The organism is Bacteroides sp. 1_1_30 (genome assembly GCF_020982715.1).
Classification (GTDB): Bacteria; Bacteroidota; Bacteroidia; order Bacteroidales; family Bacteroidaceae; genus Bacteroides; species Bacteroides xylanisolvens.
Genome location: NZ_JAJKHN010000049.1, coordinates 1 through 49770, shown reverse-complemented (window position 1 = coordinate 49770; position 49770 = coordinate 1). Strand labels below are relative to the sequence as shown.

The following is a 49770-nucleotide window of genomic DNA, read 5'->3' as shown; positions in this document are numbered from 1 at the left end:
CAATTTTCATGTTAGTTTATGTTTTATAATATCTTATAAAGATAAGGAAAATAATCGACATATACAATAGATAATACACTAATAGTCAATAATATAAAAATAAAATACAAGTTGTAAGATAGTAAAAAATATAATGCGTCGACCCTGTTCCACTCTAGTGAACGGTTCTTTCTACTCCAGTGCACAGACCTTTCCACTCGAGTGGAACGATATGACTGCTTATAGCTAAATATGCTAATGTCCGCTCTCAATACTCTGATGTCCATTTTATAACCTATCATTTTAAGTATTACGTGATTACATCTCCGGTATGCCTTGAATCCATAATAGCTGAATGTTTCACCTTGTCTTGAATACTCTGCAAAACAGTAAAAAAGCATATGGAATTGCTTGGAAAATCTATGAGAAATGCTTTTAAAGTTATGAAAAGCCATGAGAAATGCACCATTTTCAGCATAAAAAGCTGATAATACTATGAGAAATACAGTTTTCAATTTTATTTCTCATAGTGTTATCTCTATGATTTACAGACTGTTATTAGGTACATTATGAGAACATGAGAAATGAAAATACAAAATCGTCTTCAGAGGCTGGGATTTCTTCTTATTTATTTCCCGGATTAGAAGATTATCTTTGGACAAATTTATAGTTAAAGTATAAATCTGTCCATTACAATAATATAAAGCTGATTAATAGAAAGATAGAAACTAAATTTCGTCATCTGATTGAATTTTATCCAGTGATAACAATTACTTTTATATATCCATATCTTTCAGAAAAGAGTGCCACCATCAATATCCAACCACAAATATACTTTCTTTTTACTATATACAAAGAAATGGTTGCTTTTATTTGATTATAATAAACCACAGGTATAGAATAATCAAATAAAAACAACCATCCAACAAATCTAAGCCTAATCCTTATAACGATATGCTTTCTAAATGGGAGTGATGTATCTACTTCAAATTAAATAGAAATTCATAATGCCCTGCTTCTACATCAACAGTCTGCTTTTTAACACTCATTTTCTTTTCATTCATTTTATATGAGACAGCATTATTGGGGATGCAAACTGTAGCCGTTGTTCCGGCAGGAACTATCAATTGAAGATTCAATTGCTTACCTTGCAATTCCCAATTAACAGCAATTGTGCCATAAGGTGATTCTTTCGTTACTTTTGTCCAGGTCACACCGTTTGGTATTTGAGGATCGACATAGAAGTGACGATATCCAGGTTTAGCCTCGTCAAGACGTATTCCTCCTACAGCCTGATAAAACCAAGTACCAATTCCATTGTAACAATTGTGCACACGACTTCGTTCTCCGCTCCAATATTCCCAAGTCGCTGTCGCACCATGGTCAATCATATACAGATAACCGGGATAATCACGTTTCTTCATCATTTGATAGAAGAAATCCACTTGTTTATTCCGAACAGCCCATTCTGTCAAAATAGGCACTCCAACCAAACCAACAGCAATATGTCCTTTATATTTTTCTTCGGTCATGGCAACGACATTCTCTTTCACTTTATTGTACAAAGAATCAGGTACAACACCTACCAACATAGGATAGCACATATCCAACTGTGAACCGGTAGAATAGATCCCTTCATCCGCACGATAGAACGTCTGATGAATCAACTTGTTAAGTTTTTCTCTACGCATAGCAAACTCTTCCGCCTCTTCTCTTTTTCCTAATGTTAAGGCTGTCTTATACATAGTGCTCAAGCATTCGCTGATAAAACAGTTACTTACCAAATCCACTGAAGCCTGATTACCTGCATCTACTCCCATAGGTGCCAGCCAATCACCCAAATACCAGTCACGGTATTTAGTATCGGGCCAACGTTTCAGCAAACCATCTACTGTATATTTATCAACATACTTAAACCACTCTTTCATTTGAGAATAATATTTCTCAATCAAGCGGGGATCATTATAGTTGACATACGTTCTCCAGGGAGCCTGTACAAAGAATCCGCACCAATACGGACCGCCGCCACCGGCACCCGGATTAGGACCAACATGCGGTAAACTTCCTCCTTCACGCATGGAGTCTCCCCATGTTTGCACCCAGTTTTCAAATGTTGGAGCTACATCGTACATCGTTTGCAAAGACATCGTTGAGGAGTTTCCATCACCACCATATCCTGCACGTTCCAAATGCGGACAGTCTACCATATATCCACTAAAAGTCAGACATTTCATCGTATACTGAATCATTTGGTGAATAGCATTCAAGTCGGCATCCGAACATTCAAAAGTTGCAGTCTGTTTATAATCTCCATAAATCTGCAGAGATTTCATAGCACCTGTTTCCGGTTTTTGAGGAAGATTGGAAATGCGCACATATCGAAAAGCGTGATGATTGAATTTATTTCTGAAGTATTCTCCTTGCTTACCACCAGATATATAAATATCACTTTCACCTTGCTTGTCAAATTCACCGTCTTTCGTCAAATTATCACTATATTCCATAATAACTTCATGACCTGCCGGCAATATAGGCATTTGCATCTCAAACCATCCGGTCTGAACCTTCCCCATATCTACCAGCCAGAGACTTTCACCCAGCTTCTTTACAGAAACAGCCTGCAAAATCTGATGTATCTTGTTTATCTCACACATTTGAGGGGAAGCGATATGATCGGGAACATTCACTTTCACAACAGGAGTCCATTTCATTTTGTCTAAAGCCTGTGTTGAAAGGTCTCGCGGAAGAATCCTTCCATCCACCCTCTCACCTCCAAACTGCAAAGCACGCCAAGTACCTGTATCAGAATAGCCACTTTCACGTCCGTACCATGATCCGTCTGTCTTCGTTACGACTTCCCATTTACCATTTCTCAACACATCCAATTCTGCTTTTACCAGCGGACCTTCATAAGCTGCTCCGAAAGTCGTCGTTTTATACCAACCTTGTCCCAGCCAGATAAGCAAATCATTTTCTCCTTCTCTTAAATAAGGAGTAATATCATAAGTAACAATTAGTGAACGTTTAGATAAATGTGATACAGCAGGGGTCAGAACGTCCTCCCCAACCTTTCTCCCATTGATATAAATTTCGTGATAACCTAACGTATTTACATGCAGGAAAGAAGTCTCTCCCTGAGTCAATTTCACTTTCTTGCGAAGAATAGGAGCACAAATCTTACCACCTTCAACAGAAGCCCCTATATATTCTCCTTTCATCTGTGACTGATCCAAGATGCCAACTCCAAAACGGGCAACAGGACTCCATGATGAAGCTTGTTTTTTAGCATCCCAAACACGTACCCGCCAATAACACAAAGAACGAGAAGTTAAAGTCTTCCCTCGATAAGGTACCATAACCGAAGTTTTGGATTTCAATTTTCCGGTATTCCATAAATCTGCTTTATCCTGCACCAACAGAATACTATCCGAAGCTACCTGTATTTCATAATAAGTTTGCCCGCCTTTCCAGCCGTCCCCCTTTAACTTCCAACTGAAGTGAGGAGTTACATTATCAATCCCCAAAGGATCAATAAGATTCTCACATTTTAATTCCGCCAAATAGAAAGGCGAAGTTTTCTCATTTCCATATACTATCATCGACAGACAACAGAAATAACAAATCAAACCTAAACATAACAATCGTTTCATTCTATTCATCTTCTATTATTATTCAACTCTTGCCAGCCTCACTTTATGAGTGACAGGTTTATTGATTTTATAAATTGTTTCAACGAGACTCTTTATATAATTGCTCCAAACTTCCCGTATTTCGGGGTTCATCGCTTTTATATACCAGTCGTAGCTCATCCTGAGAAACCCATCTTTAGGTAAGTACTCTTTTAGCTTATCAATAGCCTTCTGATCGTCTGCAAACAACAATCCTTCTTTTTTCAGGAATGAATATTCGGTCCACAAGTATTCTCTAAAACGTTTCTCCACTTCAAACCGTTCTTCATTCAGATACATGATTTTCGCAGCTTGTTGATATTGGGGAGTATTTGGGTAATCTGCCAAATTCACACCATTCGCCAACTTTTCGGATGAGAGATTGTCAATAAACTGATTGTCTATAGTTAACCGATACATTCCTTTCTCTAAGTTCGTTACCTGAAAACGTTCCTGATTAAACTCTTCCATAAATGGAACCAACCGCATTGCATCGCGTTGTGACCTTTTATTTCCCCAGCCACTTCTAGAAATAGAATCCAGCGGATAAGGAAGAGCATACGCCAGATAATCAAAAGTCAGATCAGCTCCGCTCTTTTTTAGTTTTGAAATCTTACAGTTCTTATGGGTTATTACAGATGAATGATGTGCATCAATAGATACTGATGACACTTCATCCCCAGCCAGTCCCTGTGCTTTCAGAAACAAATAGGCCATGACCATCTGTCCGTCATTATCCGGATGAATTCTATCTATCCTGCAGAATGTAAATGTAGAATCTGCCTCCTGCTCTTTTCTGCTTATCTCACGCATCGGTTGGTTAAAATCAACAAAACCCCAGCCATTCTTTTTAGCCGATGTACGTTGGGCATCTATGATTTTTAAAATGGCGTTATTCTTATTATGCAATATAAAATTATTAAACCGGGAAGTCTCATCATAAGGAGAACCGCCAATCAATACTTTCTTTATTTTATTTTTAGCCAGTAAGCGTTCTTCTATTTCCCGATAGCTTTCCAATGACTTTGCAATCCGTTGTTCCAACAGTTCTTTTGCATCGTCTTTCATGTAAATATCATAACCAGTATCATTCATACCGAAAGTTAGAGTCACATAAGTTGGTTTCCTGTTGAAAACATCATAATCCAAGCGATCCTTCATATCCTACGCACTCTCTCCACCAATTCCGGCATTCATGATAGTAATCGGTTTATCCGGAAAACGAGTCATGTAATACAACCAGATAAATGAATGATAATGTCCGCCGTGAGTAATGCTGTTTCCTACAAATACCACACGTTCCCCTTCTTCAAACCGGGGTATTGTTGTTTGTGCCTGTAAGTAATCACAATTTATATAAACTAAAGATAACAACAAGAGTATCCTCATTTTTAGTCTATTAGCCATTTTCTTTATTCTTTTAATCAAACCATAAAGATAACCGTACAACAATCAATCTGCTATATCCAGCTTATTCTTCTCTGCTTTCCCATACTGTTTCACCAATACACTTACGCCTCCTTTCAACAGTTCGGGAGTCGCCTCCATAGTGATAACCTTTTCTTCGCCCGGCATCAACGTCACATAATTATCGGACATAATAATTGGAAGTATTCGTTTTTGCGTAGCCTTATTAACAAGCCTCACCCGATTAGCAAAAGCCACAGTCTCGGAATTGTTCTTTACAGCTATCTTCATCTTTCCGTCAGACATCGATTTATCCACCAATCGGCAAGACAAAGCAACTTCCGGAAGTGTGTTCAGCAATGTATAGTCAAGATCTCTCACGCCATTCCGCCAATAGAAGTTTTCAGAGATTAGATTACCTTTGGCATCTATCAGTTCCAACTTGATAAAATGAAGCGGAGTTAGTTCTTCTATCTCTTTTGGTTTCTCACCGTAGATTTCGAATTCGAACAATGAATATCCAAACTGTGTGGCACGGCTGATGCCTGCCAATTTCACATAACGTGCTGTAACAGGTTCCAATTCAATCTGTTCAGTACCACCTCTTCCATCTTTGTTGGTATAAACGGTTTTCCATTCTTGCGCATCATTCGATACTTGCAGTTCGTATTTCTTTGCACAAGCTGCCTCCCATTTCAAAATAACCTTTTCTATCTTTTCTTCTTTACCAAGATCAATGTATATCCATTGAGGATCACTGTATGCACTTTCCCAACGACTTCCGGCTCCTCCGTCAGTAACCATTGAAGCACTTTTAGAGGCACCTGTTGAAGAAGAAGCTACAGCCTTCTTTCCATAAGCCAGATTGAAAGGGTTAAAGTTCAAAGAAAAAGCTTCTGCAATGTTGCTGGCTGCCACATCGACCTGTTTTGTCTGTCCGTATGCAGGCACTTCTTTTCCATTCAGGTCATAAATTGTAGCTTTAGCTATTGCACCTTTCAAGTCCTCTGCTGTAGTATTTATTACTTTTATATTGTTATTGGAAGCATTCCATTGGATATGTAAAGGTTCACAAGCCTTTTTTGCTCCCCAATAAGCACCTGTAGGATCATAATAATAGTCATAAGTCTGCCATACAAACGAGGGATAAGCCGGATGGCTCATCCAGATCAGAAGTCCGGCTGCATCATTCCACATCTTATCGTTCCAAGCCTCATACATACCTTTCATCACTTCGATATTCAGCATTTGCGCTTTCTCGCAGAATTCTTCCAGTCCGGATGATTCTCCGTACTGTGTGTTCACTGAATTCTTATAATTAACCGGGTTGGCATTAGACGCTTCCTTACCGAAGAAATGTTTGTTCCATACATTGTCATCATCATTCTTCAACTGCTCATCAGTAGGCAGAGGCCACCAGTCTTTTTCCGGGATAAACTCTTTGATACTTTCAAATGTGGGGAAAGTGGCCGTTCCTATTTCTGTACGCATACCGTAACCGTGATCAATACCGTATGGATAAGCCGGTGTATTAAATGCCAGATTACTGCCTGAAGTTTCAAAATGGTGTCTTGGAGGTTGATTTCCCCACCAACCACTTCCGGACAATCCATCCTGATTGGAGCAAGACTTATACATACGGTCATTATTGTCCTCCTTCGCAATCATTTCACGCAGGTAATTATCCAAATCAGGTGCCGGATGCGTTTCATTTGCTCCACACCAAATAGCAATAGAAGGATGGTTTCTAAGACGTCTGACTTTATCAAGGGCATTCGCTTTAAATGCTTCCGGTTGCGCCACGTCATTGTATGCTACATATAACCAGAAATCATTCCATACCATAATCCCATATTTATCACAATAATCATAAAACTCATCATCAGTAACACACCCTGTCCATAGACGGATCATATTGTAATTCATTTCCTTATGAAGTCTGATTTTCGTTTCATACTCTTTACCCTGACAGCGAAGCAGATATTCGCTCATTCCCCAGTTTCCACCTTTCAGATAGATCTTCTGTCCGTTGATAAAGAATGTAAGAACAGGATATCCCACTACATTATCGACCATTTTATACTCATACTTCTTGATACCGAATGTCATTTCTTTTACATCCGACACTTTTCCATCTACAGAACAAGTCAGCTTGCAAGTATAGAGATTGGGATCACCATAACCATTCGGCCACCAAAGTTTCGGATGGTCAACGACCAATTGCGCTATGTCATCTTTGTTAATAGATAGTCTGGCTGTTGTTCCTCCTTCTACCCGAATGTCTTTAGAGAAAGAAATATTCCCCGGCTGAATCACTCCGGATACAACGACTTCTTTGGGGGAAGAAGAAACATTTCTAATATCTGTTGAGACAGAAAGCTCTGCTTTCTGCAAGGTCGGTAACTCTGAACGTACCCAAGGATCTTCCATCACTACATCTCCCGTTACCACAAGATAAGCATTGCCTGTGATACCAGCCAGACGTCCCGGTACGTATGGCATCCAGTCCCAACCGGCACCAGCCAGATAACTGGGGCTACACGCAACTCCATACGGGTCTTTAGCCTTACGCGTCTTTTTCTGATCGGCATCGGTAATCAGAACAGCTATCACATTCTTACCGGATTTCTTTATCAAATTAGTTACATCAAACTTCGAACGTAACATGTGACCGCTTACATCTTTAGTAGATGTTTTTGTTCCTGATATCTTCTCGCCATTAAAATAGAAATCGGCAAAGCGGTTCGTATTGTCGAAATGAAGCCATACCCGCTTCCCCTCCGAATAAAAAGACGGGAGTTCGAATTCCGTACGATACCAGAAAGGACGGTTATAAAACGTTTCATCTACTTTATAAATATTATCGGCATAATTAGGATCTGGAACGATTCCTGCTTCAACATAAGCAGTAAAAACAGTTCCAGGAACCACACCTTTAACGTAATCGGACATTTTAAATTCCGGAGTAGAAATCTGCTCTCCGGTTATGTTCTCTAAATCTGCCTGGGGTTTCACTTCCCAGATAATCCGAGGATTAGAGCTGTTCAAAGACATCCATGTACTCTGCTCTGCACACCCTGTCTGGATTAGAGCTAATATAACCGATACAATGATAAGCCCAAGTTTATTCATCATACTATCAAGATTTTAAAGTAACAATTTGTTTTAGAGTATGTTATTCAATCAAAGTCCCCACTCAACATTAGGTTTATCACCCATAAACAGCTCCAATGTACCTCCGGCTGCAATGTCCGCAAAATCAAGATAACATTTATTGTATTCCTGACCGTTCAACAAAGCTTTTTGTATATAGATGTTATTTATGCTGTTATTATGAGCTATCACCGTGAATTTCTTACCAGTATAATAACTGGGATCAAGATTGAACTCTACCTTATCAAAAACCGGACTTGTAATCTCCATACGTGTATTTCCCGGACAGGAAGGATGAATACCGGAAGCAGCCAACACATACCACGCTGACATCTGACCTACATCTTCATTGCCAACAATCCCTTCAACTTTGTTTGCATAAGCCTTTTCACATGTATAGCGTGTCCATTTTTGAGTATACCAGGGAACTTCAAGCTGATTGAACAAAAAAGGAACGAAGTGCACAGGTTCATTCGCATGGTTATAATATTCATTCCACAGCATATTAGAAGGAGTTTTATCAAAGAAATCTGTTAAATCCGCAATAACTTTCTCCTTACCACCCATCAAGTTCACCATTCCCGGAACATCGTGAGGTACAAACCAACCTTGCTGATAAGAGTTTGCTTCTATACACCCATACCATTCTTTAAGACGTGCATTCTCCGGCCATTCTACCCATGCACCATCTGCTTTACGGGGACGGAACCATCCCTTTTCTTTATCAAAAATAGAATGATATGCCTGTCCCTTTTCATAGAAACATTTGGCATCGTCTTCTTTCCCCATAGCTTTCGCTAATTGAGATATACACCAATCAGTATAAGCATACTCCAAAGTGGTTGAAATACTCAATGGTTCCGGAGCATACCCCAATGAATCATTACCAAAACGACGGGATGTGTTAACGGCATAACGATATGCTTTCTCTGCATCATACGTACGAATCCCTTTGATATACGCATCTGCCAAAACAGACAAAGCAGGATTTCCCAACATACAGCCGGAATAGGAATTCAGCAATTCCCAACGTTCATAGTATTCGCGCCCACTCTGATCTGCCATAGTAATCAATGAGTTCAGTTCATCACTTACTAAACGCGGATTAATTATAGTCTGCAAAGGAAACTGACTACGAAATACATCCCATCCACTGAATATAGTACGTTTTGTAAAAGTGCTGTCAGCCGTATGTATTTTATAATCACCGCCTACATAACGTCCGTCTACATCTGTATAGATACGAGGATCAATCATCGTATGATACATGGCAGTATAGAATATCGTTTTTTCATCATCCGTACCACCGGATATCCGGACACGATTAAGTTCTTTATTCCACAATTCAGTAGCTTCCTGCTTTACTTGTCCAAAATTTTTAGAGGCTATTTCTTGTTCAAAGTTATTTGCAGCACCCTCCATATCAACAAAAGAGATACCAACTTTCATCTCTACAGTCTCTCCCTCCTTCGTTGGAAATTCAGTAAAAAAGCCCAGATGTTTACCCGTCAATTCTTTCTTGTCTTTTATAACCGGAGCTTGTGATACACGAGTCAAATAAGGAATACTCACTACTTCATCACGTTTCCGAACCCAATGTTCGGGAATATCTGCACTCCAAAAGCCATAATTAGTCAAAGGTTTACTAAATTGTGCATAATAATAAACGGTATAATCGGCTTTTCCTTCACCATTACCCCATCCACCACCATCAGGTGTGCACTTCATCCATCCTTGAATAGTGTAATCATCTACAACTTTAATATACTGTGAAGTAGATGTTCCCCCTACTCTACGAGCTAAATCAATCTGAATACGCGATTGGTCACTAGAAGGATAAGTAAAATGCAAAATTCCACAGTGCGGTGTCGCGCTACTTTCTACTTTGATATGATAATCAGTCAATTCTACCGAATAATATCCGGCCTTAGCCGTTTCAGTGGCTTTGTTATAAGCCGAACGATATCCTTTTATACTATCATTATTCTCTTTACCTGCCACTTTATATAATTCACCAGTTGTAGGCATCACAAGAAAATTGCCCAAATCACCAAACCATCCCACACCACTCATCTGGGTAAAGGCAAATCCTTCGATTGTCTTATGTTCATCACTGTATCCGGAACCGTTATCACCTCCCGTTATTGTATTAGGACTAACCTGTACCATACCATACGGAGTCGTAGCTCCGGGAAAAGTTTTACCTAATCCGTGATAAACACCGGCAGCCCCTACACTAGTACTGGCACCAATAAACGGGTTTACATAATCAGTCGGAACCAAATCTTCCGATACGGTATTGGTTGATGAGCAACCCGTCATCCAACACAAAAAGCAAACAATTAAAAGATTAGCAGTCGCTTTATACATAACAATAATCTAATTATTTTAAGTCAAACTAAGAACGAAAGTCTTAATACCAAACCGAGGCATTGAAATCATCATTTCCGATTTACCTGCACGTGTTTTTATCTTCTTTCTTTCGATACATTGTCCATTCAAATCAACTTCCTCCACTCCGGATAATGGCATGTCAATGGTAACCTTTTGTAATTTTTCGTCCCCTTCAGAATTGAACAGGCGCAATAGTACCTTTCCATCTTTCATTTGAAGAGCACTCACTTGATAACCAGTATTCTGTAAATCAATAAATGATTTCGATTCCGGTTTTGCCACTGGATAGCAAGAATACAGCAATGGTTCATTCCAACAATCGCTATCATCTGCGATTGATGCTTTGTCCCATTTGCCGCGATGAGGTATAATTGCATACTTCATCCTCAAAGGGTGTGTTATTTTATAATCAGGTCCCCAAAGTCCTCCACCCGAATATTGAGCAGTCAGTCCTAATGGATAGTCCTCTCCATAAGAATAAGAAGTAGTATGGTCTGATAATAAAGCCAGAGCATAGTCGCCTTCCTGTTCAGCCAAGTCAACCCAATGAAGTATAATATTATGTTTGATTTGATCCCAAGAACCAAAGAAAGTATCAGTCAGTTTGCTTTCACATACATCAAACGGTGCATTTTTATAGACATGGGGAGAATGTAAATCAGTCGGGAATAATACACTTAGTTTAAACCGATCGTCACAATAAGCCCGACGATTATCACGCCAACGTTCCTCTTTATATTCACCAATACCTACATTCTTTTTCCAGTCAACCGTCAAATCAAAATCAATTCGTCTCGTTCCTTTAGTGAGAGTGATTACCTGTGTAAACGGATGGGAAGCAATCTCACCCTCTATCTTAATTTTTTGCTCATATACATTATCCCTTACTACTGTCAGCTTGGCCGGAGTCTCTATAGAAGAACGAAATTTGCCTTCTTCATAAAAAAAGCCTCGTAACTCCCCTAAAGCATATTTCTCCGTTTTACCTGCAAAATCCTTGTTCCCTTCTTTTTTAGCTATCAGGCTTTTTATGGTTCCTCCCTTTGATAAGTCAAAAACAATTTTATACATATCATTTTCAACCACGTATTCCTGTTTATTCACCTTATTACCTTCCAAAACGAATCTACTCTCCGAAGCCTCTTTCTTACCGGCTTCTTTCTTTTTTATACAATACGTGGAATAACCAAAGGGAGGAATCTCTGCCTCAAAAAATAATCTTATCTCTTTACCTTCATTTTCTACCAAATAACCTATATCTTTACCTTTCCAGTCATAGACACTTAAATCCGCATTTTCAGATTCCGTAGGCAGAAGAACACTTACGACTTCCTTTCTTCTCATTCCTAATGTATTAAAAACACGTATATATTGCTGTTGAGCATTATTTTGCGGAATAAACTTTTCATTAAAGCTCTGCATAGATGCCTCAATAATTCCATCTGCAATATGATTGGTACTATCTGTCCATCGCTTAATCTGATCAGCCCATGTTCCTTTCCTATTCAGTCCATTATAAGGCACAATCCATGAATCATGATGTTGTGCCAACATCAGTGTACGCCAAGCCTCATCCATATCTGCCTGTCGACAAATATATTTATTTTCCAGATAAGCCATTACAGACATTTTCTCTGCCATGACAATTCTATTTTCTGAAACGCGTACTTCTTGCGCTATTTTTTGCAAAACCTGACTTCCCCACATAAGATTCACATGTATATCTTCCTGTGAAAAGTACCAATTATCATCCGTTTTTCCGATGGAGACATTTTCAATGTAATCTCTCCATGTCATATATATAGAATTATTTTTTGTGTTCTTTCCACTTCCCAGCCATGGGCCGTTTTTCCATCCCGCATCCTGAAAACACATACCAACGGGGTGTTTGATACCTGCGTTACGGCAATCTTTTAAATAAGCATCCGAATTTCCCCAAGCAGTTGTCTGCCAAGTTGATCCCGGCTCTAGTTTTTCACAAGCATATCTGGGAACGGTCAAGATTGCAGTCCCGTCCGGTCCCATCCAATTAACCAATTCTCCGCCATAAGCAGCAGTATACCCTCCCCAACAGGTATTGGGACATTTTAATACAGCATATTTAAAGCCGAACTGTTTAAGGATTTGTGGCAAGCAACTTGTGAAGCAAGGTTCTTCTACCGAATAGGTTACAAAATCCACCCCCGGAAAATGTTTGTTTATTTTAGCAATACCATATTGAAACTGTCTTATTATACTCTCTCCCGAGATATTATAGCAATAAGGCTGTGCATAAGTAGAGTTCGTAAACTCTACCTGATTACTAGTAGCCATCTCTTTAAAACGCAAATAAGCCTCCGGAGTCTGTACTCTGACTGTATCCCATGTTTCAGGCTCTATCTCCATACAAATCCGCCAATCCGGATGCATAGCCAGCTGATCCACAATAAATTGAGTTTTCCACTTTACCGGATAATGGCCATATATCCCGCCATGATACCCATCAACAAAATAAGCTTGTTGAGAATAAACATTTGCATAAAAGAAAACAGTCAGTAATATGATATAAATTTTACTCATAGTATCCTAAAGCTATTTATCTTTGTGTTGCTCCATTCTACGCATAAATTCATATAATTTATGTTGGACAACTTCTTTATTATTTTCATATTCCGGAGATATCCAATCAACGAGTGCCAGCAAATTCTGATTTTCTATAAATTCTTCCTTCAGCCTTTCGTTGTTTTCCACTTCTATGAGAAACTCTGTTTTTTCATCAGAAGTAAATTCATCCGCAAAATATTTATTCAGACAATTCTCCATATACACAGTCCTTTTTTATCAAAGAACGATTATCTCAATAAATACCCCTAAAAAATACCGATAAATTCATTAAAAAGTTATGCAGCCAATGTCACATTGAGTTTTGCTCTCAACTTTTTTAGTGCTATTCCCATCTGACATTCCACTGTATTTACCGAAATGCCCAAACGTTCGGATATTTCCCTATACTTCAATCCTTCCATGCGACTTAACAAAAATATGTCACGACATCTTTTAGGCAAACTATTGATAGCATCCCGTATCAGGTTCTCCATCTGATTTCTTTCTGATATATCATATACATCAAAACGATCCAAAGATTGCAATTTCAGATTCAACTCAATCTCAAAAGAAGCCTTCACATTCTCGACATACTTTTGCTCGAATACTTTATGCTTTAAATAATCCAAACATTTGTTTCTTACAAGCCTGAAAAGATAAGCATTCATATTCTCAATATGATTCATTGACTCTCTCTTTTCCCATAAGTCTGTAAACACATCTTGTGTTATGTTCTCAGCCTCCTCTTCCGACATCACAAATTCTTTTGCAAACCGAACTAGTTTGGGATAATAAATAAGATACAATTCTGAAAAACTCATAGTTGTGTGTTTCTTTAGATTAGTATTCAGTTATCAAAAATCTTGTGATGCAAATATAGAGATGAAAAAAGCCTACTTCTTAATGGAAGTAGGCGGGAAAGTAAACGTTTTAGAGATTAATATATGTATATAAATCTAATAATCAACACTTTAAAAAGATTTCATTTTTTAGTTTTGGTAAACCGGATAGAATCATTTTTGAGACAAAGAACCAAGCATTTTTACCTCCTCCTCAAAGATATTACTATCAAGAGTGGACATTCTCTTCACTTTACTCTTATAATTATAGATTGTCTGCACAGAATAATGCAAAAATACAGCAATCTGTCCAACATCGGTAATTCCTAACCGTATCAATGCAAATATGCGTAATTCTGTATTCAGTTGGTCCTTTTCCAGTTTATAGCGTTCCTCCGGTTTCAACAAAGCATTGAACTTTTCCACAAAGTTAGGATACAATTTAAGGAACGCTTTATCAAAGTTATGATAAAGTTCTTCAAGTTCCTTTTCAAAAGGTCGGGAGGATGACTTATATAAATCATCAATCTGTCCGGTCTTGATTTTCCTGTTCACATTCTTCCTGTACTCATCGAGTTTATTAATATAAACAGCACATTGATTCATAAAATACCCCACATATTTTTCCTTAATCAGATTAGCTTCGTCGAGATTCTTATTCAGTCCGACCAGTTCCTCATTCATAGCTTTAAGATGCCGTTTAGCCCGGGATACAATTTTTGTTTGTTTATATGTAAAATACAGGGTGATAGCAAGAGCTACCACAAACAAGCTAGTCAGAAATATATAGAAACGGAGGTTCTGCTTTTGTTTTTCCAACCGGATCAAGTATGTATTTTCAATAATCGGATGGATACGAGCAATTACCGTATTCTTAAAACGGGAATTATAAAAGATGGCATCATCCAACGCTACTTTTATATAATTATAAGCCCTGTCTATATCTCCTTTATGATACAAATTAACTGCCAATGTCAATAATGCCTCATTCTCTTTGACAGCTAGTTTTGTATCTGTCATAGCAGCCAGCATTAGAAACTTTTCTTCCAGTGCATAATTCCCAATCAACCGATAAGCCCTGGCAAGTCCCATAGCCATCATAGCATAGCCATGGGATGCCGGCTCTTGTTTATCATATATCTCTGTCAAAATCAGAAGAGCCTCTTTGGTACTTCCCTTATCTTGAAGCTTCACAGCTTTTTCTTTTCTATATTCATCCGACTGATCAAATAAGATGCTCATCACGGTATCCCGATAAGCCTCTTTTTCCGATATATACTCGTTTGAAAAACGTACATCGTCCGTGTATTTAATGAGATTTTCATAATAACGTATACGATTCCAGCAATACAAAGCTTTCAAATGATCGGGTAAATCTGCACATTTTATCGACTTAAAAATATCATTTGCTTGAATAAACAAACCGGATAAAGAATAGACAAAAGCCAACCGAAGCTGCTCTTCCAAAAGATATTCTTTATTACCGATTGTTTTTGCTATATCAATATTCTCATGAATGTATTGTTCTGCCGAGTCACAGACAAAGGTTTCATATTGATGGATAATCTCTTTATTTAAATTGTATATATCCTCCAACGAATTAAGGCCAACCTTCTTTTTCTTTAATTCTTTTATGGTAGCTTCTTTTTTCTGGGTATATATCAAACGTTCAGAAATCACTTTGTCTAACACCTTCAACAAAGAATCATTCTCACTATCTGCATAGAGGTAAAACAAGGAGTTTAGAAGGAAAAATATAAACCAAAGTGTGCGTTTCATAATCATGTATTCTTTCTTAATCTGCAAAAAAATGTATTTTCTTTGTGTAATTCGCAAAAAAGAGCGTAAATCATTCTTTTTATTGCATCTTTTAACAAATGAAGATGGAGAAATTACCCCATTCTAAATGATATTTGTGAAACCATACTGATTAAAAAATGAATCTAAAAGATATGGAGTTAAAAAAAGCTTTTTTGCCATACGGACTTTGCAAAAAGTATAAATATTAGTTCTATATTTGCAGCCGTTAAAGGAGAAAGATGAAACAAAGCTTAAAATTCGGACTACTTTTAGTGTTGGCTTTGCTCATCCATTGCGCAACTAACGGAGCAATGGAAGATATGTGCAAAGTTTCCTCCCCGACTTATCGGCAGGAGAAATGCTATGTATCACAAGATCGTCCGATTCAGGATGCTTTGGAACGTCTTTATAATCTTTATACGACTCAAACCTGTGACATGAGTCATACAGACGTCGCACATGTTCCGACAGATAAAAGCATGTTTTTGTTAATCGCTTATTTCTGTGACCATTACAAACATCAAAGTCCACCTTACCCTGTCTCATCCCATTCTCCTACATACTATTACGATCCTATCTCCTATTATATATATGGGTTGAGAAAGATTGTCATTTAGCCTACAGTACAGTAGACTCTTTTGCTCGTCATTTATTACAGTTGGTTTTATTCTCCATAGGGCGAATAGACTAATTGCTTATTTCTATATAATATTCAATCTAAACAGCTATTGAATTATGAATTTTACATTTTTAGTTGTTGTTTTACTGACAGCGCTTGCTTTTGTCGGTGTAGTAATAGCCCTCTCGCGTGCTATCTCTCCCCGTTCATACAACCTGCAAAAGTTTGAGGCTTATGAATGTGGTATACCGACACGTGGTAAATCATGGATGCAGTTCCGTGTAGGCTACTACTTGTTTGCCATCCTATTCCTTATGTTCGATGTCGAAACAGCTTTTCTGTTTCCGTGGGCGGTAGTTATGCGTGACATGGGACCACAGGGACTTATTAGTGTTCTCTTCTTCTTTATCATTTTAGTTCTAGGTCTTGCTTATGCCTGGAGGAAAGGAGCTTTGGAATGGAAATAACCAAAAAGCCAAAAATAAAATCTATTCCGTATGATGAGTTTATCGACAATGAATCATTGGAAAAGTTGGTCAAGGAACTTAATGCAGGAGGAGCCAATGTTGCCCTCGGAGTACTTGACGACTTTATCAACTGGGGGCGCAGCAATTCACTGTGGCCGCTTACCTTTGCAACCAGTTGTTGTGGTATCGAATTTATGGCACTGGGTGCCGCGCGTTATGACATGGCCCGCTTTGGGTTTGAAGTAGCACGTGCCAGCCCGCGTCAGGCTGATATGATTATGGTATGCGGAACAATCACCAATAAAATGGCTCCGGTACTGAAACGACTTTATGACCAGATGCCCGATCCGAAGTATGTGGTTGCCGTAGGCGGATGCGCTGTCAGCGGAGGTCCTTTCAAGAAGTCCTATCACGTAGTAAACGGGGTGGACAAGATTCTTCCGGTAGATGTATATATTCCCGGATGCCCGCCACGTCCTGAAGCTTTCTATTATGGCATGATGCAATTGCAACGCAAAGTGAAAATAGAAAAGTTCTTTGGTGGAGTAAACAGAAAAGAGAAGAAACCGGATTATTTAAAAAATGAAGAATGATGAATGATGAATGAAGAATTCGCATGCAACATCCCGGCAGATTTTTCATTCTTAATTTTTCATTCTTAATTTAATTTGATTTATGCAAGAAATACAATTTATAGCTCCTGCAGCGTTACACGACGAGATGCTGCGCTTGCGAAATGAAAAACAGATGGACTTTCTCGAAAGCCTCACCGGTATGGACTGGGGAGTAGCCGATGAGAAAGACGCTCCGGAAAAACTCCGCGGCTTAGGCGTAGTCTACCATCTGGAATCTACCATTACAGGCGAACGGATAGCACTAAAAACAGCGACAACCAACCGCGAGCTACCGGAAATTCCGTCTGTCAGCGACATCTGGAAGATAGCCGACTTCTACGAACGTGAAGTTTTTGATTTTTATGGCATCACCTTTGTCGGTCATCCTGATATGCGCCGGCTCTACCTGCGCAACGATTGGATCGGTTATCCGATGCGTAAAGATAACGACCCGGAAAAGGATAACCCACTGTGCATGACTAATGAAGAGACGTTTGATACGACTCAAGAAATAGAACTGAACCCGGACGGAACCATCAAGAACAAAGAGACGAAACTGTTCGGCGAAGAAGAATATGTAGTCAACATCGGTCCGCAGCACCCTGCTACTCATGGTGTAATGCGCTTCCGTGTTTCTCTGGAAGGTGAAATTATTCGTAAGATTGATGCGAACTGCGGGTATATCCACCGAGGCATCGAGAAAATGAATGAAAGCCTCACTTACCCTCAAACATTGGCTTTGACAGACCGTCTGGACTATTTGGGCGCGCATCAGAACCGCCATGCATTGTGTATGTGCATTGAAAAAGCCATGGGCATTGAGGTCAGTGAACGCGTACAGTACATCCGTACCATAATGGACGAGTTGCAACGTATCGATTCTCACTTGCTGTTCTACTCTTGTCTTGCTATGGACTTAGGAGCGTTGACAGCATTCTTTTATGGATTCCGTGACCGCGAGAAAATTCTCGATATCTTTGAAGAAACTTGCGGCGGGCGTCTGATTATGAACTACAATACGATTGGCGGTGTACAGGCTGATCTTCATCCTAACTTCGTCAAACGAGTAAAAGAGTTCATTCCTTATATGAGAGGAATCATCCACGAATATCACGATATATTCACGGGTAACATCATCGCACAAAGCCGTATGAAAGGCGTCGGTGTGTTAAGCCGTGAAGATGCCATCTCTTTCGGTTGTACAGGAGGTACAGGCCGTGCATCAGGATGGGCGTGTGACGTACGTAAACGAATGCCATACGGTGTATATGACAAAGTCGATTTCAAAGAAATCGTTTATACGGAAGGTGACTGCTTTGCCCGTTACCTAGTGCGTATGGATGAGATTATGGAAAGTCTGAACATCATTGAGCAATTAATAGACAATATTCCCGAGGGACCTTATCAGGAAAAGATGAAACCTATCATCCGTGTTCCGGAAGGCAGTTACTATGCAGCAGTAGAAGGAAGTCGTGGTGAATTTGGTGTCTTCCTGGAAAGTCAGGGTGACAAAACGCCTTACCGCCTACACTACCGTGCTACAGGATTGCCGCTTGTTGCTGCAATTGACACCATTTGCCGGGGCACAAAGATTGCCGACTTAATTGCTATTGGCGGAACAATAGATTATGTCGTTCCGGATATTGACAGATAATACTTAATTATTAAAAATATATGTTCGACTTTAGTATAGTAACAAACTGGATACATGAGCTACTGCTCTCCATTATGCCGGAGGGATTAGCCATCTTTATAGAATGTGTAGCTGTCGGCGTGTGCCTCGTAGCACTGTATGCCATCCTGGCTATCATATTGATCTACATGGAGCGTAAGGTCTGCGGTTTCTTCCAGTGTCGTCTTGGACCGAACCGTGTTGGTAAATGGGGTTCTATCCAAGTGGTCTGCGACGTGCTCAAAATGCTGACCAAAGAAATCTTCATGCCGAAGGGTGCCGACCATTTCCTTTACAATCTTGCTCCATTCATGGTGATTATCGCTTCATTCCTGACTTTCGCTTGTATTCCTTTTAATAAAGGTGCGGCGATTCTGGACTTTAATGTGGGCGTGTTCTTCCTGTTGGCAGCTTCCAGCATTGGAGTTGTCGGTATCTTGCTGGCCGGTTGGGGTAGTAACAACAAATTCTCTTTGATCGGTGCCATGCGAAGCGGTGCACAGATTATCAGTTATGAACTTTCTGTTGGTATGAGTATCATGACAATGGTAGTGCTGACGGGAACCATGCAATTTTCTGAAATCGTAGAAGGACAAGCTAATGGTTGGTTCATCTTCAAGGGACATATTCCTGCGGTCATTGCTTTCATCATCTATCTGATTGCCGGAAATGCAGAATGTAACCGTGGCCCGTTCGACCTTCCCGAAGCAGAAAGTGAGTTGACTGCCGGATATCATACTGAATACTCTGGTATGGGCTTCGGTTTCTTCTATCTGGCAGAATATTTGAATCTGTTTATCGTAGCCAGTGTTGCCGCCACCATCTTCCTGGGAGGATGGATGCCGCTGCACATTGTTGGTTTGGATGGATTTAATGCTGTAATGGATTATATTCCGGGCTTTATCTGGTTCTTCGCCAAAGCATTCTTTGTGGTATTCCTTCTGATGTGGATCAAATGGACTTTCCCACGCTTGCGTATCGACCAGATCTTGAATCTGGAATGGAAATACCTGGTCCCAATTTCTATGGTAAATCTATTACTAATGGCATGCTGCGTAGCTTTCGGCTTCCACTTTTGATAAATGAAAATTATGGAATATAAAGATAAAAAATATACGTACTTAGGTGGTCTGGTGCATGGCATCAGTACACTGGCAACGGGTATGAAAACCAGCATCAAGGTATACTTCCGTAAGAAAGTGACCGAGCAATATCCCGAAAACCGGAAAGAGCTGAAAATGTTCGACCGTTTCCGTGGTACGCTGAATATGCCCCACAATGAGAATAATGAACATCGCTGTGTAGCTTGCGGACTGTGTCAAATGGCCTGTCCGAACGATACAATCAAAGTGACCAGCGAAACCGTCGAAACAGAAGATGGAAAGAAGAAGAAAATCCTGGCAACCTATGAATATGATTTGGGTGCCTGTATGTTCTGCCAGCTCTGTGTCAATGCTTGTCCGCACGATGCCATCACGTTCGATCAGAACTTCGAACATGCAGTCTTCGACCGGACGAAACTTGTCCTGAAGTTGAACCACGACGGTAGTAAAGTAATAGAAAAGAAAAAAGAAGTTTAGATATGGGATCAACACTTGAAACAGTAGTATTCTACTTTTTGGCAGCATTTATTATTGCTATGTCCATCATGACGGTGACTACCCAACGTATCGTACGCTCGGCCACCTACCTGCTCTTCGTGCTCTTCGGCACGGCCGGCATCTATTTTTTGCTGGGTTACACCTTTCTGGGTTCCGTTCAGATTATGGTTTATGCCGGTGGTATCGTCGTTCTTTATGTATTCTCCATCCTGTTGACCAGTGGAGAAGGCGACCGGGCCGAGAAAGCAAAACGAAGTAAAGTCTTAGCCGGACTCTTCACTATGATTGCCGGTTTAGCCATTATCCTTTTTATCACACTGAAGCACGATTTCATGCAGACAGCTAATTTGGCCCCGCAAGAAATTAGCATTCATGCTATCGGGAACGCTTTATTAAGTAGTGACAAATACGGTTATGTATTGCCTTTCGAAGCTGTCAGCATATTATTGCTGGCGTGTATCATCGGTGGCATCATGATTGCACGTAAGAGATAGGAATTTTAAGTATTAACTATCAAAATAGAGTTCGAATATGATACACATGGAATATTACCTGGTAGTTTCTACCATCATGATGTTTGCAGGAATCTATGGATTCTTTACCCGCCGAAATACACTGGCTATCCTGATTTCTGTAGAGTTAATGCTGAATGCTACGGACATCAACTTCGCCGTATTCAATCGTTTCCTTTTTCCGGGGGGAATGGAGGGTTATTTCTTTGCACTCTTTTCCATCGCCATCTCGGCTGCGGAAACTGCAATAGCTATCGCCATCATGATTAACATTTATCGTAATCTTCGAAGCATTCAGGTGCGCAATCTGGACGAGTTGAAGTGGTGATTTGTTTCATTCCCAGGAACAAGGTGTTTCATCCCTTGAAACACTTCGTTTCACACCGAGAAACAAAGTGTTTCTCACCGAGGAACAACTAGTTTCACACCGGGAAACCAAACAGAAGGTCCGAGTATAGTGATTATCAGCTATAAGACCAAGAATTAATAATAATAACTCAAGTAATTAAATAAAACTGTATGGAACTAACAATTCTAATACTCCTTCTTCCTTTCTTCTCCTTTCTCATATTGGGAATCGGAGGTAAATGGATGTCCCACCGGACAGCGGGTACAATTGGTACGCTGATACTGGGAGCAGTAGCAGTACTATCCTACGTTACAGCTATCCAATATTTCTCCGCTCCACGACTGGAAGACGGAACATTCGCCACACTGATGCCTTACAACTTCACGTGGCTTCCTTTTACAGAGACTTTACACTTCGATTTGGGCATCTTGCTCGATCCTATATCGGTAATGATGTTGATCGTCATCTCTACAGTGTCACTGATGGTACATATCTACTCTTTCGGTTACATGAAAGGAGAAGTCGGTTTTCAACGCTATTACGCTTTCCTATCCCTGTTTACCATGTCTATGCTGGGATTGGTCGTTGCAACCAACATCTTCCAGATGTACCTTTTTTGGGAGCTGGTGGGGGTAAGTTCTTATCTGCTAATCGGTTTTTATTATACAAAACCGGCTGCCATCGCTGCTTCCAAGAAAGCGTTTATTGTTACTCGCTTTGCTGACTTGGGCTTCCTGATCGGTATCCTGATTTACGGATATTACGGTGGTACATTCGGCTTCACTCCGGATACAGTATCCTTGATAAGCGGTGGAGCTTCTATGCTTCCGTTGGCTCTCGGACTGATGTTTGTCGGTGGTGCCGGTAAAAGTGCCATGTTCCCGTTGCATATCTGGTTGCCGGATGCAATGGAAGGTCCTACTCCGGTCAGCGCATTGATTCATGCAGCTACCATGGTAGTTGCCGGTGTATATCTGGTGGCACGTATGTTCCCACTTTTCATTACATACGCACCGAATACGCTGCACATGGTTGCTTGGATAGGTGCATTTACAGCATTCTACGCGGCAAGTGTGGCTTGCGTACAATCAGACATCAAACGTGTACTGGCTTTCTCTACCATTTCACAGATTGGCTTCATGATGGTAGCTCTGGGTGTTTGTACTTCCATGAATCCACACGAAGGAGGTTTGGGCTACATGGCTTCCATGTTCCACCTTTTCACACATGCCATGTTTAAGGCATTGCTCTTCCTCGGTGCAGGTAGCATCATTCATGCTGTACATTCTAATGAAATGTCCGCTATGGGAGGTTTACGCAAATATATGCCGATCACTCACTGGACATTCCTGATTGCTTGTCTGGCTATTGCCGGTATTCCTCCGTTCTCGGGCTTCTTCTCGAAAGATGAAATTCTGGCTGCTTGTTTCCAATACAGCCCTGTAATGGGATGGGTGATGACAGTCATCGCTGCAATGACAGCTTTCTATATGTTCCGCCTTTACTACGGTATTTTTTGGGGCAAGGAAAACAAAGAACTTCATGCACATCACACACCACATGAGAGTCCGTTGGCTATGACTTTCCCGCTGATGTTCCTGGCAGTTGTAACTTGTGGAGCAGGATTTATTCCTTTCGGACACTTCATCAGTTCGAATGGTGAATCTTATTCTATCCATCTCGATCCGTCAGTAGCTATTACGAGCGTTGTTATTGCGATTATTTCGATTGCAATCGCTACATGGATGTACAAGAATGCCAAACAGCCTGTTGCTGATTCGTTGGCAAAACGATTCAAAGGTCTGCACAAGGCAGCCTATAATCGCTTCTATATTGATGATATCTACCAGTTTATTACGCATAAGATTATCTTCCGCTGCATCTCTACTCCTATCGCATGGTTCGACCGTCATGTAGTGGATGGATTCTTTGACTTCCTGGCATGGGCCACCAATACAACAAGCGACGAGATTCGTGGTTTGCAGAGCGGTCAGGTACAACAATATGCGTATGTGTTCCTTTGCGGTGCATTGGCACTTATCCTACTGCTGATTCTCTAAATAGTAAATAGTAAATCTTTAAATAGTAAATCATAAAGATGAATTTCTTATCCATATTCGTACTTATCCCCTTATTGATGCTGGCCGGACTTTGGGCAGCACGAGGAATCAAAGCCATCCGGGGGGTTATGGTTACTGGCGCATCGGCACTTCTGATTGCCTCCGTCGTACTTACATTCCTGTATCTGGGAGAGCGTAGCGCCGGAAATACGGCAGAAATGCTTTTCCGTGCAGATACGCTTTGGTATGCCCCGCTTCACATATCTTATTCAGTAGGTGTTGACGGAATTTCGGTAGCCATGTTGTTATTGTCTGCTGTCATCGTATTCACCGGTACATTCGCTTCCTGGCGCCTGCAACCGCTGACGAAAGAATATTTCCTCTGGTTCACCCTGTTGTCTATGGGAGTATTCGGATTCTTTATATCCGTCGATTTGTTCACCATGTTCATGTTCTATGAAATTGCGTTGATACCGATGTACCTGCTGATTGGTGTATGGGGATCAGGACGTAAAGAATATGCAGCCATGAAACTGACCCTTATGTTGATGGGCGGTTCCGCTTTCCTATTGATCGGTATTCTCGGAATCTATTTCGGCTCGGGAGCAACCACCATGAACCTTCTCGAAATTGCACAGTTGCACAACATACCTTTTGCACAGCAATGCATCTGGTTCCCGCTGACTTTCCTCGGCTTCGGTGTATTGGGCGCCCTTTTCCCGTTCCACACATGGAGTCCTGACGGTCACGCTTCTGCCCCGACTGCCGTATCCATGCTTCATGCCGGAGTATTGATGAAACTGGGAGGTTACGGATGTTTCCGTATCGCCATGTATCTGATGCCGGAAGCAGCCAACGAACTTTCCTGGATATTCCTGATACTGACAGGTATCTCTGTAGTCTACGGAGCCTTCTCCGCTTGCGTACAGACCGACTTGAAATATATCAATGCTTATTCATCCGTATCTCACTGCGGACTGGTTCTTTTCGCCATTCTGATGCTAAACCAGACAGCAGCAACAGGAGCAATCCTTCAGATGCTTTCGCACGGATTAATGACAGCCTTGTTCTTTGCTCTGATCGGTATGATATATGGACGTACACACACACGTGACGTTCGCGAACTTGCCGGTTTAATGAAAATTATGCCGTTCCTTAGTGTATGTTATGTGATTGCCGGTCTTGCCAACCTCGGTCTGCCGGGATTAAGCGGTTTCATTGCTGAAATGACTATCTTCGTCGGCTCTTTCCAGAACAACGACGTATTTCACCGCACACTGACCATCATCGCCTGCTCTTCGATTGTGATTACCGCAGTCTACATCCTGCGCCTGGTAGGTAAGATTCTATACGGAACCTGCACCAACAAACATCACCTCGAACTGACCGACGCAACTTGGGACGAACGTGTAGCCGTTATCTGCCTCATCGTTTGCGTTGCCGGACTAGGTATGGCTCCTTTCTGGGTTAGCCACATGATTGGTGAAAGCGTATTACCGGTTGTCTCACAACTAATCCCCTAACTCATAAATCATAATTCTTAATTCATAAATAAACAAGATGGATTATTCACAATTTCTAAATATGCGAGAAGAGCTGTCGCTCATAGCTGTCTTACTGCTGCTATTTCTAGCTGACCTCTTCATGAGTCCGGATGCACACAAAAATAGTGGGAAAGCACGCCTGAACACCATGTTGCCCGTTATTCTGATGGCTATCCATACGGCTATCAACTTGATTCCGGGAACTGCTGCCGATGCATTCGGTGGTATGTATCACTATGTACCGATGCACACTGTTGTTAAATCGATCCTGAATGTCGGTACACTGATTGTTTTCCTGATGGCGCACGAGTGGATGAAAAGAGAAGACACTTCATTCAAACAAGGAGAATTCTATGTGCTTACACTCTCTACCTTGTTTGGTATGTATCTCATGATTTCCGCCGGACATTTCCTGATGTTCTTCATCGGTCTTGAAACAGCTTCTATTCCGATGGCAGCATTGATTGCCTTCGATAAATACCGTCACAACTCTGCCGAAGCAGGTGCCAAATACATTCTGACAGCTCTTTTCTCCAGTGCATTGCTGTTGTTTGGTCTGTCCATGATCTATGGTTCTGCCGGGACTCTTTATTTCGATGACCTCCCTGCCCATATCGACGGAAATCCGTTACAGATCATGGCATTTATATTCTTCTTCACAGGAATGGCATTCAAGTTATCACTGGTTCCATTCCACTTATGGACAGCAGACGTTTACGAAGGCGCTCCGAGTACAGTTACCGCTTATTTGAGTGTTATATCAAAAGGATCGGCAGCATTTGTATTATTGGCCGTCCTTATCAAAGTATTCGCTCCAATGATTAATGACTGGCAGGAAGTACTTTATTGGGTAACCATCGCTTCTATCACTATTGCCAATATATTTGCTGTCCGTCAGCAAAACCTGAAACGTTTGATGGCGTTCTCCAGTATTTCGCAAGCGGGATATATTATGTTAGGCGTTATCGGAGGCACAGCACAAGGCATGACGGCATTGGTATATTATGTATTAGTGTACGCTGCCGCCAACCTCGGAGTATTTGCCGTTATCACTATCGTGGCATTACGCAGTCAGAAATTCACGCTCGAAGATTACGCAGGACTTTATAAAACGAATCCCAAAATCGCTCTCTTGATGACTCTGTCTCTGTTCTCATTGGCAGGCATCCCTCCGTTTGCCGGATTCTTCTCTAAGTTCTTTATCTTCATGGCTGCTTTCGATGCAGGTTTCCACTTGCTGGTATTCATCGCATTGGTAAATACAGTGATTTCGTTGTATTACTATCTATTGATTGTAAAAGCAATGTATATCACTCCTTCCGACAACCCAATTCCTACTTTCCGCAGCGACCGCTGCACAAAATGGGGACTGGCACTTTGCACGCTGGGTATCATCGGACTGGGTATTGCAAGTATTGTATATCAATCTATCGATAAACTGTCGTTCGGAATTTAAACGGACTACACCTTTTCACCAAAGAAACGGTCTTGGTTTCATGTCAGTATCAATCGACATCAAAACCAAGACTGTTTCTTCTATATAAAAGCCGCTTTTATTAATGAGGAAGGAAGATATTCACCTGCCTTATTACCACTCTACCGGGCACAGTTCATCTCTTCCGTCACGATCACTCCGGGAATAGTAAACCAAAACCTTGATCCTTTTCCTTTTTCAGAATCAACGCCAATCCGCCCACCTAATTGTTCAACGATGCTCTGACAAATAGAAAGTCCCAATCCTGTACCGTGTACAAAAGAATTAAGCTTCACAAAACGCTCAAAGATATGTGGCAACTGCTCTTTTTCAATACCGATTCCCGTATCTTCGACATAAAACTCCAATTCTCCGTCTTTTAGTTTATACCCCACATGAATACTTCCTTCAGAGGTAAACTTCATTGCATTGTTAACAAAGTTAGAGATCACCTGATGTATACGGTTACGGTCACTAATGACATGACAAACCGGAAGATGATCATCAAACACCAGTTCCACCTCTTCTTTCGCTTTCATCCCCATAGAGCGGACAATATCCTCACATAACAGATTTACATCTACATCTCCGTTAGTAAACTCAAATGTACCCGCTTCAATCTTTGACAAATCGAGTATATCTGAAATTAATTGCAACAAAAGTTCATTATTCTCACGTACAATCTTAATATACTCCTGACGTTCTGCCAGCTCTTCAGTTTCTACCAGCAAATCGGAGAAACCGACAATGGCATTCAGCGGCGTACGGATTTCATGACTCATATTGGCAAGGAAAGCACTTTTCAAACGATCCATCATCTCTGCTTTATCACGTGCCTGAATCAATTCGGCTTCAGTCTCCTTCAATTCTGTAATGTCATAATTGATACCGATGATTTCTATTTCATTTTCTTCCGGTTTATAATTGGTGACCATTACATTACTGCTGACCCAATTCCATTCGTTCTTCGTTCCGGGACGACGAATACGCATCTCCCCTTGGAAATGCCTCCTTTTTCCGTCTCTGACTCCATCATAAAAATCAAGGAAACGCTTACGGTCTTCGGGATGCATTTGGCTATAAACTGCTACCACCTCACTCAAAGGAATATCTTCCTCCTCACCTAAATTCTTATACCACTGTTTTATAGCATAACCTTTGCGGTTCAAGAGATTCAATTTAGCATATCCTACTTTTGCATAATCGGATATCATCAAGAAGAAATTCTCAAAATCACGAATACGGTTCATTGCATCAATACGCTCCGTATTGTCAATGCTTATTAAAATATATCCGCTGAAGTTGCCCTCATTATCATATAGTTTACTAACCTTCGAATATAGTTCTATCACATTAGAACGGCTTGTCTCATAATATCCTCCTGCTTGCTCAAAAGAATAATTAAGTCTGAAATCCACCAGATCTTCATTCCGCACACGATCACGAATCCCCTGCGGCACATTCGGATTCTCAAAGAAATTAACCCCTATCACATCCGATTTATTCACTACACCGAATATTTCTAAATCCTTATTATTCAAATCTATCAAATAGCCGTCCTTATCGTAGATCTCTACTCCTGCCGGAATATTAGCAAAGATATTCTTAAAGAGTTTTTCACTACGATCCAATGCCCGGTTAGCTTGTACCGATCCCGTAGAATCGAGGAATAGACCGACTATTTCGTCCTTTCCGGGAGAATAAATCACCCAATGCGTATACCGTTCCGTTCGAGGGAAATATTCATCTTTCTCTCTATAAGAATTACTATCCAGTATTTCTTCCAGAAAATTAAGTTTTTGGAGATAGTCAGGATGCTTTTCAGATGCCAAAGAACCAATATACGACTCCAAAGGAAGCCCGAAAAAGGTTGAACTGACCTCATTCGCATCCGTCACCCGATAATCGCAAGGTTTATTATTCTCGTCACGGATAATGGACATACGTATATATCCCATCGGCATAAAATGAAACAGATTATTTAGGAAAGTCTGTTCACGGATTACCTTGTCCTTAGTTTTACGCAACTCGATACAGATATTTATAATATTTCCCAATGAGGAGAACCATTGAAAATCTTCATTACTCCAGTCATGGTAAGTCTCAACCAAATCAATCCCCATATATCCCCAAACGCGGTCGCCTGTCATCAAAGGAGTCACCATTAACGATTTGATTCCCTGAACTACAAGAATCTGATATTCATCAGGAGCCTCTTCTAATAACTGCTCCAATGTATTTAAAATAATCGGCTTGCCCGATAATATCTGTTCACTCCACCATTTTGACTCACTGGCAGGCATGTCCTGCAGATTGTCTATCTCTGCCGATACTCCTTCAGAAACAACTTCGTAGATACAACTATGATGGGCATAAATTTCATCGTATTCAAAAATATAAACACGACCTTTTCCATTATAAAGATTCAGAATATCTCTTAAAATATCTGCGATACAAGATTCTACTGCCTCATCACGTAGGAAACGAAGCAACGATTGCGAAACAAAATTCTGACGACAAAGCAGGTCATTCACACGTCTTAATGCATCCCTTTGATCTTCTTCCTTGGGAGCCTCAACGCGCTGGATTATTCCGAAAGACTTATCACCTCCATCAACACCTGTACCCTTCTCACGAAAAGCCAGACGGGTATGCAACCAGACCTCGCCATATTTTGAATGAATAGGGAAAGTTTGTTCATAAAAGTCCTTATGGATAGAAGAATTTGCCCGGAACTCCTGGGCAATCTGCTTGCGATAATCTTCACGTATCAGGTTCAGAAAATCCGAAGTAGAGATGGTGTCGCCGTCCAATCCCAAAAGATCAGAAAGATAATCGGAACATAAATAATATCCTGCCGTTAAATCTACTTCCCACCACCCGATTTGTGCAAGAGAAGCCATTTTTCTGTATCGCTCGTTGTCTGTCTGCATATTTTGTATTATTGTAAGACAATAGGTTGACAAATATACAAAAAAGGTAATCACTGATACCATAAAGGAGCAAATAAAAAAGCTAAAAGAAGATTACGAAAATAAATAAATAGAATATGGGAGAATCTGTTTGTTACAAATTCTCCCATACCTCCTATTGAAAAATACGGACTCCGCTAACCTATATCTTATTATAATGAGGAAATATTATATCCAGTCCAAGTAAACAGGGATGCATCTGCACCAGTATTCGTAGTCGGCTCGGTAAATGTATTCAATGTACCGTTCAGCTTATTCTTAAAGTTCAATGTATGGGTGATACTGATGCTGGAAGACGCACTTCCTGCCCCTTTACTGTCATTCATATCAATCAAATCGATTGTACCGCCAGAACCTTTGACAAGAGCATTGGTGATCGTAGCTTTTGCTCCACGACGGATTTTAATCACGTCTTGCATACGGTCTACATTATCCGTTGTATTGGCAGCATTATTTACGATTGTCATATTTTCAACCGCAAAGTCTGACTGACGTAAATGATCCGAATAATCACCATCCAAGTTACCATCTGCTTCAATGCCGCGCGGATCTGCTTCCGTACTGGTATAACCGCTTTCCCAAACACCATAGCAGTTTTTCAATTTACCGGAATATCCTTGAGTGAAGTCGAACATATCATCATCCGGGTTCACAGCCAACAAGTTGGTTACATTCACCGTACCGCCAAAGAATTCGATGGCATCATCTGCGCTCTCAAGAATATAGATATTCTCAATCTTGGTACCGTTTCCAACACCGTTCAGTGTCAATCCGTTGTGCTCGATATCAGCAGTAGAGCGAGCACCGGCATAGCAGATTTTCACATAAGTCAGTGAACCGGAATTGTCATTATCGACATTACCACCGTATTTATAGTTGTTGTCGATTTCCGTCAGACCTGTATCACTCTTATTGGCGTTCGAACCGGAAATCGGAGCTTTACCATTGATAATAATTCCTCCCCAATAACCGGATGTAGGGGTTGTTGAATTGGCAGTAAAAACAATCGGTTTATCAGCTGTACCGTCAGCATAAAGTTTACCGCCTTGTGCTACCAGCAGATAACTGCTGAAACCTTCGCGAGCCTTAATTGTTGTTCCGGCAGGGATATTCAGACGGCCTCCATTTTCAATGACTACCGTTCCGTTCAGAATATATTCCTTAGCTTCCAGTGTCTGTTCTCCGGTCAGCGTGCCGGACAGGATATTTTCGCCCACAACAATAGAGCTACCGGTCCCACCGTTGTTTCCACCATCTCCGTTACCATCACCGTCTCCGTCACTATCACTGCTACATGCAGTCAATGTAAGTGCTGTTGCCATAACGGCAAACGTCATAAAGTTCACAAACAATCTTTTCATTTTGCTTTCATTATTAGTTAATAATCTTATTTCATCACCCGGCTTAGAATGTACACGACACTCCCAGGCTTATATTTATTCCTTTCTTATAATCATTCAATATCACCTTTTCCCCGTTTTCGTTCGCTTTGCGGCTTAACTTATAAGAGGGATTCAGCAGGTTGCGGGCTTTCAGGTTAAGGGAAAGATGCTTGTTCAGTTTGGCTTGGGACACAAAATCCAGTGTCAGTACTCCCTGCTCCATCATATCCTGATACCCCTGTGTGCCAATGGTATATATCTTATCACTCACATAATTAAGTACCAATGTATTGACAAAACTGCGTTCTCCTTTCGTGAAGTTATGCGAGAGATCGAAATTGACAATCCACGGTGCAGCTCCTTCCAGTTGCGAGCCAGTGGTAACCGTTGCCAAAGGCATTTTTGCATTCGTGTAGATATAAGAGCCATTCAATCCCAAAGAGAGTTTATTCATTCCGTGCGCAGCATTACTCACCGGACGGACAAACAGATTCTTACGTATTTCTATCTCCACTCCTGCCACGGTTGCCTTATCCGCTATATTCTCATAAGAAAGATAACCTCCGGCACTTGCCACTTCGATGCGGGATATCGGATTCTTAATCAATTTATAGAAAGCTGTGAGAGAAATCAACTCGGTCGGAGTGGGATTAAAGTCCCACTTCAGATCAAGGTTATAATGATCCGAAGGTTTCAGATTGGGATTCCCCTGACTGTTGAAGTTCACGCCGACATAACGGTAAGGAGATATTTCCTTTGCCTGCGGAAGCGTATATGTTTTACTAGCTCCCAGACGAAGCGAGTTTTTATCATTCAGATTGTATTTGAGATTCAAGCTGGGCAGGAAATAATCTTTTTGGATGGTATTGTTTCCTTTAGAACCTCCACGATTCACATTGTAATCCACTTCAATATCTACCTTGTCGTATTTCATTCCCAGATTCACAATCCAACGGGGAGTAAACTGGTAGGTAGCCTCGGCATAAGCGGAATGGATATTCTTTTTCACGGTATATTCATCTAAGTTCTTTTGTATCTTGAACCAGTCGGAAGCAAAGTTTTCCTGATTATAATAATCGTCAAGCGAGAAGTCGTCCAAAGAAGGGATGGTAGAAACATGTCCTACGGTCAGGTTATACTCCGTAGCTTTGAAGTTATCATCTACGAATCGGCCTGTATATCCGAAACGGATATTCGAAATTTCGTCTATATTATCTTTCAGACGATAGACCAAGCCTGCTTTTACATTCAAGTCGTCTTCATCTAAAGTTGAGAAATAGCGCTGTTGTGAGTTGCCCCTTAGCAACGTATAGCCGTCTTCCGCTTTAGTCAGGTTATTGATACGACGATCCGGTTCATACCCTTTCACCATATTATAGGAAGCACCTGCATCGAGACTTAATGATTTGGTCAATCCCCAGTTAGTCATTAGTTGGTTAACGATCAGCATATTGTCATTCGTTTGTTGGCGACGGGTGAATCCAAGGTTTTCATAGTCGTCACTAAAAATCGAGTTCTTGCCGTTGTAATCGCCCACCGACTGGGTATTGGCATGAATCATCATCAAATTATAACTGATGTGATGACGGTTCTGCATATCGAAATCCACATTGGCAAGTGCCAGTTGACTGATATTCTCCGCATACTTCTTTCCATTCATATCTTTGTAGACCGTACCGCTGGTAGTTGTATTACGTATGATTTCATCCGTATACTGATAGTCCGTCGTATGTCCGGCGGTCAGGAAGAAAGAAAACGGATTTTTGTCTTTTCCGACATAGAATCGTTTACCTCCGGAAATACTGTAACTCCGGTTGATTTGAAGATGTTGAGCGGAAGGGTCTAACTTATTTCTGAAGTTCCATGAGTTTTCATCGGCATGTTCGGTACGATTGGCAAAGCCCATGAAGTTCACTCCATCCTGTTTCAGAAAATCGGCTGCTACCGTTTGTGTATTCAAGCCACCGGAAATGCCGAATCCCAGATGACCGCTACCAATTAGTTCTTTGGATACAATATCAATGGTTGCCCCTCCGACATCGCTGCTGCCCCCCGCGTTGAATGCTTTCTTTACACCTACAGACTGAATAATGTCCGTACCGAAGAAATCAAGAGAGATATTCTTATATTCCGGGTCTTCGGAAGGAAGAGCAAATCCATTAAAAGTAGTTGCATTGTACCGGTCTCCCAATCCACGGACAAAGACATTTTTCACTCCGTCTTGTTTAGACACTCCGGCAACTTTCGTCACAGCACCTTCTGCATCCGAAACACCTTTGCGGGAAAGCTCCCTGACACCAACAGATTGTACGGCAATGACTGCTTTTTGCTGTTCGAGCAACAGCATATTCTCATTTTCCCTATTCTTCTTAGCTACAACCACCACATCGGCAAGTTCCTGTGCATCGGTTTCCAACTCCAGATTCAGTATCACCAGTTTTCCATTCTCCACACGCACTTTACGGCGCACTTCCGTTTTGTAACCTACATATTTAATCTCAATATCATACATACCTTCCAGAACGCCCATGCTGTTCAATTCGAAATTACCCTCCATATCGGTCACTGCTCCGGCTTGAGTTCCGAGCAAACGTATCGTAGCTCCTATCAAAGGTTCCTTGGATAGTTTGTCTTTCACAGCTCCTTTAATCTTGATATTGGCAGCCAATGCAGGAAGTACACACAACAGGCAAAAGAAGGCCGCCACTGAAAATCGGATAAGAAATAGTTTTTTCATCTAACTTTGCTCTACGTTTTAATTACGTCGGCAAAGATAGAGGGTGAGCATTACAACCGTAAGACGAAAAAAATACAATCTATTGAAAGAGTCATTGCAAGATGATGACAAGATGTTACAAACGTATTATCAATCAGTTACGCTATTAGTTTAACTTGTTTATAAGCAAATTTAAGACCGGAACTTCACTCTTTTATCTCTCATTATGCATAAAATTAATCGGCTGACAGTTGTGAGAAGGTGAAAATTTTGGCTGATAGTGTATTTCCACCCGCTTGTCGTCAAAGATATGTTTCACCGCTTTTCAATGCATTACGCAAAGAAACACCGATAGCTCCTTTCCCACTAAGTATATATCCAACGTTGGACTTTCTTAAAAAAAGAACAGGCATAATTGACTTGAAACTAAATATCATTATCTTTGTGAATGTTTCACGCTAAAAACAGATATGCGTCATGGAAGAGAATTTCAGAAGATATCCGATAGGAATACAGAACTTTGAAGATTTACGCAATAATGATTGTGTCTATGTTGATAAAACAGAATTGATTTATCGTTTGACTCATACAAATAAAGTCTATTTTCTAAGTCGTCCCCGACGCTTTGGGAAAAGTTTGCTGGTTTCTACACTAGAAGCTTATTTCCTGGGAAAAAAAGAACTGTTTCAAGGCTTGGCTATGGAGACTCTGGAAAAGGATTGGACGGTCTACCCGGTACTACACTTTGATTTTAGTGTGAGTAAATATATAACCGCTGATATGCTGTCAGCCGTTATTAACCGCCAATTGCTTTTATGGGAGAAAATTTATCAACGGGAAGAAGGAGAAACGACTTTCAGTTTACGTTTTGAAGGAATTATTCGTCGTGCTTACAAACAGACGGGTAAACAGGTGGTGGTATTAATAGATGAGTATGACTCACCAATGCTGGACAGCAATCATAATGATGAAGTTCAAAAGGAAATACGTAATATCATGCGGGATTTCTTTAGTCCACTGAAAGCCCAGGGACAGTATCTTCGCTTCTTATTATTGACAGGTATCAGCAAATTCAGCCAAATGAGTATCTTCAGCGAGTTGAATAACTTGCAGAATATCAGCATGAGGGATGATTACAGTGCTATCTGTGGTATCACCGAACAAGAACTGCGCACGCAATTGCAAATTGATATTGAACAAATGGCCCAAGCCAACAAGGAAACATACGAGGAAGCCTGTGTACATTTGAAACAACAATATGACGGTTATCATTTCAGTAAGAATTGTGTAGACATTTATAACCCATTTAGTCTATTCAATGCATTTGCGCAAAAGAGTTATGAGAATTTTTGGTTTTCGACCGGTACTCCCACTTTCCTGATAGATATTCTGCAAGAAAGCGATTTTGATATCCGGGAGCTGGATAACACGACCGCCACCGCCGAACAGTTTGATGCACCTAGCAATAGAATCACCGATCCTCTTCCGGTGCTCTACCAAAGCGGTTATCTCACAATTAAGGGATATGATCCGGATTTCCAACTGTATACACTGGCTTATCCCAACAAAGAAGTAAGAAAAGGATTTATCGAATCGCTGATGCCCGCTTATGTGCATCTGCCTGCACGAGAGAATACATTTTATGTAGTGTCCTTTATTAAAGACTTGCGTATCGGTCATTTAGAGGAATGTCTGGAAAGACTGAAATCTTTCTTTGCGTCTATCCCGAATAAACTGAACAACAAGGAAGAGAAACATTACCAAACTATCTTTTATCTGTTTTTCCGGCTGATGGGACAGTATATAGATGTGGAAGTGGATACAGCCATTGGAAGAGCAGACGCGGTTGTGAAACTTCAAGATACCATCTATGTTTTTGAATTTAAAGTAGATGGTACACCCGAAGAAGCATTAACGCAGATTAACAGCAAAAAGTATGCTATTCCGTATCAGGCGGATCACAGGAAAATAGTTAAAGTAGGTGTAAACTTTGACAGTGCCACACGAACGATTGGTGAATGGAAGATAGAACTCGGGAGTTAATCACCGAGTTCATAAAAGAGAATGCGCTAAATCAATTTCTTTTTCTTCCGGTAGTTCTCACGAAACTCTTTAGGCGAACAACTCTTTTTCTTCTTGAAGATCCGGTTGAAATTGGAAAGGTTATTAAAACCGCACTCATAACAAATCTCAGCGATAGACATCGTAGAATCTACCAGCAACCGGGAAGCAAAGCCCAGCCGAATATCAATGATATAATCAGAAAGATTCTTGCCTGTACGCAGTTTGAAAAAGCGGCTGAATGACACATCCGTCATCCCAACCATATCAGCCAACTGCCCCAGACGTATTTCTTCCTGATAATGTGTATTGATGTACTCCTGCACTTTCTGCACACGCCGGCTGTCCGAATGAATATCTATCTTGGCAAAAGACGAACTGGACAAGGTACGCGCTTCTTCTTCAAAGAGAGAAAGTTCATACAGGATTGTCATAAACTTAATGACCGCATAAAATCCTTGCTTCTCGGAAGCAAGCGTATCCAGCAACGGATATATTTTGAGTATGGCAGACATCGGGAAACAAAGCCCTTTTTGTGCTTTATCCAGCATCCGGCGGATAGAGTCGAACTGATTCTTATTGATAAAGCTCTTGAAGAAAAGATCGGAAGAAAACTGAATCGTAATCTCCCGTATCTCTTTCGAATGGCAGTCGTTCTGTTCCCAGACGTGTTCCAAATCTTTTCCTGTTATCAATACCAAATCATAATCACCTATCACTTCGGAAGAGTCTCCTACAATCCGCCTTACTCCGGCTGCCTTTTCGGTGAAGTTCAATTCAAACTCGGAGTGGTTGTGTATAGGATAAGTGAATTCCGTTTTATAACGTTCCGCAATGTAAAAGCAATCCTTATCTGACAAAGGAGTGATTTCACGGATAATCTGGTTGGATAACGGTGTAGTCATAGTAATTACAATTTATAAGCGTTTTATCGTTTGATTAGTTTTCTATCTTTACCCCTATCTGATGCAGGTCTGCCCCCGACGGGTTTTGGAAGACACGCAAGTCGAATTCGGGAATAATGGCAAGCACATGATCGAAAACATCTGCCTGTATGCCTTCGTAGGCAACCCATACTTTATTGGCAGAAAAGAAATAAAGTTCCAACGGGATACCGGTTTCGGTAGGCTGAAGCTGACGTACCATGCAGGTCAGGTCTTGGTTGACAGTAGGCAGATTCTTCAGATAGTTAGTCAGATAGGCACGGAAAACTCCCAGGTTTGTTTGCCGGCGTCCATTCACTAACACAGAGTTGTCGATATGATGTTCCTTATTATATTCTTCCACTACCTTTTCCGTTTCATCCACATAGTCTTTCAACAGTTGTATCTTCCGGTATTTTGCCAACATCTCCGGTGTACAGAAATGCACACTGGTCATGTCTATATTGATGGAACGTTTCACACGACGTCCGCCGGATTCCTGCATTCCCTGCCAGTTTTGGAAAGAATCACTAATCAATAGATAAGGAGGAATGGTGGTGATGGTATTATCGAAGTTACGTATTTTTACGGTATTCAATGTTACTTCTATCACCGTACCGTCCGCACCGTATTTCGGCATCGTGATCCAATCGCCCACCTTCAGCATATTATTGGCGGAAAGCTGGATGCCGGAGACAAATCCCATGATACTGTCCTTGAAAACCAACATCAGAACCGCAGCGGAAGCTCCCAATCCGGTCAGCAACACCACCGGACTTTGCTTTATCAAAATACTGATAATGATGATAGCTCCTATAAAGAAGAGAATGACTTGCGCTGTCTGCAAAAGCCCCTTCAAAGGTTTGTCTTTATATTGTTCACGCGCGCTATATACCAGATACACAGCCGTAAACAAAGCACTGACGAAGCGAAGAAAGACTGCAAGGATATAAATCATGCAAAGTCTTCGAAGAAAATCAAGCAAAGCAGAGTCTGCATGTTCGGGGAAGGCAATAGGAATAGATATATAAATCAATATAGGCGCCACCATCCTGCTGATGTTCACCATTACTTTATCATTAAATACAATATCATCCCAAGTAGCTTTTGTCTGTCTCACCAATTTAGCCACGGTACGCAGAATAATCTTGCGGCAAATCAGATTAGCCAATAATGCTATTCCAATAATAAACAATAAAATGATAAAGTTATCAATCTTATCAGCCATAGCTTCATCCACTCCCATCGAGAGCAAAGCATGATTCACCTCTTGCATCACTACATTACCTGCTTCTTCCGGTTGCCCGTTTGCTAATGCCACACTCACTGTATCAACCACTTCTTTTACTTCTTTCATAAGCAATCGTCTCTCTCTTTTTTAGTTTTTCTTTTATTTATGATCTCTGTTTCTTTTCTTCTTTATTCTTTCCTTCTTCCAAATATTCACTGATATCCTGCCGTAGCCAATCATAATGGAAGAGTCTTTTGTAGGCTACATTCTTCTTGAGCATGATTTCTACGTTCACCTGGCTGTTCTGATAACAAGTCAGTTCGTTTCTGAACTGTTCATTGTGTTCGGCCAACCGCTTGATTTCCTGTTCCCGTTCACGGCGCAATACGGTGCAGACCGGAATCAGTAGTTTCATTACCACATTATCCATCACATGGTGTCCCTGCATATACAAGTAAGTAGTTTCCGGCACCAAGCCCAGCTCTTTAAATTCAGTCCGCAATCCATTCACCTGATTAATGTTATGGGGGAATTTCCTTTTCAACTCTGCCAACTTCTGATTAACCCGTTGTTGAAGGGATTCCAAGCTCTTTTCCGGATGCCGGAGATTAATCTCGCGCAAAGAAGTATAAGTATGGAAATCGTACATGGGGAAAGTGTAAGTATCCCGTTGGCGATAGAACCATACGTTCCAGAGGAAAAGCGGATATACTATTTCAGAGTACTTCTTCAGGTAGAAGTTGAAATCTAAAATGGAACGGTCATTCAACGTAGCCTGCACACATACTTCGTGAAGGCTTTCGGCAAAACAATGATAGTTTTCAATAGCATAGGTATAAGTCTGAAAAATATACCTGTTCCGATTGATTTTACGGGAAGTATTGGTAGCTCCCTGCAACAGGAAATCATAGTCACTGTCCACACAGGCAATCAGACTTCTCCCCAATTCGGCTGTATTCAGCGTGTTCATGAGTACCATCTTTTTTCCTTTTGCCAGGGAGGTGGCCGAAGGAAGCATCACTTGGAAATAGTGTTCGTCGTCTTCAAACTCTTCAAGCAATGTGCGCCAGAAAGCGATGTCGTCATAGCTTTCTACGTAAGCGATGATACGTCGGCGGGCTTTCTTCGGATAAAGCTTATGGGCGGCATTGAAATAAGAAGAAGTCAGATTATCTCGTAGTGAAGTTGCCATTTGTTCTATTACAGGTTTCGAATTACAAATTACAGTTGGAAGAATCCTTGTCGAGCTTGTGCCCTACGGTGGTAGATATATCACTTACTTCTGTCACGGCATCCAGCCAGCCTTCCATAATGACGGCAGGCGAATGGGTAGTCAGGATAATCTGCACATTCGGATTCAGTTCACGTATCATAGCAATCAGTTTCTGCTGCCATTCTATATGAAGGGAGGCTTCCGGCTCATCCATAAACAATACACAATGGCTGTTGTCCTGCACGAGTACGGTCAGCAGGATAACCAGCATTTGCTTTTCACCGGACGACAGTTTATAAGGGAATAATAGTTCGCCATCCTGATAGAAAGCGATATCGTTCCGTTTCCGGTCTATCTTTTTGCGTGTATAGCTGAACAGTTCGTCAATCATATCCTGAAAACGACGTTTGGCTACAGATAATGTAGCTGCTTTACGACGCTCTTCTTCATCAGTGCTGGAAAGCATTTCAATCATCTTATTACCAATGTTGACCTGATAATCGAGGTAACGGCGTTGCAAGAGATAGAGTTGCCAGTCCAGTTCAGACTTTACATTCTTGTCGGCCATGCGGGCTGTGAAGTCACCCATAATCAGGGGACGGTCGTAGCTTCGGATGACGTCATAAGGAATATAGGTTGCCTGGGGATTGTCGAAAAAGAGACGCACTCCGTTCTTCTCGTCACTTTTCATTTCACCGGAAAGTCCTTCGAGGTATCCCACCGAACGGTTCAGAATGGTAGTCTTCCCCACTCCGTTGATGCCGGAGAGGATGTTCACATCGGGACGCAAATCCCATCCTATATTAAAGCGTTCCCATAGTCCGTGTATCTCGATACGACGGATATAATTGGCTTGTTGTTCCATAATATTCAAGTTTAATCAAGGCAAATATAAACAAATCATACGATAAAAGACTACCTTTGCAACCGTTTTCTCTATTTGATTGTTAATGATATCAGAGATATGGTAAAATAAATAGTATCAACATGGACAAAAGTAAGAACCTGTATGGTCATTTGTTTGCGCTTACAGCAAACGTTATGTGGGGATTAATGTCTCCCATCGGTAAGTCGGCTCTTCAAGAGTTTTCTCCAATTTCTGTCACTACATTCCGCATGGTGGGGGCAGCAGCCGCTTTCTGGATCCTTTCCATGTTTTGCAAACAGGAACATGTGAATCATCAAGATATGCTGAAAATCTTCTTTGCTTCACTGTTTGCGCTAGTATTCAATCAAGGAGTGTTTATCTTCGGACTTTCTATGACTTCTCCTATTGATGCTTCTATCGTAACTACCACTCTACCGATTGTAACAATGGTTGTAGCGGCCATTTACTTGAAAGAACCTATTACCAATAAGAAAGTACTGGGAATTTTTATAGGTGCTATGGGAGCGCTCATTCTCATTATGAGTAGCCAGGCAGGAAGCAACGGAAATGGAAGCCTGATTGGCGACTTGCTTTGTCTCGTTGCGCAAATCAGTTTTTCCATATACCTGACTGTATTCAAAGGATTGTCTCAACGATATTCGGCAGTAACGATTAATAAATGGATGTTCATATATGCTTCAATGTGTTACATTCCGTTCTCCTATTATGATATTTCTACGATTCAATGGACTTCTGTTTCCACTGTCGCCATTCTACAGGTACTTTATGTCGTATTAGGAGGTAGCTTCCTCGCGTATCTCTGCATTATGACTGCACAGAGGCTGCTCCGTCCTACGGTAGTCAGTATGTACAATTATATGCAACCGATCGTGGCTACGATTGCGGCAATCACGATGGGTATCGGAAGTTTCGGCTGGGAGAAAGGAATCGCTATCGCGCTCGTATTCCTGGGAGTATATATTGTGACTCAAAGTAAATCAAGAGCTGATCTTGAAAAAGCAGAAAAGCCTCATTAATAGTACAAGCGGGTAGAAAGACTGACGTTTCCTACCCGCTTATGCTAAATGTATTCTTTAAGAATCAGAATCTTATTATCATTTAAAGTCTTATTTCAAATCCTCAAAATAAGTATCGAGCAAGCTTCTTGCAGCTATAAACGAAGTCAGGTTGCCTTTCAATACCTGCTGTTCTTTTTCTAAGAGCATTGTTTCAATCTTCGGATTATGATAAAAGCTGTCACGAAGTTGTTCATTGATGCTTTCATACATCCAATATTTACTTTGCTCGTTGCGGCGATATTCAAAATAGCCGTTTTCTTTCACGAAGTCAATGTATTCGTAAATCATATCCCAGACCTCCTTCACTCCCAGGTTATAAAAACCGGAGTAAGTCAATACTTTGGGAATCCATCCGGATTCAGGCGCAGGAAACAGATGCAATGCATTACGGAATTGAGTGGCAGCCAACTTGGCACGTTCCAGATTATCTCCATCGGCCTTATTGATAACGATACCATCCGCCATCTCCATAATACCACGCTTAATCCCTTGCAGTTCATCGCCCGTACCGGACAACTGAATCAACAGGAAGAAATCAACCATCGAGTGAACAGCCGTTTCGCTCTGTCCCACTCCTACGGTCTCCACAAAAATCTTATCAAATCCGGCAGCTTCACAAAGAATAATCGTCTCACGTGTTTTGCGTGCCACTCCTCCCAAAGAACCGGCTGACGGACTAGGGCGGATAAACGATTTAGGATGCACGGAAAGCTGCTCCATACGCGTTTTATCCCCTAAGATACTGCCTTTACTACGCTCACTACTAGGGTCGATGGCCAATACCGCCAGTTTGCCCCCCTTTTCGAGCACGTGCAGACCGAATACATCTATGGATGTACTCTTTCCCGCACCGGGAACGCCGCTGATACCAATCCGGATCGAATTACCGGAAAATGGCAGACACTTCTCTATGATTTCCTGTGAGACAGCCTGATGTTCAGGCTTTACGCTTTCAACCAATGTCACAGCCTGACTCAATATGGTGACATCACCTTTTACGATACCTTCTACAAACTCTGCTACTGAAAGTTGGCGTTTCTTAGGTTTCCGCTTTAAGTAGGGATTCACAGATGAGGGTTGCTCAATGCCTTTATTGACAACAAGCCCCTTATATTCTTCACTATTTTCAGGATGTTCCATAATCATAGGATTTAGCGTTTGATATTGATTTCAACTTTCGGGCGTAACGGATCATTTGTTATCATCAGGATACGTAAATGATGCTTCTTATTACCTACGTCACGCTTACGAATAGTTACTTTGAGCTTCGTCATTCCATCCGGAGGAAGGACCGTCTTCTTCAGGCTCACTCCTACCGACGAATTGAATACCTGCAACTTACTGATGACTAACGGAGTCTTTCCGGAATTGGCTATCAATATATCATGGCTTACCTTATTCTTCTTTATCAACGGGATACTAAGATCAATATCCGTTTCCGAAATGTGCATGGCAGGAGCGTTCAAAGAATCTTTTTCCGTCATACGAGAGAAGTCGGGAAGAAGAATGGCCGAAACCGGTATTTCATTATCTTCGCTCACCTTATCACCGGAGAAACGGGAAAGGTAGACAGAAGTCTGTGTCAATCCGTAATCTTTTAGCTGGCTCGCATCCAGCGTCAGTTTGATAGTTCCTTTCTTGCCTTTCAACAAGACTTTGGGTTCCGCTTCCATTTTCAGATAAGGAGGCAGATGCATCAATACCGGTTCGTAAGGACGATCCGAAAGATTGGCGATATCGAAGGTCAATGAAGGCTGCTGTCCGCGATAGACATCGGGGAAAGCAAACTCATCACGATCTAAACGAATATTTCCAATTGTATAAGGAAGTAGCTTTGTATAATCTTTTATTTCCTGCACTACTTCACCGGTAAACTTCAGATAGACCAGGCTCGGACTGGCATTACTATATATTCCTATCGACTTTTCAAAATGTCCTAACGCTTTTGCGTCAAAAGAAGCTTTTACTACTCCTTTTCCTCCCGGGGCAATCGGTTCTTTGGTCCAATCGGCCACGGCACAAGCACAAGAGGTTGTGACGTTGGTCAGTACCAATGGCTGGTTTCCCGTGTTAGTGATGGTATATTCCACTGTCACCGGACGTTTCCACTCAATTTGTCCGAAGTTATGTGTCTCTTTATTTGAAGAGATACGAGGTTGGGCAACGGCTGCCAAAGCGACAGTAAGTAAAGATAATATAGATAGTAAACTACGTTTCATGCGATATTTTTTATTTTGGTGCACAAATGTAGGGGTTTTAGATGAGTTTTTCACCACAGATTACACAGATTAACACAGATTGACGAAAGAGGATAATTCTCTCCATCAAGAGGTATCAAATAGATTCAGGCACGGATTACGCCTATTTTATGGTTTCAGTTTATCTAATGAACCGTAAAATAGGCATAATGCGTGCCTGAATATTTCTCTTACAAATGTCCTGCGTTACTCTTTAACAGCTACCGTCATCGAAGCAGAATGTGAAGCATATTCTGGTGCGTATGCACATTGCATGGTTGCCAGACCTGTTTCGTAAGTTCCTGCACGGCTGACACGGTAACTATATTCCAATACATATACTCCTTTTCCTAAATGATCGAAGAAGAAATTGGTCGATGCATCTTTGATGTCTACGTAATAGCCCAGTCCGTTGTTCCAACGATAGCCGGAAATGCTGCCGATCGGTTCGAAGCAAGCTCCCCGCTGATCTTTCAACTGCACAAAATCCATCGGACGGTCTACACGGATGCTCAAACGGGAAACGACTTTATCACCTACCTGAAGAACTGTTTTCGCTGTTATAGGCTGCAATTGAGGGACATTATTTACCATACGTTCCACATACAATTGTTTCTCTACATTCAACTCACCACCCTGTTGTTTCACATCACTGATGGGGGATTCAAATTCTGCATATACAGCTCCCCAGGCGATACCCGGATTTCTCTTTTCCACTTCAATCTTACGGGCATCCACCACGCTCTTCTGTGTGAAAGAACGTTTGATATATCCCAATCCTGGAACAGTCGTTTTACTCGGAGCAACCGTTTCCAGCACTTCATTAGCAATTACAATCCGTACATCTCCCTGATTGTCGAGCACGTTAACACCTTTCATCAGCAACGCAAATACCGCGTCGGCAGTAGCTACCGGAGAGTTCCATTGTTGTGTTTGCTTTTGCTTCAACAGCCAAAGTTTCATTTCTTCCACGGTATCGCTGTTACCGCCTATCGCCTCCAATGCTTCCATCACATCTACGTGAGCCTGCATCTGCATTCCGCCCCATGTATACGGATTCTCGTTGAAAGCAAAGAACATTCCCTGTTCATCCGTCTTGGTCAGGAATTCTTTCAAAGAAGCGACAAATTCCTGTGCTTCTTTCTTGCGTCCGGCTTTATTCAGTACAATAGCGGCAATCGCTTTCGTATCCATCGAAGGAGAAGTAAGCAGTTCTCCTACTTTAGAAAGATAATAGGTATAAGCAGCTTTATTGGCAGCAGGCACCTGCTCTCCGGAAATAGCGATGAGATACAAATATTGCAGAATACTACCCGAAACACCGGTAAATTTCACTCCTTCTTTCTGTGCTTTCAAGATTTCCTTATATTCGTCTAAAGCTGATTGATGAAGGTAAGTGAAAGCATTTTGTTGTAAGGAGAGAGCTGTACCTGTTAATTTCTCACCTGTCAACATAGCCAGACGGGCATTCAGTTCGGCGATATAGGTAGTAATATATCGGCTGCCGGTCATTCCTTTATACCAAGACCATGCACCACTTGCATTCTGCAACTCCTGCAATCGGGTCAAAGCCGCTATATTATTGCTACGGATATTATTCAAATCAAACAAAGTGGCGATACGTTCTTTCTGTTGCTCTTCCGTTTGCGCTTCGAGCACCCAGGGAGATTCGGACAGAATGATGTTCTTCACTTCCTGATTCTTTTGCAGATTGCTCAAGAAGGTTTCTTTCGTACCTCCCTGCAATTTCCAACTTTCAAACACTGCTTTGATCTTCGGCTGACTGTTCATAATGAACGAAGCCAAGGTATTTGCATAATATGCCGTAGCCCAGGAGATCGCATTATTGCTTGTAGGAAGACTCAAAGAAGGCAATGCCTGAATAGCATACCAAGCTGGATTTCCTGTAAACTCGACAGTCAGTTTACGGTCGGTTGCCGTTTTACTTTGTTGGTTGAACAGGCCGTCGAGTGAGAAAGTACGGGTTTCTTCTCCACGTACAGGCATTGGAAGTGTCTCTACCAAATGTTCTTTATTGCTAAGCACCGGAAGCAACTGTTGTTCTCCATCGCTGAAAGTACCGCTATCGGCTATCATCCGGCATCCCAATATTTCGTATTTATCACTGACGGTAAACTGGAAGCTCACGCCAATCGTCTTTCCGGCAACAAGGCTGAATTTCTGTTTTTGTGTACTGATTACTTTCTCCGTCATCGGATCGAAAAGAATCAGAGTTACTGTTCCGGCTTGCGGCTTACCAGTCATATTAGAGATAGAAGCTGCAAGAGAAGTCTTATCTCCCACACGTACAAAGCGGGGAAGATTAGGAGTCAGCATAAATTCCTTACTCGTGGTAGCTTCACCGTCCAATGTTCCCATCAGCATCCCTTTCGTATGAGAATATCCACGGAAGTTCCAACGCGTCAGACTTTCGGGCATCGTAAAAGAGAACGAGATTTCTCCCTGTTCATTGGTACGAAGTTGCGGATAGAAGAAGGCTGTTTCTGCAAGATTTGTACGCAGGTTGGCAGGAGCTTCAGGGAGTGTTTCGTTTCCGGACGTTTCATCAAGTTTACCAAGTGTTCCCGTTTGGCCCCATCCTGACTCAAATTCCACATCTTCAGAAGCATCGGAGACTAAAGCCGGTACATATTTCACTTCCACCGCATTGCTCCGGCTTGTAACACTTCCTGTCATCGACACCTTTCTCTGAACCGCCAGACCTCTAACCACCACTCCATCAGCCAAAGACTCCGACAATGCATATACATTTCCTACACCGGAAGACATCACGAAATAATCATACGCCAATCCCGGCACTTTAAGGCTTTTCGTATTCCACCAGTAATTAAATGAATTATTTCCTGAATATCCGCTCATCCAATTAGAATACGGAACAATCTGACTATAGAAGACTTGGAAATTCTGCTGACGGTTCCATATCTTATCCAGTGAAGCATCATACATCGTTGCCAGCATCTCCGCATTAGCGGCTTGTCCTTGTGGCGTTTTAATCGTCAGTTTCCATTCTTCCTTCTGTCCGGGACGCAACTTATCGCGGAATACTTCCCACTTCATAGTCAATGTCTTATCCGGTACACGTCTGGTCAGCCGGGCATGTTCCTGATAAACCTGTCCATCTCTTACCATACAGAAATTCACAAACACACCGTCACCATAACTCTCCTGATATGGATATTCGAAACGAACAATCGTATCAGACAAGTTCAACGTCTTACTTTCCAGCAGTTTATCACCGGAGAATACATTCATCATCACATAAGCATCCTTTTTCGACGTACCGAAGCAGAATACAGCCGGATGAGTCGCATCAAATTCCATATTTTCTCCATAGAACCAAACCGTCGTTTCTACAGGCGGACGTTTGTCCTCAATGGAGAAAAGAATCGTGTTAGTATCAGTAGTCACTTCCTTGCCCTGATTATCTTTCACCGATGCTTTCAGTACATAAGGGCCCGAAGGAAGATTCTTCCAATCGAGCGTTATTTCTTCGTTAGAAGTAAAAGTTCCCGTTAAAACCGGTTTCTCTTCCAGTTGTTTGAAATCCTGGTCTTTGGCAGGATATAAGTAATAATTTCCTTTCACTTCCACAGGTTGTCCATTCAGGTTTTGCACGTTAAACATCGTGTCGAATGGTTTATCCTTACAAGTCTTATCATGCAATTCCACCTGCAAAACCAACGAACGGTTTCCGGCCGAAATGACATCCGTAGAAGATTGTGTTTCACCCGCCACATTGGTAACAGTAGCTTCAATGGAATAGCGATAATATACTTTATCATCATTCTTATAAGAATCGCTTTCCTGCAGGCGGACCGGTATCGTAAATTCTCCGTTCTCATTGGCCGTCACTTCACCGGAAGCAATCTGTACCGATTCCGCAAAGCGCCAAAGGCTGTATGTAGAACGCATCACCTTATATTTTACCGGAAGATCCTGAAGCAATACACCGCTATAAGATGCTATCTTGCCTTTCACCTGCACTTCATCTCCCAACTTGTAACTTCCCTGTTGCTTTTCAAAAGTGATGTCAAATGTCGGACGTTTATAATCTTCCACGCGGATACTTGTACGACCTCTTCCTGCCTTCAACGAGAACATTCCGTTCAGGCAAGCTGAAGGCAACGCGAAATCAGTGGCAAACGAGCCGAACTCATTGGTGCGTACCGACTTCTGCCCTACTTCCTGATTATTTGCATCCAATAAAGTAACCATATATTCCTTGTTCGGAAGCACATCCGCCGTATCTGATTCTTGAGAATAGGCAATTCCTTTCACATACACCGTCTGTCCGGGACGATACAAAGAACGGTCAGTCAATAAAGTCATATTTTCCGCTACCTTATCTTCGTCACCGTAATATCCGTAACTTCCTGCATAGATACCTTGCTTCGGTATCGCTGTATCCGTGCCCTTGGAAGCTTTCAGATAACGATATTCAGATTTCCAGGGAAATACTACCTTACCATCTTTGTCCGTCGTAAACTCTTGCAAAACTTTTTCATCGTTACTATACATCGTAACTTTCGCATTCGAAATAGGATGTCCCGTCTGTCCGTCCAACGTCACCACTTGATATTGTTTTTCCGGCAGACGACAAGTCAACACCTTGAAACGTGTTACGTCAAATTTGCTTTCACTGTCTCTCTTTGCACGAATATCCGGTATGATACGCATTACGTAAGCTCCAAGTTCGGGAGCTTTGAATGTAAACACCGTGTCCTGTGTCCGGTAATCTTCCGGACGAATTACAGAGTAATGTTGTTCTTTTATCAGTTTCTTCGCCTGATAAATCCGGACGGTAAAACCATCCAGATTCTTATGTGAGGCTCTTAGTTCTATCTCTTCGTTCGGGAAAGCCTGATCTGCTGCATAGACATTCAAATAAGGAGCCAATATTTCTTCCCGAAGATTTTTCAGAGCATTGATTCTGTCATACCCCGGATAAAGACGAATCGCCTCATCACAAAGTTGCAATGCATTAACCTGCTGTTGCTTTTCAATAGCATAACGGGCTTGTGCCAGGTACACTTCAGCACATATCGGCTCCGAAGCATATTTACTTTTCAATGTATTCAATGCTTTCAGGTAAGTGTCATCCGTCAATACTGAAGCCTCTCCCTTTACTTGGAGAGGTCGGATATACCGTTCCGCTCCCCGTCTCCATTCCAAATAGTTAAGTGCGGTCAACACATAACCTTCTTTCAATCCGGCTGCTTTATAAGCAGAAAGCATATTTCCGTAAATAGCTATTATATCCTGCTTCACCGGATTTACGGCGTTCGTTTCAGTGTACCCGCCACCTAGTTTTTCCACTTGCAACAGAGCATCAATGCCACGGGAAGCCAATAAATGATAAAGGTCATGGTGATAATATTCACTCGTTTTCCCCAATTCTACGAAAGGGATATAATCGCGTGAAGAAGTTTTGAGCAGTAACACAGAGTCAGCCAAGGCTTCTTTCACATTTGTCCGCACTTTCTCTACAAACATATTGGCGGTCCACTCGCGTATATCCGCGGAAGGCGTTTGGCCTACGATTTCCGTCCGTTGGCGAAGTTGCCATTGGTTGTTGGCAGCATAATTTGCATAAATTCCGGCTATCAGAGAGTGCAAAATAGCACGGTCCATTGGTTGGTCGGTTTGTTTCACCCACTGTTCCAGTCCTTTCAGACCGGCATAAAGACTATCCGGATTCAACACTTCCCGGTATTTCATCCGCCACGCGTATGCTTTGAGCATCTGCGGAGAGTTTTTCTCTTTTTCCCCTTTCTGATAAATCTCATCAGTCAGTTTTATCACAGTCTTAGGCAAGCTCTTTTTCTCTGCTTGCTCCACTTCTTTCCATAATTTGTCGAAAGTCTGTGCCTGCACCGCCGGAATCACCCCCAACCATAGTAGCACCATCATACAAATCTGCTTTACTTTCATAATCTTTCTAGTTTAAGTTCGCTATAAGTCTCACTCTATAAATAACAAAGTAAAGAAATAAAGTTTAAAGATTTGTACTTTTTAGCTTAAAAAAAACTTTTATCAAGCTACCAACCTTATACTGTATCGTATAGACGTTAGCTCATTACCAGATTCACTTTAGAATAAAAAAATATTATTCGGTTTGTTATTTAATTGAATAGTTCATTTTTGCACTGTTTTCACCACAGAGGACACGGAGGGCACAGAGGTGAATTTGGTTTATGATTACGGTTGTGACCCTAATTTTGATGCGTAATCCTTCCTCTATAAAGTTGAAAAAACGGTTCTTCGTCAAATTTGGTGGTAATCTCTTTTTTATTTCGATGGTTTTCCTCTTCTTCTTTCTTAATCCTATAAAA

Annotated in this window: 30 protein-coding genes and 1 pseudogene; 13 read left to right on the top strand and 18 right to left on the bottom strand. The window is 41.4% G+C overall.

The annotated features are described in order from the left end of the window. Positions 1-959 precede the first annotated feature (959 nt). The 8 genes and pseudogenes from LPH68_RS15375 to LPH68_RS15340 all read right to left on the bottom strand — a co-directional run bounded on the left by LPH68_RS15375 (position 960) and on the right by LPH68_RS15340 (position 15802). A complete protein-coding gene (locus tag LPH68_RS15375; RefSeq protein WP_230296972.1) occupies positions 960-3638 on the bottom strand; it encodes a family 78 glycoside hydrolase catalytic domain in 2679 nt (892 codons plus the stop codon). Positions 3639-3647: 9 nt separating this feature from the next. Further along, positions 3648-5054 (bottom strand): annotated as a pseudogene (locus LPH68_RS15370) (SGNH/GDSL hydrolase family protein). Positions 5055-5099: 45 nt separating this feature from the next. Further along, positions 5100-8189, bottom strand: a complete 3090-nt coding sequence (locus tag LPH68_RS15365) for a discoidin domain-containing protein (protein WP_230296971.1) — start codon at positions 8187-8189, stop codon at positions 5100-5102. Positions 8190-8237: 48 nt separating this feature from the next. Continuing rightward, complete coding sequence (locus LPH68_RS15360; RefSeq protein ID WP_004324849.1) at positions 8238-10577, bottom strand: GH92 family glycosyl hydrolase; 2340 nt, start codon at positions 10575-10577, stop codon at positions 8238-8240. Between the two features lie 18 nt (positions 10578-10595). After that, positions 10596-13160, bottom strand: a complete 2565-nt coding sequence (locus tag LPH68_RS15355) for a glycoside hydrolase family 38 C-terminal domain-containing protein (RefSeq protein WP_151923685.1) — start codon at positions 13158-13160, stop codon at positions 10596-10598. Between the two features lie 12 nt (positions 13161-13172). Continuing rightward, positions 13173-13403 (bottom strand): hypothetical protein, encoded by a 231-nt coding sequence (locus LPH68_RS15350; protein ID WP_004305330.1) that lies wholly within the window; start codon positions 13401-13403, stop codon positions 13173-13175. Positions 13404-13480: 77 nt separating this feature from the next. Beyond that, on the bottom strand, positions 13481-14005 hold the full coding sequence (locus LPH68_RS15345) for an RNA polymerase sigma-70 factor (protein WP_008642111.1): 525 nt from the start codon (positions 14003-14005) through the stop codon (positions 13481-13483). A 192-nt stretch (positions 14006-14197) separates the two neighbouring features. Next, the gene (locus LPH68_RS15340; RefSeq protein ID WP_151923686.1) at positions 14198-15802 is read right to left on the bottom strand and encodes a DUF6377 domain-containing protein; all 1605 of its coding nucleotides are present in this window, start codon (positions 15800-15802) and stop codon (positions 14198-14200) included. Positions 15803-16062: 260 nt separating this feature from the next. Between LPH68_RS15340 and LPH68_RS15335 the strand changes: the two genes are divergently transcribed. The 11 genes from LPH68_RS15335 to LPH68_RS15285 all read left to right on the top strand — a co-directional run bounded on the left by LPH68_RS15335 (position 16063) and on the right by LPH68_RS15285 (position 26717). Then, complete coding sequence (locus tag LPH68_RS15335) at positions 16063-16440, top strand: hypothetical protein (RefSeq protein ID WP_004312115.1); 378 nt, start codon at positions 16063-16065, stop codon at positions 16438-16440. 118 nt (positions 16441-16558) lie between these two features. Continuing rightward, on the top strand, positions 16559-16909 hold the full coding sequence (locus tag LPH68_RS15330) for an NADH-quinone oxidoreductase subunit A (protein WP_004312114.1): 351 nt from the start codon (positions 16559-16561) through the stop codon (positions 16907-16909). Next, a complete protein-coding gene (locus tag LPH68_RS15325; protein WP_004301465.1) occupies positions 16900-17502 on the top strand; it encodes an NADH-quinone oxidoreductase subunit B in 603 nt (200 codons plus the stop codon). Before LPH68_RS15330 ends, LPH68_RS15325 begins: the two co-directional genes overlap by 10 nt. An 82-nt stretch (positions 17503-17584) precedes the next feature. Then, complete coding sequence (locus LPH68_RS15320) at positions 17585-19177, top strand: NADH-quinone oxidoreductase subunit D (RefSeq protein WP_004312112.1); 1593 nt, start codon at positions 17585-17587, stop codon at positions 19175-19177. 20 nt (positions 19178-19197) lie between these two features. Beyond that, complete coding sequence (gene nuoH / locus LPH68_RS15315) at positions 19198-20274, top strand: NADH-quinone oxidoreductase subunit NuoH (RefSeq protein ID WP_004312111.1); 1077 nt, start codon at positions 19198-19200, stop codon at positions 20272-20274. A gap of 12 nt (positions 20275-20286) precedes the next feature. Next, entirely contained in the window at positions 20287-20775 is a 489-nt protein-coding gene (locus LPH68_RS15310) for a 4Fe-4S binding protein (RefSeq protein ID WP_004305338.1), read from the top strand. 2 nt (positions 20776-20777) lie between these two features. After that, entirely contained in the window at positions 20778-21290 is a 513-nt protein-coding gene (locus LPH68_RS15305; RefSeq protein ID WP_004312110.1) for an NADH-quinone oxidoreductase subunit J, read from the top strand. 37 nt (positions 21291-21327) lie between these two features. Continuing rightward, positions 21328-21636 (top strand): NADH-quinone oxidoreductase subunit NuoK, encoded by a 309-nt coding sequence (nuoK, locus tag LPH68_RS15300; RefSeq protein WP_004312109.1) that lies wholly within the window; start codon positions 21328-21330, stop codon positions 21634-21636. Between the two features lie 191 nt (positions 21637-21827). Further along, positions 21828-23717 (top strand): NADH-quinone oxidoreductase subunit L, encoded by a 1890-nt coding sequence (gene nuoL / locus LPH68_RS15295; RefSeq protein ID WP_151923687.1) that lies wholly within the window; start codon positions 21828-21830, stop codon positions 23715-23717. Between the two features lie 38 nt (positions 23718-23755). Next, complete coding sequence (locus LPH68_RS15290; protein WP_004312107.1) at positions 23756-25240, top strand: NuoM family protein; 1485 nt, start codon at positions 23756-23758, stop codon at positions 25238-25240. Between the two features lie 37 nt (positions 25241-25277). After that, on the top strand, positions 25278-26717 hold the full coding sequence (locus tag LPH68_RS15285) for an NADH-quinone oxidoreductase subunit N (protein ID WP_008020687.1): 1440 nt from the start codon (positions 25278-25280) through the stop codon (positions 26715-26717). 140 nt (positions 26718-26857) lie between these two features. On the opposite strand, the gene LPH68_RS15280 is transcribed toward LPH68_RS15285, so the two are convergent. From LPH68_RS15280 to LPH68_RS15270, 3 genes are all read right to left on the bottom strand, one after another. Beyond that, entirely contained in the window at positions 26858-29668 is a 2811-nt protein-coding gene (locus LPH68_RS15280; RefSeq protein WP_151923688.1) for an ATP-binding protein, read from the bottom strand. Between the two features lie 191 nt (positions 29669-29859). Continuing rightward, positions 29860-31068: a hypothetical protein gene (locus tag LPH68_RS15275; protein WP_022199698.1), complete on the bottom strand. Its 1209-nt coding sequence runs from the start codon at positions 31066-31068 to the stop codon at positions 29860-29862. A gap of 43 nt (positions 31069-31111) precedes the next feature. Continuing rightward, positions 31112-33826: a TonB-dependent receptor gene (locus tag LPH68_RS15270; RefSeq protein WP_151923689.1), complete on the bottom strand. Its 2715-nt coding sequence runs from the start codon at positions 33824-33826 to the stop codon at positions 31112-31114. A 456-nt stretch (positions 33827-34282) separates the two neighbouring features. Between LPH68_RS15270 and LPH68_RS15265 the strand changes: the two genes are divergently transcribed. Further along, positions 34283-35848: an ATP-binding protein gene (locus LPH68_RS15265; RefSeq protein ID WP_008642103.1), complete on the top strand. Its 1566-nt coding sequence runs from the start codon at positions 34283-34285 to the stop codon at positions 35846-35848. Positions 35849-35874: 26 nt separating this feature from the next. Here LPH68_RS15265 and LPH68_RS15260 read toward each other — a convergent pair whose 3' ends face one another. From LPH68_RS15260 to LPH68_RS15245, 4 genes are read right to left on the bottom strand one after another with little or no spacing between them, the layout of a single operon-like run. Next, complete coding sequence (locus LPH68_RS15260; RefSeq protein WP_004315639.1) at positions 35875-36771, bottom strand: AraC family transcriptional regulator; 897 nt, start codon at positions 36769-36771, stop codon at positions 35875-35877. A 34-nt stretch (positions 36772-36805) separates the two neighbouring features. Beyond that, positions 36806-38146: a mechanosensitive ion channel family protein gene (locus tag LPH68_RS15255; protein ID WP_004315638.1), complete on the bottom strand. Its 1341-nt coding sequence runs from the start codon at positions 38144-38146 to the stop codon at positions 36806-36808. Positions 38147-38183: 37 nt separating this feature from the next. Continuing rightward, positions 38184-39212: a DUF4435 domain-containing protein gene (locus LPH68_RS15250; RefSeq protein ID WP_004315637.1), complete on the bottom strand. Its 1029-nt coding sequence runs from the start codon at positions 39210-39212 to the stop codon at positions 38184-38186. A gap of 22 nt (positions 39213-39234) precedes the next feature. Further along, positions 39235-40098, bottom strand: a complete 864-nt coding sequence (locus LPH68_RS15245; protein ID WP_151923690.1) for an AAA family ATPase — start codon at positions 40096-40098, stop codon at positions 39235-39237. A 122-nt stretch (positions 40099-40220) separates the two neighbouring features. On the opposite strand from LPH68_RS15245, the gene LPH68_RS15240 reads away from it, so the two are divergent. Beyond that, positions 40221-41138: a DMT family transporter gene (locus LPH68_RS15240; protein WP_151923691.1), complete on the top strand. Its 918-nt coding sequence runs from the start codon at positions 40221-40223 to the stop codon at positions 41136-41138. Positions 41139-41228: 90 nt separating this feature from the next. Here LPH68_RS15240 and meaB read toward each other — a convergent pair whose 3' ends face one another. The 3 genes from meaB to LPH68_RS15225 all read right to left on the bottom strand — a co-directional run bounded on the left by meaB (position 41229) and on the right by LPH68_RS15225 (position 49369). Next, complete coding sequence (gene meaB / locus LPH68_RS15235; RefSeq protein ID WP_004305376.1) at positions 41229-42320, bottom strand: methylmalonyl Co-A mutase-associated GTPase MeaB; 1092 nt, start codon at positions 42318-42320, stop codon at positions 41229-41231. Positions 42321-42331: 11 nt separating this feature from the next. Then, complete coding sequence (locus LPH68_RS15230; protein WP_004301426.1) at positions 42332-43399, bottom strand: DUF1573 domain-containing protein; 1068 nt, start codon at positions 43397-43399, stop codon at positions 42332-42334. A gap of 225 nt (positions 43400-43624) precedes the next feature. Then, positions 43625-49369, bottom strand: a complete 5745-nt coding sequence (locus tag LPH68_RS15225) for an alpha-2-macroglobulin family protein (protein WP_192923115.1) — start codon at positions 49367-49369, stop codon at positions 43625-43627. Between the last annotated feature and the right edge of the window lie 401 nt (positions 49370-49770).

Excerpts from the sequence above, each read along its gene's own strand:
- LPH68_RS15375 (WP_230296972.1), bottom strand. The coding sequence starts at position 3,638 with ATGAATAGAATGAAACGATTGTTATGTTTAGGTTTGATTTGTTATTTC.
- nuoL (WP_151923687.1), top strand. The coding sequence starts at position 21,828 with ATGGAACTAACAATTCTAATACTCCTTCTTCCTTTCTTCTCCTTTCTC.
- LPH68_RS15260 (WP_004315639.1), bottom strand. The coding sequence starts at position 36,771 with ATGACTACACCGTTATCCAACCAGATTATCCGTGAAATCACTCCTTTG.
- LPH68_RS15250 (WP_004315637.1), bottom strand. The coding sequence starts at position 39,212 with ATGGCAACTTCACTACGAGATAATCTGACTTCTTCTTATTTCAATGCC.
- meaB (WP_004305376.1), bottom strand. The coding sequence starts at position 42,320 with ATGGAACATCCTGAAAATAGTGAAGAATATAAGGGGCTTGTTGTCAAT.
- LPH68_RS15365 (WP_230296971.1), bottom strand. The coding sequence starts at position 8,189 with ATGATGAATAAACTTGGGCTTATCATTGTATCGGTTATATTAGCTCTA.
- nuoK (WP_004312109.1), top strand. The coding sequence starts at position 21,328 with ATGATACACATGGAATATTACCTGGTAGTTTCTACCATCATGATGTTT.
- LPH68_RS15320 (WP_004312112.1), top strand. The coding sequence starts at position 17,585 with ATGCAAGAAATACAATTTATAGCTCCTGCAGCGTTACACGACGAGATG.
- LPH68_RS15335 (WP_004312115.1), top strand. The coding sequence starts at position 16,063 with ATGAAACAAAGCTTAAAATTCGGACTACTTTTAGTGTTGGCTTTGCTC.
- LPH68_RS15350 (WP_004305330.1), bottom strand. The coding sequence starts at position 13,403 with ATGGAGAATTGTCTGAATAAATATTTTGCGGATGAATTTACTTCTGAT.
- nuoH (WP_004312111.1), top strand. The coding sequence starts at position 19,198 with ATGTTCGACTTTAGTATAGTAACAAACTGGATACATGAGCTACTGCTC.
- LPH68_RS15290 (WP_004312107.1), top strand. The coding sequence starts at position 23,756 with ATGAATTTCTTATCCATATTCGTACTTATCCCCTTATTGATGCTGGCC.
- LPH68_RS15310 (WP_004305338.1), top strand. The coding sequence starts at position 20,287 with ATGGAATATAAAGATAAAAAATATACGTACTTAGGTGGTCTGGTGCAT.
- LPH68_RS15330 (WP_004312114.1), top strand. The coding sequence starts at position 16,559 with ATGAATTTTACATTTTTAGTTGTTGTTTTACTGACAGCGCTTGCTTTT.
- LPH68_RS15245 (WP_151923690.1), bottom strand. The coding sequence starts at position 40,098 with ATGGAACAACAAGCCAATTATATCCGTCGTATCGAGATACACGGACTA.
- LPH68_RS15340 (WP_151923686.1), bottom strand. The coding sequence starts at position 15,802 with ATGAAACGCACACTTTGGTTTATATTTTTCCTTCTAAACTCCTTGTTT.
- LPH68_RS15280 (WP_151923688.1), bottom strand. The coding sequence starts at position 29,668 with ATGCAGACAGACAACGAGCGATACAGAAAAATGGCTTCTCTTGCACAA.
- LPH68_RS15240 (WP_151923691.1), top strand. The coding sequence starts at position 40,221 with ATGGACAAAAGTAAGAACCTGTATGGTCATTTGTTTGCGCTTACAGCA.
- LPH68_RS15275 (WP_022199698.1), bottom strand. The coding sequence starts at position 31,068 with ATGAAAAGATTGTTTGTGAACTTTATGACGTTTGCCGTTATGGCAACA.
- LPH68_RS15265 (WP_008642103.1), top strand. The coding sequence starts at position 34,283 with ATGGAAGAGAATTTCAGAAGATATCCGATAGGAATACAGAACTTTGAA.
- LPH68_RS15285 (WP_008020687.1), top strand. The coding sequence starts at position 25,278 with ATGGATTATTCACAATTTCTAAATATGCGAGAAGAGCTGTCGCTCATA.
- LPH68_RS15325 (WP_004301465.1), top strand. The coding sequence starts at position 16,900 with ATGGAAATAACCAAAAAGCCAAAAATAAAATCTATTCCGTATGATGAG.
- LPH68_RS15345 (WP_008642111.1), bottom strand. The coding sequence starts at position 14,005 with ATGAGTTTTTCAGAATTGTATCTTATTTATTATCCCAAACTAGTTCGG.
- LPH68_RS15305 (WP_004312110.1), top strand. The coding sequence starts at position 20,778 with ATGGGATCAACACTTGAAACAGTAGTATTCTACTTTTTGGCAGCATTT.
- LPH68_RS15355 (WP_151923685.1), bottom strand. The coding sequence starts at position 13,160 with ATGAGTAAAATTTATATCATATTACTGACTGTTTTCTTTTATGCAAAT.
- LPH68_RS15255 (WP_004315638.1), bottom strand. The coding sequence starts at position 38,146 with ATGAAAGAAGTAAAAGAAGTGGTTGATACAGTGAGTGTGGCATTAGCA.
- LPH68_RS15270 (WP_151923689.1), bottom strand. The coding sequence starts at position 33,826 with ATGAAAAAACTATTTCTTATCCGATTTTCAGTGGCGGCCTTCTTTTGC.
- LPH68_RS15360 (WP_004324849.1), bottom strand. The coding sequence starts at position 10,577 with ATGTATAAAGCGACTGCTAATCTTTTAATTGTTTGCTTTTTGTGTTGG.
- LPH68_RS15225 (WP_192923115.1), bottom strand. The coding sequence starts at position 49,369 with ATGAAAGTAAAGCAGATTTGTATGATGGTGCTACTATGGTTGGGGGTG.
- LPH68_RS15230 (WP_004301426.1), bottom strand. The coding sequence starts at position 43,399 with ATGAAACGTAGTTTACTATCTATATTATCTTTACTTACTGTCGCTTTG.